58 protein-coding genes, 4 tRNA genes and 1 pseudogene (2 of these 63 only partly in view) are annotated in these 55894 nt (G+C 59.4%); 28 read left to right on the top strand and 35 right to left on the bottom strand.

All coding sequences use genetic code 11. From position 1 onward, the window contains the following. From folK to KGA83_RS03260, 10 genes are all read left to right on the top strand, one after another. Positions 1-441, top strand: partial view of a 2-amino-4-hydroxy-6-hydroxymethyldihydropteridine diphosphokinase gene (folK, locus tag KGA83_RS03305; RefSeq protein WP_108216466.1) — the 3' portion only. The gene continues 45 nt to the left of window position 1, outside the view; the window shows 441 of its 486 coding nt (coding positions 46-486); its start codon lies beyond the left edge, outside the window; the stop codon is at positions 439-441. A gap of 365 nt (positions 442-806) precedes the next feature. Beyond that, positions 807-1607 (top strand): 3-methyl-2-oxobutanoate hydroxymethyltransferase, encoded by an 801-nt coding sequence (panB, locus tag KGA83_RS03300; RefSeq protein WP_223528383.1) that lies wholly within the window; start codon positions 807-809, stop codon positions 1605-1607. After that, a complete protein-coding gene (gene panC, locus KGA83_RS03295; protein WP_108216464.1) occupies positions 1604-2464 on the top strand; it encodes a pantoate--beta-alanine ligase in 861 nt (286 codons plus the stop codon). The genes panB and panC overlap by 4 nt, the downstream gene beginning before the upstream one ends. 119 nt (positions 2465-2583) lie before the next feature. Then, positions 2584-2964: an aspartate 1-decarboxylase gene (panD, locus tag KGA83_RS03290; protein WP_108216463.1), complete on the top strand. Its 381-nt coding sequence runs from the start codon at positions 2584-2586 to the stop codon at positions 2962-2964. Between the two features lie 224 nt (positions 2965-3188). After that, entirely contained in the window at positions 3189-4853 is a 1665-nt protein-coding gene (pgi, locus tag KGA83_RS03285; RefSeq protein ID WP_108216462.1) for a glucose-6-phosphate isomerase, read from the top strand. A 303-nt stretch (positions 4854-5156) separates the two neighbouring features. Beyond that, positions 5157-7094 carry an acetate--CoA ligase gene (gene acs / locus KGA83_RS03280; protein ID WP_223528381.1) on the top strand — a complete coding sequence of 646 codons (1938 nt, stop codon included), beginning with the start codon at positions 5157-5159 and terminating at the stop codon, positions 7092-7094. A 130-nt stretch (positions 7095-7224) separates the two neighbouring features. After that, positions 7225-8097 carry an oxygenase MpaB family protein gene (locus KGA83_RS03275; protein WP_223528378.1) on the top strand — a complete coding sequence of 291 codons (873 nt, stop codon included), beginning with the start codon at positions 7225-7227 and terminating at the stop codon, positions 8095-8097. A gap of 209 nt (positions 8098-8306) precedes the next feature. Beyond that, the gene (locus KGA83_RS03270; RefSeq protein WP_223528364.1) at positions 8307-9323 is read left to right on the top strand and encodes a class I SAM-dependent rRNA methyltransferase; all 1017 of its coding nucleotides are present in this window, start codon (positions 8307-8309) and stop codon (positions 9321-9323) included. Positions 9324-9416: 93 nt separating this feature from the next. Next, the gene (locus tag KGA83_RS03265; RefSeq protein ID WP_223528361.1) at positions 9417-12374 is read left to right on the top strand and encodes a DUF748 domain-containing protein; all 2958 of its coding nucleotides are present in this window, start codon (positions 9417-9419) and stop codon (positions 12372-12374) included. Next, a complete protein-coding gene (locus tag KGA83_RS03260) occupies positions 12374-12670 on the top strand; it encodes a DUF2845 domain-containing protein (RefSeq protein ID WP_108216458.1) in 297 nt (98 codons plus the stop codon). Before KGA83_RS03265 ends, KGA83_RS03260 begins: the two co-directional genes overlap by 1 nt. Positions 12671-12851: 181 nt before the next feature. Here KGA83_RS03260 and KGA83_RS03255 read toward each other — a convergent pair whose 3' ends face one another. Further along, positions 12852-13208: a BON domain-containing protein gene (locus KGA83_RS03255; RefSeq protein WP_223528358.1), complete on the bottom strand. Its 357-nt coding sequence runs from the start codon at positions 13206-13208 to the stop codon at positions 12852-12854. A 300-nt stretch (positions 13209-13508) separates the two neighbouring features. Next, positions 13509-13931, bottom strand: coding sequence for a pilin (locus KGA83_RS03250; RefSeq protein WP_223528347.1), 423 nt, complete (start codon positions 13929-13931; stop codon positions 13509-13511). A 227-nt stretch (positions 13932-14158) separates the two neighbouring features. Between KGA83_RS03250 and KGA83_RS03245 the strand changes: the two genes are divergently transcribed. The 4 genes from KGA83_RS03245 to yacG are packed head-to-tail and all read left to right on the top strand — an operon-like array spanning position 14159 to position 17067. Next, positions 14159-15376, top strand: coding sequence for a type II secretion system F family protein (locus KGA83_RS03245; protein WP_108216455.1), 1218 nt, complete (start codon positions 14159-14161; stop codon positions 15374-15376). Position 15377: 1 nt separating this feature from the next. Further along, positions 15378-16250: a prepilin peptidase gene (locus KGA83_RS03240; protein WP_108216454.1), complete on the top strand. Its 873-nt coding sequence runs from the start codon at positions 15378-15380 to the stop codon at positions 16248-16250. Further along, positions 16247-16870, top strand: coding sequence for a dephospho-CoA kinase (gene coaE, locus KGA83_RS03235; protein WP_108216453.1), 624 nt, complete (start codon positions 16247-16249; stop codon positions 16868-16870). Before KGA83_RS03240 ends, coaE begins: the two co-directional genes overlap by 4 nt. Next, positions 16867-17067 carry a DNA gyrase inhibitor YacG gene (gene yacG / locus KGA83_RS03230; RefSeq protein ID WP_108216452.1) on the top strand — a complete coding sequence of 67 codons (201 nt, stop codon included), beginning with the start codon at positions 16867-16869 and terminating at the stop codon, positions 17065-17067. Before coaE ends, yacG begins: the two co-directional genes overlap by 4 nt. Before the next feature lie 34 nt (positions 17068-17101). Here the strand turns inward: yacG and KGA83_RS03225 are convergent, their stop codons facing one another. Both KGA83_RS03225 and KGA83_RS03220 read right to left on the bottom strand, forming a co-directional pair. Then, positions 17102-17791: an energy-coupling factor ABC transporter permease gene (locus KGA83_RS03225; protein WP_007990394.1), complete on the bottom strand. Its 690-nt coding sequence runs from the start codon at positions 17789-17791 to the stop codon at positions 17102-17104. A gap of 71 nt (positions 17792-17862) precedes the next feature. Further along, on the bottom strand, positions 17863-18795 hold the full coding sequence (locus KGA83_RS03220; RefSeq protein ID WP_108216451.1) for a LysR family transcriptional regulator: 933 nt from the start codon (positions 18793-18795) through the stop codon (positions 17863-17865). Positions 18796-18916: 121 nt separating this feature from the next. On the opposite strand from KGA83_RS03220, the gene KGA83_RS03215 reads away from it, so the two are divergent. Beyond that, on the top strand, positions 18917-19159 hold the full coding sequence (locus KGA83_RS03215; RefSeq protein WP_108216450.1) for a DUF2790 domain-containing protein: 243 nt from the start codon (positions 18917-18919) through the stop codon (positions 19157-19159). Between the two features lie 8 nt (positions 19160-19167). On the opposite strand, the gene KGA83_RS03210 is transcribed toward KGA83_RS03215, so the two are convergent. From KGA83_RS03210 to KGA83_RS03200, 3 genes are read right to left on the bottom strand one after another with little or no spacing between them, the layout of a single operon-like run. Continuing rightward, positions 19168-20436, bottom strand: coding sequence for an OprD family porin (locus KGA83_RS03210; RefSeq protein WP_223528345.1), 1269 nt, complete (start codon positions 20434-20436; stop codon positions 19168-19170). Positions 20437-20452: 16 nt separating this feature from the next. After that, on the bottom strand, positions 20453-21661 hold the full coding sequence (locus tag KGA83_RS03205) for a benzoate/H(+) symporter BenE family transporter (RefSeq protein WP_108216448.1): 1209 nt from the start codon (positions 21659-21661) through the stop codon (positions 20453-20455). A 3-nt stretch (positions 21662-21664) separates the two neighbouring features. Further along, a complete protein-coding gene (locus KGA83_RS03200; protein WP_223528342.1) occupies positions 21665-23008 on the bottom strand; it encodes an aromatic acid/H+ symport family MFS transporter in 1344 nt (447 codons plus the stop codon). A 220-nt stretch (positions 23009-23228) separates the two neighbouring features. On the opposite strand from KGA83_RS03200, the gene KGA83_RS03195 reads away from it, so the two are divergent. From KGA83_RS03195 to KGA83_RS03185, 3 genes are all read left to right on the top strand, one after another. Further along, on the top strand, positions 23229-23855 hold the full coding sequence (locus KGA83_RS03195) for a DUF1780 domain-containing protein (RefSeq protein WP_007970534.1): 627 nt from the start codon (positions 23229-23231) through the stop codon (positions 23853-23855). Between the two features lie 104 nt (positions 23856-23959). Beyond that, the gene (locus KGA83_RS03190; RefSeq protein ID WP_007970531.1) at positions 23960-24133 is read left to right on the top strand and encodes a DUF3094 domain-containing protein; all 174 of its coding nucleotides are present in this window, start codon (positions 23960-23962) and stop codon (positions 24131-24133) included. Positions 24134-24196: 63 nt separating this feature from the next. Then, positions 24197-25495: an NAD(P)/FAD-dependent oxidoreductase gene (locus KGA83_RS03185; protein ID WP_223528339.1), complete on the top strand. Its 1299-nt coding sequence runs from the start codon at positions 24197-24199 to the stop codon at positions 25493-25495. Between the two features lie 199 nt (positions 25496-25694). On the opposite strand, the gene KGA83_RS03180 is transcribed toward KGA83_RS03185, so the two are convergent. The 7 genes from KGA83_RS03180 to rluD form a co-directional block, all read right to left on the bottom strand. Continuing rightward, positions 25695-25771, bottom strand: a tRNA-Pro gene (locus tag KGA83_RS03180). A 94-nt stretch (positions 25772-25865) separates the two neighbouring features. Next, positions 25866-25941 (bottom strand) — tRNA-Lys (locus tag KGA83_RS03175). A 5-nt stretch (positions 25942-25946) separates the two neighbouring features. Beyond that, positions 25947-26023: transfer RNA gene (locus tag KGA83_RS03170), tRNA-Pro, on the bottom strand. Positions 26024-26032: 9 nt separating this feature from the next. Beyond that, positions 26033-26108, bottom strand: a tRNA-Asn gene (locus KGA83_RS03165). 392 nt (positions 26109-26500) lie between these two features. Further along, positions 26501-29065, bottom strand: a complete 2565-nt coding sequence (gene clpB / locus KGA83_RS03160; RefSeq protein ID WP_150754962.1) for an ATP-dependent chaperone ClpB — start codon at positions 29063-29065, stop codon at positions 26501-26503. Between the two features lie 130 nt (positions 29066-29195). Then, positions 29196-29921: a peptidoglycan editing factor PgeF gene (pgeF, locus tag KGA83_RS03155; protein WP_223528336.1), complete on the bottom strand. Its 726-nt coding sequence runs from the start codon at positions 29919-29921 to the stop codon at positions 29196-29198. After that, positions 29918-30880 (bottom strand): 23S rRNA pseudouridine(1911/1915/1917) synthase RluD, encoded by a 963-nt coding sequence (gene rluD, locus KGA83_RS03150; protein WP_108216443.1) that lies wholly within the window; start codon positions 30878-30880, stop codon positions 29918-29920. Before rluD ends, pgeF begins: the two co-directional genes overlap by 4 nt. Before the next feature lie 151 nt (positions 30881-31031). Between rluD and KGA83_RS03145 the strand changes: the two genes are divergently transcribed. From KGA83_RS03145 to KGA83_RS03130, 4 genes and pseudogenes are all read left to right on the top strand, one after another. Beyond that, positions 31032-32054, top strand: coding sequence for an outer membrane protein assembly factor BamD (locus KGA83_RS03145; RefSeq protein WP_108216442.1), 1023 nt, complete (start codon positions 31032-31034; stop codon positions 32052-32054). A gap of 200 nt (positions 32055-32254) precedes the next feature. Next, on the top strand, positions 32255-32488 hold the full coding sequence (locus tag KGA83_RS03140; RefSeq protein WP_223528332.1) for a PP0621 family protein: 234 nt from the start codon (positions 32255-32257) through the stop codon (positions 32486-32488). 70 nt (positions 32489-32558) lie between these two features. Next, a pseudogene (locus KGA83_RS03135) lies at positions 32559-32837 on the top strand (hypothetical protein); the annotation flags it as partial. Then, complete coding sequence (locus KGA83_RS03130) at positions 32834-34171, top strand: sigma-54-dependent transcriptional regulator (protein WP_223528329.1); 1338 nt, start codon at positions 32834-32836, stop codon at positions 34169-34171. The pseudogene KGA83_RS03135 and the gene KGA83_RS03130, both read left to right, overlap by 4 nt. A gap of 81 nt (positions 34172-34252) precedes the next feature. Here KGA83_RS03130 and thiO read toward each other — a convergent pair whose 3' ends face one another. From thiO to KGA83_RS03095, 7 genes are read right to left on the bottom strand one after another with little or no spacing between them, the layout of a single operon-like run. Further along, positions 34253-35353, bottom strand: a complete 1101-nt coding sequence (gene thiO / locus KGA83_RS03125) for a glycine oxidase ThiO (RefSeq protein WP_223528328.1) — start codon at positions 35351-35353, stop codon at positions 34253-34255. A gap of 54 nt (positions 35354-35407) precedes the next feature. Then, positions 35408-35809, bottom strand: a complete 402-nt coding sequence (locus KGA83_RS03120; RefSeq protein ID WP_108216437.1) for a type IV pilin protein — start codon at positions 35807-35809, stop codon at positions 35408-35410. A 14-nt stretch (positions 35810-35823) separates the two neighbouring features. Continuing rightward, a complete protein-coding gene (locus tag KGA83_RS03115; protein WP_108216436.1) occupies positions 35824-36222 on the bottom strand; it encodes a hypothetical protein in 399 nt (132 codons plus the stop codon). After that, positions 36209-36688, bottom strand: a complete 480-nt coding sequence (locus KGA83_RS03110; RefSeq protein ID WP_108216435.1) for a PilX N-terminal domain-containing pilus assembly protein — start codon at positions 36686-36688, stop codon at positions 36209-36211. Before KGA83_RS03110 ends, KGA83_RS03115 begins: the two co-directional genes overlap by 14 nt. Before the next feature lie 10 nt (positions 36689-36698). Further along, positions 36699-37406 (bottom strand): PilW family protein, encoded by a 708-nt coding sequence (locus KGA83_RS03105; protein ID WP_108216434.1) that lies wholly within the window; start codon positions 37404-37406, stop codon positions 36699-36701. Then, positions 37403-37852, bottom strand: coding sequence for a type IV pilus modification protein PilV (pilV, locus tag KGA83_RS03100; RefSeq protein WP_108216433.1), 450 nt, complete (start codon positions 37850-37852; stop codon positions 37403-37405). The genes KGA83_RS03105 and pilV overlap by 4 nt, the downstream gene beginning before the upstream one ends. Next, positions 37849-38322 (bottom strand): GspH/FimT family protein, encoded by a 474-nt coding sequence (locus tag KGA83_RS03095; RefSeq protein ID WP_108216432.1) that lies wholly within the window; start codon positions 38320-38322, stop codon positions 37849-37851. The genes pilV and KGA83_RS03095 overlap by 4 nt, the downstream gene beginning before the upstream one ends. A 130-nt stretch (positions 38323-38452) precedes the next feature. Here KGA83_RS03095 and KGA83_RS03090 point away from each other — a divergent pair, with 130 nt between their 5' ends. Next, positions 38453-38992, top strand: coding sequence for a GspH/FimT family pseudopilin (locus KGA83_RS03090; protein WP_223528324.1), 540 nt, complete (start codon positions 38453-38455; stop codon positions 38990-38992). On the opposite strand, the gene ispH is transcribed toward KGA83_RS03090, so the two are convergent. From ispH to murJ, 6 genes are all read right to left on the bottom strand, one after another. After that, a complete protein-coding gene (ispH, locus tag KGA83_RS03085; RefSeq protein WP_108216494.1) occupies positions 38961-39908 on the bottom strand; it encodes a 4-hydroxy-3-methylbut-2-enyl diphosphate reductase in 948 nt (315 codons plus the stop codon). The two genes, KGA83_RS03090 and ispH, sit on opposite strands and share 32 nt — an antisense overlap. A gap of 139 nt (positions 39909-40047) precedes the next feature. Further along, positions 40048-40485, bottom strand: coding sequence for an FKBP-type peptidyl-prolyl cis-trans isomerase (gene fkpB, locus KGA83_RS03080; RefSeq protein WP_177413227.1), 438 nt, complete (start codon positions 40483-40485; stop codon positions 40048-40050). Positions 40486-40492: 7 nt separating this feature from the next. Next, complete coding sequence (gene lspA, locus KGA83_RS03075) at positions 40493-41005, bottom strand: signal peptidase II (RefSeq protein ID WP_108216429.1); 513 nt, start codon at positions 41003-41005, stop codon at positions 40493-40495. Continuing rightward, positions 40998-43829 carry an isoleucine--tRNA ligase gene (gene ileS / locus KGA83_RS03070; protein ID WP_108216428.1) on the bottom strand — a complete coding sequence of 944 codons (2832 nt, stop codon included), beginning with the start codon at positions 43827-43829 and terminating at the stop codon, positions 40998-41000. Before ileS ends, lspA begins: the two co-directional genes overlap by 8 nt. Before the next feature lie 13 nt (positions 43830-43842). After that, positions 43843-44781, bottom strand: a complete 939-nt coding sequence (gene ribF / locus KGA83_RS03065) for a bifunctional riboflavin kinase/FAD synthetase (RefSeq protein WP_108216427.1) — start codon at positions 44779-44781, stop codon at positions 43843-43845. A gap of 130 nt (positions 44782-44911) precedes the next feature. After that, positions 44912-46450 (bottom strand): murein biosynthesis integral membrane protein MurJ, encoded by a 1539-nt coding sequence (gene murJ / locus KGA83_RS03060; protein ID WP_108216426.1) that lies wholly within the window; start codon positions 46448-46450, stop codon positions 44912-44914. 252 nt (positions 46451-46702) lie between these two features. On the opposite strand from murJ, the gene rpsT reads away from it, so the two are divergent. Beyond that, entirely contained in the window at positions 46703-46981 is a 279-nt protein-coding gene (rpsT, locus tag KGA83_RS03055; protein ID WP_007970922.1) for a 30S ribosomal protein S20, read from the top strand. Positions 46982-47167: 186 nt separating this feature from the next. On the opposite strand, the gene KGA83_RS03050 is transcribed toward rpsT, so the two are convergent. The 5 genes from KGA83_RS03050 to rplU form a co-directional block, all read right to left on the bottom strand. Then, positions 47168-47632, bottom strand: coding sequence for a CreA family protein (locus KGA83_RS03050; RefSeq protein WP_008022496.1), 465 nt, complete (start codon positions 47630-47632; stop codon positions 47168-47170). Positions 47633-47644: 12 nt separating this feature from the next. Then, on the bottom strand, positions 47645-48763 hold the full coding sequence (gene proB / locus KGA83_RS03045) for a glutamate 5-kinase (RefSeq protein ID WP_108216425.1): 1119 nt from the start codon (positions 48761-48763) through the stop codon (positions 47645-47647). Positions 48764-48900: 137 nt separating this feature from the next. Continuing rightward, positions 48901-50124, bottom strand: a complete 1224-nt coding sequence (cgtA, locus tag KGA83_RS03040) for an Obg family GTPase CgtA (protein WP_008052064.1) — start codon at positions 50122-50124, stop codon at positions 48901-48903. A 195-nt stretch (positions 50125-50319) separates the two neighbouring features. Next, entirely contained in the window at positions 50320-50577 is a 258-nt protein-coding gene (gene rpmA / locus KGA83_RS03035; RefSeq protein ID WP_003281574.1) for a 50S ribosomal protein L27, read from the bottom strand. A gap of 35 nt (positions 50578-50612) precedes the next feature. After that, positions 50613-50927: a 50S ribosomal protein L21 gene (rplU, locus tag KGA83_RS03030; protein WP_003176051.1), complete on the bottom strand. Its 315-nt coding sequence runs from the start codon at positions 50925-50927 to the stop codon at positions 50613-50615. Between the two features lie 239 nt (positions 50928-51166). Between rplU and KGA83_RS03025 the strand changes: the two genes are divergently transcribed. From KGA83_RS03025 to KGA83_RS03010, 3 genes are all read left to right on the top strand, one after another. Continuing rightward, positions 51167-52135 carry a polyprenyl synthetase family protein gene (locus KGA83_RS03025; protein ID WP_108216424.1) on the top strand — a complete coding sequence of 323 codons (969 nt, stop codon included), beginning with the start codon at positions 51167-51169 and terminating at the stop codon, positions 52133-52135. Between the two features lie 185 nt (positions 52136-52320). Next, positions 52321-52662 (top strand): zinc ribbon domain-containing protein YjdM, encoded by a 342-nt coding sequence (locus KGA83_RS03015; RefSeq protein ID WP_108216423.1) that lies wholly within the window; start codon positions 52321-52323, stop codon positions 52660-52662. Positions 52663-52869: 207 nt separating this feature from the next. Then, positions 52870-53127: a hypothetical protein gene (locus KGA83_RS03010; RefSeq protein WP_223528321.1), complete on the top strand. Its 258-nt coding sequence runs from the start codon at positions 52870-52872 to the stop codon at positions 53125-53127. 133 nt (positions 53128-53260) lie between these two features. Here the strand turns inward: KGA83_RS03010 and KGA83_RS03005 are convergent, their stop codons facing one another. The 3 genes from KGA83_RS03005 to KGA83_RS02995 all read right to left on the bottom strand — a co-directional run bounded on the left by KGA83_RS03005 (position 53261) and on the right by KGA83_RS02995 (position 54927). Then, positions 53261-53878: an FKBP-type peptidyl-prolyl cis-trans isomerase gene (locus KGA83_RS03005; RefSeq protein ID WP_108216420.1), complete on the bottom strand. Its 618-nt coding sequence runs from the start codon at positions 53876-53878 to the stop codon at positions 53261-53263. 121 nt (positions 53879-53999) lie between these two features. Continuing rightward, a complete protein-coding gene (locus tag KGA83_RS03000; RefSeq protein WP_108216419.1) occupies positions 54000-54290 on the bottom strand; it encodes a DUF6482 family protein in 291 nt (96 codons plus the stop codon). Between the two features lie 148 nt (positions 54291-54438). Continuing rightward, the gene (locus tag KGA83_RS02995; protein ID WP_108216418.1) at positions 54439-54927 is read right to left on the bottom strand and encodes a TIGR00645 family protein; all 489 of its coding nucleotides are present in this window, start codon (positions 54925-54927) and stop codon (positions 54439-54441) included. Positions 54928-55097: 170 nt separating this feature from the next. Here KGA83_RS02995 and KGA83_RS02990 point away from each other — a divergent pair, with 170 nt between their 5' ends. Next, positions 55098-55894 carry the 5' end (the start) of a hypothetical protein gene (locus KGA83_RS02990; RefSeq protein WP_223528318.1) on the top strand. The gene runs 1033 nt beyond the window's last position, so the window shows 797 of its 1830 coding nt (coding positions 1-797); its start codon is at positions 55098-55100; the stop codon falls past the right edge of the window.

Below are 55894 nucleotides of genomic sequence, written 5' to 3'. Positions count from 1 at the left end.
GCCGAACAATTGCGCAGCGCCATCGAGGCGCTGGCGCATTTGCCACAAACGGCGCTGGTCGGGGTTTCTGCGTTTTATCAAAGTGACTCTCTGCTACCCGGACAACCGCGCTACACCAATGCGGTGGCCGCTCTCGACAGCACGCTGGCGCCGCTGGACCTTCTGGATGCCTTGCAGGCCATCGAAAACGGCCAGGGTCGCGAGCGCCTTGAGCGCTGGGGGCCACGCACGCTGGACCTCGACATCTTGCTGTTCGGTAATCGCCTGATCGACGAACCGCGCCTCAAGGTTCCCCATTACCATATGCAGGAACGGGCCTTCGTGTTGTATCCGCTGGCGGAACTGGCCCCTGCGGATCTGCGCCTGGCCGATGGCCGGACCTTGGCCGAACTGCTCGAGGCATGCCCGTTCGTCGGCCTGGAACGCCTCCCCCGGAACTGACCCAAATCCCCTGTGGGAGCGAGCCTGCTCGCGAATGCAGTGTGTCATTTCGCATTGGTGTTGACTGGCACACCGCATTCGCGAGCAGGCTCGCTCCCACATTGGTTTTGCGTCGAGCGCGGCATCTGCTGCTGAATCGCATCAGTTACCCCGGTAACACCCCACCCGTAACAATGCGGTAACACACGCAATTGACTTCCCTCGTTCTCCTCACGACTATAGGCGTCCCGCTGCCGCTAACACGGCATTCAAGGGCGCAATCCAGGCCTTAAAAGCACGACTAAAGAACGTGCGCCTGTATTCAACGAAGAATCACGCGCGTTACTCGCAGTAGTTTCCACAGCGCCTGAATGAGGAAGTTTTTCATGCCAGCCATCACCCTGACCACTCTGCAAGGTCTGAAGCAAAAAGGTGAAAAGATCACCATGCTGACCTGCTACGACGCGACCTTCGCCCACGCCTGCAATCAGGCTGGCGTCGAAGTGCTGCTGGTGGGCGACTCCCTCGGCATGGTTTTGCAGGGCCATGACAGCACCTTGCCTGTCACCACCGCAGAAATGGCTTACCACGTGGCCGCCGTCAAACGCGGTAACAGCGACGCCTTGATCCTCGCCGACCTGCCTTTCATGGCCTACGCCACCACCGAGCAAGCCATGACCAACAGCGCCCTGTTGATGCAGGCCGGCGCGCATATGGTGAAGGTTGAAGGGGCGTTGTGGCTGGCCGATTCGATCCGCCTGCTGGCCGAACGCGGCATCCCTGTCTGCGCGCACATGGGCCTGACGCCGCAATCGGTGAACATCCTTGGCGGCTACAAGGTCCAGGGTCGCAATGAAAACCAGGCCAGGCAGATGCGTGCCGACGCGATTTCCCTGGAACAGGCCGGGGCGGCAATGTTGCTGCTCGAGTGCGTCCCGAGCGAACTGGCCGAAGAAATCACCCAGGCGGTGAAGATACCGGTGATTGGTATTGGCGCCGGCAATCGCACCGACGGCCAGGTGCTGGTTCTGCACGACATGCTGGGGCTGTCCATTACCGGCCGCTTGCCAAAATTCGTAAAAAACTTCATGACTGGCCAAACCAGCATTGAAGCAGCACTGAATGCCTACGTGACTGAAGTCAAAGCGGCGACCTTCCCTGGGATCGAACACGGATTCTCTGCATGAACACCGTAAAAACCGTACGCGAACTACGGGCCGCAGTGGCCCGTGCCCGTAGCGAAGGCAAGCGTATCGCCTTTGTGCCAACCATGGGCAACCTGCACAGCGGCCACGTGGCGCTGGTGACCAAAGCCTCCCAGCGGGCGGACTTCGTGGTTGCGAGCGTTTTCGTCAACCCGCTGCAATTCGGTGCTGGCGAAGACCTCGACAAGTACCCGCGCACCCTCGCCGCCGACCAGGAAAAACTGCTCCAGGCCGGTTGCCATTTGTTGTTTGCCCCCACTGTTGAAGAGATGTACCCCGACGGCATGACCGGCCAGACCCGCGTCAGCGTGCCGCAATTGTCCGAAGGCCTGTGCGGTGCCAGCCGGCCGGGGCATTTCGAAGGCGTGGCGACAGTGGTCTGCAAGCTGTTCAACATGGTCCAGCCGGACCTGGCGATTTTCGGCGAAAAAGATTTCCAGCAACTGGCGGTGATACGTGCGCTGGTACATGACCTGAACATGCCGATCCAGATCATCGGTGAGCCGACCGTACGGGCGGCCGATGGCCTGGCGCTGTCGTCGCGCAACGGCTTCCTCAACGAAGAGCAACGCGCTGTGGCACCGGTGGTCTACCGCACGCTGAAAGCGATCGGCGAGGCGATCAAGCAGGGCGAACGCGACTACCCGGCGCTGATCGACACCCAGATCAAACAGCTCGAAACGGCCGGCCTGCGTCCTGACTATCTGGAAGTCCGCCATGCCCTGACCTTGCGCCCAGCGACGGCGCAGGATCGTGACCTGGTGATTCTGGTGGCGGCGTTCCTCGGTACGACGCGGTTGATCGACAACCTGCACCTGAACCTCGACGCTGCGGTTTAAGCAGCAAGATCAAACAACAAAACCAAAAGCAACGGCGAGATCAAAAGATCGCAGCCTGCGGCAGCTCCTACGCGCCTGTGGGCGCTGCCCGCCGTTCGATTCCGACCTGGGAAATACTCATGCACGCCATCATGCTCAAAGCCAAGCTGCATCGCGCCGAAGTCACCCACGCTGTACTCGATTACGAAGGCTCCTGCGCCATCGACGGTGAATGGCTGGACCTGTCCGGCATCCACGAGTACGAACAAATCCAGATCTACAACGTCGACAACGGCGAGCGCTTCACCACCTACGCCATCCGTGGTGAAGAAGGTTCGCGCATGATCTCGGTCAATGGCGCCGCGGCGCACAAGGCCAAGGTCGGCGATCGCGTGATCATCTGCGCTTACGCCCATTACAGCGAAGCCGAACTGCTCAACTTCAAGCCGCGCATGCTCTACATGGCGCCGGGCAATGAACTGAGCCACACCAGCAACGCCATTCCGGTCCAGGTCGCCTGATCCGAGTCCTGTCTCTTCCGTTTGTCGGACCGTTCCTAACTTTGGTGTTAAAAAAGTACCGGAAACAGGTCAGACAAAGGCAAGACAGATCATTGCGCGGGGTTTACTGTATTCGCCCTGCGCCATGAAATCGTTTCGACGCAGTTGACCGGAACGCCCACCCACAGCGCTCCGGGATTTTTAGTGTTCAAAAGGCCGTTCAAGTAATAAGGAAACCCGCAGCGATGGCGTATTACCGCACTCCTCACGACGTTACCGCTTTGCCCGCCTGGCAAGCGTTGAATGACCACCGCCAAGCCATGCAGGATTTCAGCATGCGCGAAGCCTTCAATGCCGATCCGCAGCGTTTTACTCAATTCACCCTCAGCAGCTGCGGCCTGTTTCTCGACTATTCGAAAAACCTGATCAACGCCGAAACCCGCAATTTGCTGGTGGGTCTGGCCAACGAAGTCGACCTCAAGGGCGCAATCAAATCGCTGTTCGACGGCGAAATCGTCAACTCTTCCGAAGGCCGTCCGGCCCTGCACACCGCCCTGCGCCGCCCGGTTGGCGACAAGCTGTCGGTCAACGGCGTCAACGTGATGCCCGAAGTGCACAAAGTGCTGAACCAGATCACCGACCTCGTCGGCCGTATCCACGACGGTCTGTGGCGTGGTTACACCGAGAAGCCGATCACCGACGTGGTCAACATCGGCATCGGCGGCTCCTTCCTCGGCCCTGAGCTGGTGTCCGAAGCGCTGCTGTCTTACGCCCAGAAAGGCGTGCGTTGCCATTACCTGGCGAACATCGACGGCAGCGAGTTCCACGAACTGACCATGAAGCTGCGTGCCGAAACCACGCTGTTCATCGTCTCGTCGAAATCCTTCAACACCCTCGAAACCCTGAAGAACGCCCAGGCCGCCCGTGCCTGGTACCTGGCTCAGGGTGGTTCGGAAGCCGAGTTGTATCGTCACTTCATCGCGGTATCGAGCAACAACGCCGCCGCGGTAGCGTTCGGCATCCGCGAAGAGAACATCTTCCCGATGTGGGACTGGGTCGGCGGGCGCTACTCGCTGTGGTCGGCCATCGGCTTGCCGATTGCCCTGGCCATCGGCATGTCCAACTTCAAGGAATTGCTGTCCGGTGCCTACACCATGGACCAGCACTTCCAGAGCGCGCCGTTCGAACAGAACATGCCGGTGCTGCTGGCCTTGCTCGGCGTGTGGTACGGCAACTTCTGGGGCGCCCAAAGCCACGCGATCCTGCCGTACGACCATTACCTGCGTAACATCACCAAGCACCTGCAACAGCTGGACATGGAATCCAACGGCAAGAGCGTACGCCAGGACGGCAAGCCTGTGTCCACTGACACCGGGCCGGTGATCTGGGGCGGCGTAGGTTGCAACGGTCAGCATGCCTATCACCAGTTGCTGCACCAGGGCACCCAGTTGATCCCGGCTGACTTCATCGTGCCGATCGTAAGCTTCAACCCGGTGTCCGACCACCACCAGTGGCTGTACGCCAACTGCCTGTCGCAGAGCCAGGCGCTGATGCTCGGCAAGACCCTTGGCGAGGCCGAAACCGAACTGCGCGAGAAAGGCATGAGTGAGGCCGAGGTGCACAAACTCGCGCCGCACAAGGTGATCCCGGGCAACCGCCCGAGCAACACCCTGGTGGTCGAGCGCATCAGCCCGCGTCGCCTCGGCGCACTGGTGGCGATGTACGAGCACAAAGTCTTCGTGCAAAGCGTGATCTGGGGCATCAACGCCTTCGACCAGTGGGGAGTGGAGCTGGGCAAGGAGCTGGGCAAAGGCGTCTACAACCGCCTGGTCGGCAGCGAAGAAACCGCGGCCGAGGACGCCTCGACCCAAGGGCTGATCAACTACTTCCGTGGTCGTCACCGCGGGTGATTTGACAGCACAGCCCACAGGCTTTGTGTAGAGCACAGAGTCTGTGGACGAAAGAAATTCCCTGTGGGAGCGAGCTTGCTCCGGGCGGCGATCCGACGATAGCGGTCTGACAGTCGACAACTATATTGACTGTCACGCCCCCATCGCGAGCAATCGAGCGTCGACCGGCTGCTCCCACAGTGGTTTATGGTGTTCTCTCATTCTGCGGTGAGCCTGTCTCCATACCGATTGGCGACTGACTTGAACCCTTTGACTACTCGGCGCATCTTTATCTTTGTCGCAAAACAAGAATAAGGAACCGTCATGTTCGATATCAGCACGTTCCCCAAAGCCGATGCCGTCCGCCGGGCTGCACAATTGAGTCAAGACGACTATCAGCGCCTGTACCGCGAGTCCGTTGAACACCCCAGTACGTTCTGGGCTGAACAGGCCACCCGCTTCCTCGACTGGAGCGCACCGTGGCAGACCGTCCAGCGCTACGACCTGAAGACCGGTGAGGCCAGCTGGTTTGCCGGTGCAAAGCTGAACGTCAGCTACAACTGCATCGACCGGCACCTGGAAAAACGCGGCGATCAGGTCGCCATCATCTGGGAAGGCGACGACCCTGCCGACTCCACCTCCATTACCTACAAAAATTTGCATGAAAACGTCTGCCGCCTGGCTAACGTGCTGAAAAGCCGTGGCGTGAAAAAAGGCGACCGCGTGTGCATCTACCTGCCGATGATTCCCGAGGCGGCCTACGCCATGCTGGCCTGTACCCGCATTGGCGCGGTGCATTCGGTGGTGTTCGGCGGCTTCTCCCCGGACTCGTTGCGCGATCGTATTCTCGACGCCGACTGTCGTACCGTGATTACCGCGGACGAAGGCGTGCGCGGCGGCAAGGTCGTGCCCCTCAAGCATAACGTCGACAAGGCGCTGCAAAGCTGCCCGGACGTGAGCAGCGTGCTGGTGGTCGAGCGCACCAAGGGGCAGGTGAACTGGGTCGATGGACGGGACATCAAGTATCAGCAGGCCCTGCACGATGCCAGCGCCGATTGCCTGCCCGAGCCGATGGACGCCGAGGACCCGTTGTTCATCCTCTACACCTCCGGCAGTACCGGCAAACCCAAAGGCGTGCTGCACACCACCGGCGGCTACCTGTTGCAAGCCGCGATGACCTTCAAGTACGTGCTGGACTACCGCGATGGCGAAGTCTTCTGGTGCACCGCCGACATCGGCTGGGTCACAGGCCACAGCTACATTGTGTACGGCCCGCTGGCCAACGGCGCGACCACGCTGATCTTCGAAGGCGTACCGAGCTACCCGAGTACCTCGCGCTTCTGGCAGGTGATCGACAAGCACAAGGTGAACATTTTCTACACCGCCCCGACGGCGCTGCGTGCGCTGATGCGCGAAGGCCCCGAACCGTTGAAACAAACATCCCGCGCCAGCGTCAGGCTGCTCGGTACGGTCGGCGAGCCGATCAACCCGGAAGCGTGGCAGTGGTACTTCCATGAGGTCGGCGAAGAGCGCTGCCCGATCGTCGATACCTGGTGGCAGACCGAAACCGGCGCCATCATGCTCAGCCCGCTGGTCAGTGCACAGCGGATCAAGCCCGGTTGCGCGACACAACCGATGTTCGGCGTACAGCCGGTATTGCTCGACGAGCAGGGCAAGGAAATCAAAGGCGCCGGCAGCGGCGTACTCGCCTTGAAGTCCAGCTGGCCGGCACAGATCCGCAGCGTCTATCGCGACCCGCAACGCATGGTCGACACCTATTTCAAACCTTACCCCGGCTACTACTTCACCGGTGACGGCGCACGACGCGATGAAGATGGTGATTACTGGATCACCGGGCGCATCGACGATGTGATCAACGTGTCCGGCCACCGCATCGGCACCGCCGAAGTGGAAAGCGCCCTGGTGCTGCACGAGAGCATCGCCGAAGCAGCTGCAGTCGGTTATCCCCACGACATCAAAGGCCAGGGCATCTATGTCTTCGTCACGCCCATGAAAGGCGTCGAAACCAGCGATGAACTGAAGAAAGAATTGCTGGCCCTCGTCAGCCAGGAAATCGGCAGTTTCGCCAAACCGGATTTGATCCAGTGGGCGCCGGCCCTGCCGAAAACCCGTTCAGGCAAGATCATGCGGCGCATTCTACGCAAGATCGCCTGCAATGAACTCGACAGCCTGGGCGACACTTCGACCCTGGCTGACCCGAGCGTGGTGCAAGACTTGATCGATAAACGCCTGAATCAATGACGTACTGGCCTTTGTAGGAGCGAGCTTGCTCGCGATGAACTCAAGCGCGCCGCGTGTATTCAGGAGAAACGCGTTACCGTTAACGTCCATCGCGAGCGAGCTCGCTCCTACAGAAAACCATTGAGTGGCCATGGAATTCATCCGCACCCGCATCGAAACCCAGATCATGAGCCTGAGCGGTTTGTCCCTGGGCAAACTCGACCTGGAAAACCCCAAGGGCGACCCTGGGCTGTTCGGGCCAGACTCGGTGAGCTGGCAAGTCCATGGCGATTTCAGCAGCATGCTGATCGGCGGCATCAGTGCCCTGATGCTGCAAGCCCTGCACCCGCTGGCGTTGGCCGGGGTTTGGGACCATTCAAACTTTCGTGAAGACATGCTCGGCCGCTTGCGCCGTACTGGGCAGTTCATTTCCGGCACTACGTTCGGCTCACGACAGGACGCAGACTGGTTGATCGAGAAGGTCCGTACCATCCACTCGCAGATTACCGGCACCGCGCCGGATGGGCGCCCCTACGCTGCCAGCGATCCCGATTTACTGACATGGGTGCACGTGGCGGAAGTCAGTAATTTCCTCGCTGCACACTTGCGCTATCGCAATCCGCACCTGTCCCCAGCCGATCAGGATCGCTATTACGCTGAAATTGCCCTGATCGCCGAGCGACTCGGGGCCAGGGATGTACCCCGTTCGCGGCGGGAAATTGCCGACTACCTTGAGCGCATCCGTCCACAACTGCTGTGTGACGAGCGCAGTCGTGAAGTCCTGCACCTGTTGCTGAACGCCCCCTCCCCCAGTCGCCTGGCCAAGCCTTTCGGCGGTTTGATGATGCAGGCCGGGGTCGATCTGCTGCCGGACTGGGCCAGTGACATGCTCGGCGTCAGCCAGAACCCGCTGCAACGCAAGCTGATCCGCGCCAGTGTCAATCGCAGTGCGCCGATGCTGCGCTGGGCGGTGCGTAATGGATCGGTGCAGCGGGCCAAACGGCGGATGGGGTTGCTGACCTGAGTACAGGTCCTTGAATGTGATCACTCTGTGGCGAGGGAGCTTGCTCCCGCTCGAGTGCGCAGCACTCGCATATAAATCGAAACGTACCAGGATTTTGGGGCCGCTTCGCAGCCCAGCGGGAGCAAGCTCCCTCGCCACGGGCAAGCCCCTCATCTCTGTTCCACAGTGTTAAACTCCCGCGCCCAATTCCCTCCTGCAAGGCGCCCAGCATGTCTTCCTTGAATCAGGCGCTGCGCGCCGCCCTCGAACGTCGCCAGGATCTGCTGACGGAGCTGCACAGCCAGGGCACCGATTGCTATCGCCTGTTCCACGGCAGCCAGGAAGGTGCCGGTGGCCTGACCATCGACCGCTACGGTCCGCAACTGATGGTGCAGAGCTTCCACCAATCGCTGGAGCGCGAGGAACTGCTGCAACTGCACGAAACGATCAATCAGCACCTTGGTTTTGACACCCTGCTGGTCTACAACGACCGCTCCCGTGGCAACTCGCGCATCGATCGCGAAGACATCGTCTACCGCGCCGACGAAGCCGCTCTGCAAGACCTGGTTGGCCACGAATGGGGCCTGAACTATCGGGTGCGTGGTCGCCATTCCGGACAAGACCCGCTGCTGTTCCTCGACCTGCGCAACACCCGTGGCTGGGTCAAGGACCACAGCAAAAACAAAAGCGTGCTGAACCTGTTCGCCTACACCTGTGGTGTCGGCCTCTGTGCTGCCGCCGGTGGTGCGCGCGAGGTGTGCAACCTGGACTTCGCCGAAGGCAACCTGGCGGTCGGCCGAGAGAACGGTCAACTCAATCCGCAGTTGCCAACCATGGAATTTATCCAGTCCGACTACTTCCCGGCCATTCGCCAACTGGCCGGCCTGCCGATCAGCCAGCGCCGCGGGCAAAAACTGCCGAGCTATCAGCGCCTGGAACAGCGCCAGTACGATCTGGTGCTGCTCGACCCTCCGGCGTGGGCCAAGAGCGCATTCGGCACCGTCGACCTGCTGCGCGACTACCAGAGCCTGCTCAAACCGGCCCTGCTGACCACTGCCGACAACGGCGTGCTGATCTGCTGCAACAACCTGGCGAAAGTCAGCATGGACGACTGGCGCGAGCAGGTTTTGCGTTGCGCAGAGAAGGCCGGGCGGCCGGTGCGTGAGTGGAGCGTGATGAAGCCGGGCGCCGACTTCCCGTCGATGGATCAGCAACCACCGCTGAAAACCCTGATCTTGCAGCTCTGATTACTGTGGGAGAAATCTGAAACTTACTGAACAGGGCGATCACTTGGGAACCGGAAACGCGTGCCATACTCCAAGGCACTCCGATCCAGACAGATGAAGCCGCACATGTACAAAGGATTGATTCGCGCCGTCGGCGCCTTGTTGACTGCTCTGGCCCTCTACAGCTTGCTGGGTTTTCTGATTTTACCGGGTGTCGCGCTGCGCGTTGCCAACCAGCAACTGGCCAACTACGCCACTACACCCGCCACGATCCAGCGGATCGAATTCAATCCGTTCAGCCTTGAACTGACCCTGTGGGGCTTGAACATCGGCGAGCCCGGCAAGGAGCAGGTCGGTTTCGAACGCCTGTACGCCAATCTGCAACTCGACAGCCTGTGGACCAAGGCGGTGCACCTGTCCGATGTCGAACTGGACAAGCCCAAGACCGAAATCCTGTTCGGCAAGGACGGCAAACTCAATCTGCTGGGGCTGTTCAAACTGCCAGCGAGCGAACCTACACCCGCCGACCCGGATGCCAAGCCGTTTCCGCTGCGCATCGAGCGGATCAAACTGGCCGGCGGCGCCGTGCACTTTGAAGATGCCCGGCCCAGCGAGCCCATCGAGTTTCTCTACGACACACTCGATTTCGAGTTGAAGAACCTCAGCACCCTGCCCGATGACAGCGCCGACATGACCTTGGTGGCCGTCGGCCCCAATGGCGGACAGATCGACTGGACCGGCAACTTCAGCCTGGTCCCGATCGCCTCCGAAGGTAAGCTGAAAATCACCGATGGCAAGATGAAAGCCTTCTGGCCCTATGTGCGCGACGCCGTGCCACTGGACCTCGAAAACGGCGTCATGAGCATCAGTACCGACTACAAATTCAGCCTGGCCAAGGAAACCGAGCTGCTGTTGAGCAATGTAGCGGTCAACATTGCACCCTTCGCGATCAAGGCCCCGGATGGTCGGCCGCTGGTGAAGCTCGAACGCCTGGACGTCAGTGAAACCACTGTAGACCTGGCCAAGCAGCAAGTGGTGGTCGGCAAGATCCGCAGCCATAAACTGGAAACCTGGGCCGCCCTGGAGTCCGACGGCCAACTCGACTGGCAGAAACTGTTCGCCAGCCAACCGTCAAAACCCGCAGCCAAAGCCAAGGCGGATGCCGAACCGGCCAGCGCCCCGGCGGCAGCTGACTCACCGAAACCTGAACCAGCCGCGCCAGACAAACCTTGGCAAGTGCTGCTCAAGGACGTGCAGTTGCGCGACTACCAGGTGCATCTGGCTGACCGCAAGGCACAACCCGCCGTCGCCCTGGATCTGAGCCCGCTGAACCTCGACCTGCAAAACTTCGACAGCCTCAACGGCTCGCCCTTTACCCTCAAGCTCGATACCGGTGTGGGCAAGCAGGGCAGGATCATGGCCGAGGGCGAGGTCAACCTGGCCCCCGTCAGCGCCAGACTGAAGGTCCAGACCAGGGACATCGACCTGCGGGTCGCTCAGTCCTACATCACCCCGTTCATTCGCCTGGAACTGCGCAGCGGCATGCTCGGCAGCGATCTGGCGGTCGACCTGAAAAGCACCGAGCCCCTGGCCTTCAGCATCGCCGGCCGCGCCCAGGTCGATCAGTTGCATACCCTGGACACCCTGAAAACCCGCGACTTCCTCAAGTGGCAACAGGTCGTGGTCGAAGGCCTGAACTATCAGCATGGAGACAGCCTGTCGATCGACAAGATCAACCTGTTCCAGCCTTATGCGCGCTTCATGATCAACGATGATCGCACCACCAACATCGATGACCTGCTGATTCCGCAACCCGCGGACTCCGGGGCAAAACCGGCAGCGAGCAAGCCGGCCAGCAATGAAAAGCCGTTGGGCATCCACATCGGCGGCATTTTCATCAATGACGGTTCGGCCAACTTCGCCGACTTCAGCCTGACCCCGAACTTCGCCACCGCCATCCAGCAGCTCAACGGGCAGATCGGCACCATCGACAGCCGCCAGCCGAAACCGGCCGGTGTCGACGTCAAGGGCAAGGTCGATCGCTATGCGCCGGTGACCATCAAGGGCGCCGTCAATCCATTCGATCCGATGGCCAGCCTCGACATCGCCACCAGCTTCAAACGCGTGGAACTGACCACGCTGACGCCCTACTCCGGCAAGTTCGCCGGCTACCGTATCCGCAAGGGCCGGCTCAATCTCGATTTGCACTACCAGATCACCAAGGGCCAGCTCAAAGCTGATAACAAAGTGGTGGTCGAACAACTGCAACTGGGTGAAAAAGTCGACAGTCCGGACGCCGTGAGCCTGCCGCTGAAACTGGCGATTGCCTTGCTCAAGGACGTCGATGGCAAGATCTCCATCGAACTGCCGGTCAGCGGCGACCTGAACAACCCTCAGTTCAGCGTCATGCCGATTATCTGGCAGAGCCTGCGCAACCTGATCGTCAAAGCCGCGGCAGCACCGTTCAAACTCATTGGCGGGCTGGTCAACGGTGGTGGCTCGGAAGACCTGGGCAGCGTTTCATTCGCAGCCGGTTCCAGCGACTTGGGCAAGGACGCCGAAGGTGCCTTGGACAAACTGTCCAAAGCACTCAAGGAGCGCCCGGCCCTGCGCCTGGAAATCGAAGGCACCGCCGCCCAGAGCAGCGATGGCCCGCTGATCGCCGAACAACGCCTGGAGCGTGAATACCAGTACAACTACTACAAAATGCTCCAGCGCCGCGGCGACAAGGTCCCGGCCCAGGCTTCGTTGCTGGAAGTGCCGGACGACGAAAAAGGCCCGCTGCTTGAAGGTATCTACCGCATCCGCCTGAAAACCCAGCCCCCTGCCGAATGGAAGGACCTGGGCAAGGAAGAGCGCACCGCGAAAATGCGCGCCGAGGTGATCAAGTTCTGGAGCTCCAGTGACGTGCTGTTGCGTCAACTGGGCCAGGAACGCGCCAGCAGCATCAAGGATTACCTGGTCGACAAGGCGCAGCTGGAAGACGACCGGGTGTACTTCATCGACGCCAATCTGGGCGAGGCGCAAAGTGATGGTCGCGTGGTGACACCGATGCATCTGGATGCCGAGTGATGATTCGGTGGCTGCTGGCAGGCCTGGTTCTGGCGCTATCGATCAGTCAGGCCTGGGCGGCCGATACCCTGCGCTGTGGCAGCCAATTGATCAGCGTCGGTGATCGCTCGAGTGAGGTCTTGCACAAGTGCGGAGAACCGGTCAGTCGCGACCTGCTGGGTTACAAGCGCAGTGCCGATCGGCGCGAGGAGTTTCAGGTCGAGGAATGGACCTACGGACCGAATGGCGGGATGTATCAATACTTGCGGTTCGAAGGTAATCGGCTGAAGCAGATCACCAGCAAACGCGGCAACTAATTTGCCACTATCCAATGTGGCAGCAAGCCCGCTCCCACAATTGATTTGGCCCCGGCAAAAATGCGCGGGGCCCGTGACGGCCACATCCTTATGGCCCTTCGCATGAACACTGAGGTTGCAACAGACGTAAGACTCGGCCCGTCTGTCGCGCCTTCTCCCGGTCCAGGCGAGAAGCTTTGCCTTACTCGGCTTTCAGGCCGTCAGCGGAGACCGCCTTGACGCCTTTGATTTTCTTGGTGATGGACACTGCCATTTCTTTTTGCGAATCGGTCACGGCGGTGGTCGACGACAGCGATACCACGCCTTCGTTGGTTTCAACCTTGATATCGCTACCTGGAATACCTTTTTCGGTCATCAGGTCGGCTTTGACTTTAGTGGTGATCCAGGTATCGGAAGTAGCTTCTTTCGCTTTGGCCATTTCACCGGCAGCCAGCACCATTGGCGACTGAGTTGCCTGGGTGGTTTGAGCAAACGCGACGTTGGCCATGGTCAGGGTCAGCGCGGTCGCAGCAGCGGCAGTGATAGCGAACTTTTTCATACGAGTAACTCCTGTTTTTCGGAAAAGTCTGCCGGGTGCCATGTCGGCAGGGTTACCTGGGATATTGCGAACGCTATGCCAACTTTAAAGCAGAGAACAAAACCTGATAAATCAACAAATTATAAAATCAGCCAATTTTCGGAATCATGCAAAATGCACGAGACGCAGAAACGCAGCATGCAAGTTGCGGGTTTCTGGAAAGTTCCTAAGATCCTGAATTTCCGAGCTTTCTCTGTAGCTTTTGACGACGGTTCGATAAACAGGAAAAACCCCGCAATGGCGGGGATTTGATTCAGCTATTCATGTCGCGGAACCGGAACACCCTTTGGGCAAGTAATCCGGGGAAACGCTGCTCTTACATGACCAGCCTTTGGTTTCGTCCCGTGTCAGGATAACGGTTTTGCCCTGGACCACCCCCGGGGCATTGTGCAACGTACATACGATTGATCCCGCCCCCTCCGCAGTTGAAGCCGTCACAGACAGGGCGCAGTGGTTGGTCGATGTCGCGCCGGCGGGCGCCACGTTGGCAATTGTCGGGGTTTCCCCCTGGTTAATCACATCCTCGAACGGCACCTTCATTGCAGTCAGTTCGGCCAGCGCCGCCGTGACTTTGGCCCGAGCCTGGTATTTGGAATACATCGGCAGTCCCAGAGTTGCCAGGATCCCGATGATCGCCACCACGACGAGCAACTCGATCAGGGTAAAACCTTTTTGTTTGTTCATGTACAGGCTCCATGCATGAGTCGAAAGCTCATGACCTGCCCCATGGCAGCACAGCCTGTGCCAAGGCCAAAAGCCCCTGTTGACAGGGGGCATGGTGGCGGTAAAGCCCTTACCTATTACCAGGATCGGCACTATCTGACGTTTTTTGTCACCTTACCCTTGCGGGTTTGGCCCCGTCCCTTGACTAGGCTATAAGAGCAATTCAATTGGAATACCCAGGACTGAACATGGCGGTCAAGGCAGCGAAAGTCAGCGTGTATGCATGGGAAGGCATCGACCGCAAAGGCACAAAAGTGACCGGCGAACTCAGCGCTCAAAACCCGGCGCTGATCAAGGCGAAACTGCGCAAGCAAGGCATCAGTCCGGGCAAGGTTCGCAAAAAAAATCCGTCGATTTTCGACATGGGCAAGCGCATCAAGGCCCATGACATTGCCCTGTTCACCCGGCAAATGGCGACGATGATGAAAGCCGGCGTGCCGTTGCTGCAGTCCTTCGACATCATCGGCGAGGGCTTCGACAATCCAGCCATGCGCAAGCTGGTGGACGAACTGAAACAGGAAGTTTCAGCAGGCAGCAGCTTCGCCGCCGCCCTGCGCAAGAAGCCCCGGTATTTCGACGAGCTGTATTGCAACCTGGTGGATGCCGGCGAGCAGGCCGGTGCCCTCGACACCCTTTTGGAGCGGGTCGCGACCTACAAGGAAAAAAGCGAAAGCCTCAAGGCCAGGATCAGGAAAGCCATGACCTACCCGCTGGTAGTGGTGTTCGTCGCGGCGATTGTCAGCGGGATTCTGCTGGTCAATGTCGTGCCGCAGTTCGAATCCGTGTTCAAAGGCTTTGGCGCCGAACTGCCGGCCTTCACCGTGATGGTCATTGGCCTGTCGCAATTCATGCAGGCCTGGTGGTGGGTGGTCCTTGGCACGCTGATCACCATGGCCTTCGGCGTGCGCCACGCCCTCAGGACATCCAAGGCATTGCGTGACCGGATGGACACCTGGCTGCTGAAACTGCCGCTGGTGGGCCCCCTGATGCACAAGTCCGCCGTGGCCCGGTTCGCCCGTACACTGTCGACCACGTTCGCTGCCGGTGTACCGCTGGTGGAGGCCCTGGAATCAGTGGCCGGTGCGACCGGCAATATCGTGTTCAAGCGCGCGGTGCTGCGCATCCGGCAGGACATCTCGACCGGCATGCAATTGAATTTCGCCATGCGTACCTGCGGTGTCTTCCCGAACATGGCGATACAGATGACTGCCATCGGCGAAGAGTCAGGCACCCTGGACGCCATGCTCGACAAAGTCGCGGGGTTCTATGAAGACAACGTCGATAACATGGTCGATAACCTCACCAGCCTGATGGAGCCGTTCATCATGGTGGTGCTGGGTGTTATCGTCGGTGGACTGGTAGTTGCCATGTACCTGCCCATCTTCCAACTTGGCTCAGCGATCTGACATGCCCTTGAATGAAATTCTGATTCACTCTGCGCTGGCCTTTGTCCTTCTCGCAGGCATCACCGGCCTGCTGGTCGGCAGTTTCCTCAATGTCGTGATCTGGCGCCTGCCGAAAATGCTCGAACGCGACTGGCGTGAGCAGGCCCATGACATTCTCGGGCTGCCTGGCGAAACACCGCTGCCGACCTACAACCTGTTGCTGCCCCATTCCCAGTGCCCGCACTGCGGTCACCGAATCCGCGCCTGGGAAAACATCCCGCTGCTCAGTTATGTATTTTTGCGCGGGCGCTGTTCGGCCTGTGCGGCGGCAATCAGCCCGCGCTATCCGTTGACCGAACTGGCCTGCGGGCTGTTGTCGGCGTTTGTTGCCTGGCACTTCGGCTTCGGTTGGCCGGCCGGCCTGGTGCTGGTCCTGAGCTGGGGCTTGCTGGCGATGAGCCTGATCGACGCCGAACATCAGATATTGCCGGACGTACTGGTGCTGCCGTTGATGTGGCTGGGGTTGATCGTCAACAGTTTCGGCCTGTTCGTGTCGTTGCACGAGGCGCTTTGGGGCGCGATTGCCGGCTACGGCCTGCTGTGGTCGGTGTTCTGGCTGTTCAAACTGATCACGGGCAAGGACGGCATGGGCTACGGAGATTTCAAGCTGCTGGCGATGCTGGGCGCCTGGGGTGGCTGGCAGATTCTGCCGCTGACCATCCTGCTGTCCTCGCTGGTGGGTGCCATTATCGGGCTGATGATGCTGCGCTTGCGCAACGCAAAAACCTCGACGCCAATCCCTTTCGGCCCCTATCTGGCCATTGCCGGCTGGATTGCGTTGCTCTGGGGTGGTCAAATAACCGACCTCTATTGGCAGTTTGTCGGTTTGAAATGAATAGCCCTGTGGAAAAACCCTGGATTCTCGGCCTGACCGGCGGCATCGGCAGCGGCAAAAGTGCGGCCGCCCAACACTTCATCGATCTGGGCGTGCATGTGGTCGACGCCGATCATGCCGCTCGCTGGGTAGTTGAACCTGGCCGCCCGGCACTGGCACAAATCGCCGAACACTTCGGTCCCGGCGTGTTACAGGCCGACGGGCAACTGGACCGCGCCGCGCTACGCAAATTGATCTTCGAAGTGCCTGAAGAGCGCCGCTGGCTGGAAGCCCTCCTGCATCCGTTGATCGGCGAGGAGATCGCTCACCACTTGGCGCTGGCAAAATCGCCTTATGCGATTCTGGTTTCGCCGCTGCTGATCGAGTCCGGGCAATACGCCATGACTCAACGGGTGCTGGTGATCGATGCCCCCGAACAATTGCAGATCGAACGCACCCTGCAACGTGACCAGACCAGCGAGCAGCAAGTCCAGGCGATCCTCAAGGCCCAGTCCTGCCGCCAGGATCGCGTGAGCCATGCCGACGACGTCGTGGTCAATGACCGCGACCTCGCCTGGCTGTACAGCGAGGTCGAACGCCTGCATCACTTTTATCTTTCTTTGCGTGGAGGCCAGTCATGAGCCAACCAACAACCGTCGAATGCCCAACCTGCGGCGCCCCCGTGGAATGGACCGCCGAGAGCAAATACCGGCCATTTTGCTCCGACCGCTGCAAACTGATCGACCTGGGCGCCTGGGCGTCAGAAGAGCACAAGATTCCAGTGCCTCCCGATGCCGAGGACGAGATGTTCAGCGGCGACTTCGACCCGCGCCACTGATCCATCGAGACGGCGATTCCAGGCTTTGCGTGGATCAGGACTTGGGATCGTCGTCCTTCCAGGGAGCCGAGAGATAGCGTGTGCGGTTGAACGTCTCCAGCCACTCCGGACAAAACACCACCAGCGCACTGACGATCATGCCGTTGATAAACGCTTCGGGAAAAATGATCAGCCACAGATATCCGACAAAATCTTCCAGCCAGTACGGCATGGCAAAACGCTCGTCGAACCATAACAACCAAAGCGCCAGCAGCAGACACAGCAACGCCGACAGCGCCGCCGCAAAGAAGCCGGACACGAAGATATACACGAAGGGATTTCGTGGCTGCGCACGCTCCACCAGAATGGCGCAGCACTCAGTGACCAGCACCGGCAACGCGATCAGCAGCGCACCATTGACCCCAACCGCCGCCAGATCCTGTCGACCGAGCAACACCAGCCCCGTTTGCGCCACCAGGCCGCCAACCAGCGCCAGCGGCCAGTCCAGCAACAGGGTCACCGCCGTCATGCCGATAAAGTGATAAGACACGCCGGTATCGAAGTCCCGCCGCACCAGCCACAACAGAAACAGCGCAAACACCGTTCCAAACAGCAGATGCTGACGACGGCTGTCGGTGAATAGCTCAACCCACGGCGCGCGACAGATGGCCCAGATCAACACCGGCACATAGATCAGCCAGCCGACCGCAAGGGTTTGCGATGACAGCAACTCTGCACCGATCATGGCTACGCGCGTCTCCCAGGCGAAGAACAACAGACACTTAGTCTACACCGACGCTCGCCTGCCCTTCGACTTCAAGCCCAATGCCGCAGATCGCTCATCACCGCGTCATGTTCGGCGAACAGCTTCGGGAGCTCGGACTTGAGAAAGTCCACCCAGGTGCGCACCTTGGCATCGAGAAAGCGTCGCGAAGGATACAGCGCATACACATTGCGTTCGCGCAGGCGCCATGCCGGTAACACGCGCAGCAAAGTGCCGTCGCTCAAGGGCCGCGTCGCGGTGTAGAACGGCAGCAGGCTGATGCCCATGCCCGCCTCCGAAGCCTTGACCATCGACTCGGCAACATTGCACTGAAAGGTCTTGGCCGGGCTGACGGCGTGCTCGCCGTGCTCATCCTGGAAAACCCATTGATCGCTGTACAACGGGTCGAGCATGCGCAGGCACTGATGATCGCTCAGCGCCTGCGGCTGCTGCGGCACGCCCCGGCGTTGCAAGTAAGCCGGGGAGGCACAGGGCACGCTGTAGATCTGCCCGATGGCCTGCGCAACCATTTGCGAGTCGGCCAGTTCCGCAGCGATAGAAATCACCACATCGTGCCCTTCCTCCAGCGGATCGGGATTGCGCTGCGACAAGGTCAGCTCGAACACCACATCGGGATAAAGCTCGCTGTAGCGGGCGATCAACGGCGTGAGCAGCACACCCAGACCGTTCATGCTGTGCACCCGCAGGCGTCCGGCCGGATTGATATGAGCGCCACGAGCCTCGGCCGTCGCCTCATCCATGGCTTCGACGATTTGCCGGCTGCGCAGCAGGAAGCGCTCGCCGGCGTCGGTCAGGCTCAAGCGTCGCGTGGTGCGTTGCAGCAGACGCGCCTGTACATGCTCCTCCAGATCCGCCACCAATCGGGATACCTGCGCGGTCGACAGATCCAACGCATCGGCAGCCCCGGTGAAACTGGCGCAGTCCACCACCCGGATGAACACGCGCAAGTTGTTAAGCACATCCATAAGCCCCCCTCGGGCGATGACTGTTACGTTTTATGTAAGGCTGCATCCGGCGTTCGCCCCTTTATCTGTCGGTGGCAAAGACTAAAATTCAAACATCAAAACCGACACGGAGCACGCCAACATGAAAGCGTTGATCAGCCTGCTGCTGAGCGTCATCGCCACCTCGGCCATAGCCGCCGACAACGAGCCCCTCGCAGTCCTGTACAACCCGGCGCAGCCACTGGACATCGCCAAGGTGGTTTCCGTCTCGGACACCGCGACCGCGTGCGGGGTTGTCCCGGCGACCATGGTGTATGTCGATCATCAGGGCCAGACCCGACGCGTCACCTACGAAGTCATCGGTGATTGCACCAGCAACCTGTGATCAGGCGCTCATAGCAGGGTCCACGTGTAGCTAAGGATCAGGCGGTTTTCATCGATATCACTGCGGTAGTTGGAACGCGCCATTGCATTGCGCACGCGAATCCCCAGGCCTTTGAGACTGCCGCTTTGCAGCACATAGCCAATATCCAGATCGCGTTCGCGGTCCTTGCCTTCAAACCCCTTGCCGGTATCGACGTTATTGCCGGTGATGTAACGCACGGTGCTGGTCAGCCCCGGTACGCCGAGCGCCGCGAAGTCGTAGTCGTAGCGCGCCTGCCAGGAGCGCTCATCGGTGAAGGCGAACTCGTAGGTCGGCACTTCGTTGCCCAGTGGTGAGATGTTGGCAAACACCCGTGGGAACGCGCTGTCACCGAACATGCCTTGATAGCCGACGTAAAACGTATGGCCGCCACGCTTGGCCGACAGCAACGAGAAGAACGCCTGGTTGTCGATATTGCCCAACAGCTTTTTGCCATCCTCGCGGGAATCGAAGTAACCGAGATTGGCGCCGAGGATCCAGTCGCCCACCGGTTCGCTGTGCTTGAGGCCCAGGAAGCGCTGGTTATAGATGTCTTCCAGTTGCCCGTACCAGGCGCTGACCGAGCTGCGTTTGTCGTTGAATGCATAATCGGCGCCGGCAAAATTGAAACCGTCACTGCTGACCTGGCGCTGCGGCACATGGCCGAGCATGGCTTGCATCTTTTCGTCGCCGGCCTCGTTGCGCAGGCTGGTCGAACTCAAGTGACCGCCCTGCAGGGTCAGGCCATTGATCTCGTTGGAGGTGATGCTTGCGCCCTGATAACTCGGCGGCAGCAGACGAATATCGCTGAACACCAGCACCGGCAAATTGGGTTGCAACTCACCAACTTTCAGCTCGGTCTTTGAGTAACGCATCTTCAACGCGCCTTCCAGACGGCTGTAATCGTTCGCCGCGCGGCCATCGTCCTGCACCGGTAGCAAACCGGTATTGACCCGGTCCGGGGCGCTGTCGAGCTTGAGGCCGAGCAAGCCGATGATATCCACCCCAAAACCGACGGTGCCCTGGGTGTATCCGGACTTCACGTTGAGGATGAAACCCTGGGCCCACTCTTCAGCCTTCGATTGCTGGTTGGCGCCGACGATGTCGGAATAGTCGCGGCTGAAGTAGTAATTACGTGCTTGCAAGGTGGCGGTGGTGTCTTCAATAAATCCACTTTCGGCGGCCATCGCGCAGCTGGAAAAACTCGAGACGACAGCCATGGACAACACCGAACCGGTTGTTGGGAGATTCTGTTTCATCGTTTTTCTCTTATTGTTATTGATCGACAGGTTGAAGTGCTTCAGCAGTAACGGATTCGGGGCGACGGGCGCTCAACAGCACATGGGTGACCATGCCGAAAATCAGCCCCCAAAATGCGGCGGACAATCCAAACAGCGACATGCCCGAAGCCGTGACCAGAAAGGTCACCAGTGCGGCTTCACGATCGCTCGGCACAGCCATCGCGCCCGTTAACGCGCCGGCAATGGCGGCGAACAAGGCCAGCCCGGCCAGTGCTGCGATCAACTCTTTGGGGAACGCGGAAAACAGCGAGACCAGCGTGGCGCCGAAGATCCCCAGCAGCAGGTAACACAGGCCGCCGACGACCCCGGCCACGTAGCGCTTGCGAGGATCTTCGTGGGATTCGCGACCCGTGCAGATCGCCGCGGTGATCGCCGCCAGATTCAGTCCATGGCAACCAAACGGCGCCAGCAATGCCGCGCACAGCGCGCTACTGGCGATGATCGGGCTCGCCTGCGTCGGATAACCGCTGGCGCGCAGCACCGCCATGCCGGGCACGAACTGACCGGTCAGCGCCACCATCACCAGCGGCAAGGCGATGTTCAGGATCGCGCCCAGGCTGAACTCGGGCGAGATCCACACCGGCGTGGCCAGGCCGATCACCAGTGCTTCACGATGCAAATCACCGGTGAACGCGGCAATCGAACAGCCCACCAGCAGCACCATCATCACTGCATAACGCGGCATCACACGCTTGCAGATCAGGTAGCAGGCAAACATCGCCAGGACCAGCAACGGCTTGTGCTGCATCGACACGAACAATCCGGTGCCGAAACTGAACAGGATCCCCGCCAGCATCGCCGCCGCGATGGCCGCGGGCAGCTTGCTGATGATCCGGTCGAAAGCCCCCGAGATGCCAACCGCGAAAATGATCAGGCTGCTGACCAGATAAGCCCCCACCGCCTCTGCCATGGAGATGTCCGGCAACAGCGTCACCAGCAACGCCGAGCCCGGCGCCGACCAGGCGATGATCACCGGAACGCGGTAGCGCAGGCTCAAACCGATACCGAGCACGGCGCTGCCAATGGAGATCGCCCAGATCCAGGACGACAACACTTCCCGCGAAAGATGTGCCGCTTCTGCTGCCTGAAAGATGATCACCAACGGGCCGGCATAGGAAATCACCGTGGCAATGAATCCGGCCACGGCGGCTGACACCGAGAAGTCCTGGAAAAACGCTTTCATGATTCAGGCACCGGTCGCTGACAGGGCAGGGTTGACTGCAGAGACGCTACGCCGGCTGCTGATGGCGAACACAGTCATGGCAAAGGCCGCCACCGCACCGGGCAAGGCAAACGCCATGAAGTTCAGTTGCAGCGGCAGGCTGATCCCGAGCAAGGCGCCGCCCAACAGAGGACCGACGATGGCCCCGTTGCGCCCAATGCCCGACGCCCAGCCCAGACCGGTTGAGCGAATCGTCATGGAATAAAACTGCGCGGCGCAGGCGTACAAGAGAATCTGCGAGCCAATGGTGGTGGCACCCGCAATGGCGATCAGCAGGTACAACACCGGCGTTGGGCTGTTGAAGCCCAACAGGGTTATCGACACCGCCGCCATGGCGAAAAACACCGCCAGCACTTTCGGCAGATTGAGTTTGTCGCCCAGCACCCCGCCACCGACCGCGCCGAAGATCGCCCCGAAGTTCAACACCAGCAGGAACGACAGGCTCGAACCCAGGCTGTAACCGGCGTTGGCCATCAGTTTCGGTAGCCAGGAACTCAACGCGTACACCATCAACAGGCAGCAGAAAAACGCCAGCCACAGCATCAGCGTGCGCAGCGCTCGGCCTTCACGGAACAGCTGCAACACCGGGGTGCCCGTGCCTTTCACTTCGGCCATGTGCATTTGATCGGACGTTTGCGCGACGTAGGCCGGATCGACGCGCTCAAGAATATTGCGCGCCTCTTCATTGCGCCCCTGACGCAACATGAAGCCCACCGATTCGGGCAGGAAATACATGATCAGCGGCAACAACATCAACGGCAGGACCGCCACGTAAAACACCGACTGCCAGCCGAAACTCGGGATCAACACAATGCCCAGTCCGGCGGACAGCATGCCGCCCACCGAGTAACCGCTGAACATGATCGCAACCAGCGTGCTGCGGATTTTTTTCGGCGCGTACTCGTTCATCAGTGCCACGACGTTAGGCATCACGCCACCGATGCCGAGCCCGGCAATGAAGCGACAGAGGCCGAACTCGGTGGGGTTTCGGGCGAAACCATTGAGCACGGTGAAGCCACTGAAGAGCATCACGCAGATCGTGATGGCTTTTTTGCGGCCGATCCTGTCCGACAGCGGGCCGAAGAACAGCGCGCCGAACATCATGCCGAACAGCGCATAACTGCCCAGTGCACCGGCTTGCAGAGGACTGAGCCCCCACTCTTTCATCAGCATCGGCAAGACCACGCCGTAGATCACCAGATCGTAACCGTCGAAGATGATGATCAGGGCACACCAGAACAGCACCATCCAGTGAAAGTGGTTGAAACGAGCGTTGTCGATAACCTCATGTACGTCGATCTTGCGCATGGCATATATCTCTTGTTGTTGTTTTTTTAGAGCGTCGGTAACACGGCTTACGTCCGTACAGCCGAGGGTAGAGGCGCCCGATACGTGGCAATAGCCAGTGCGCGCAGATCACTATCCGTTTTGTGCAGGGCCCTGGAACGGGCATGGGAACGGAAGGCTATGAGCCTCTACGACAAAATTGTCTTCTTTGCGATCACGTTTGAACGCTAAGCTTGGGCCTATGGATGACTCAGACTATTTACGCCTGCTGACCATCGCGGCCGAGCAAGCCAACGCGTTCCTGTCCAATGCCCGCAAATGGGAGCGTGAGCGTTGGGTGTGCCAGCGCCTGCTGCAAGGCTTGAACATTCCCTATCGTGCCGATGAATTCGCCCCCGCCGGGGAGCCGCCGGATGTGTTGTTTCGCGATGCCAGTTTCGAGGTGTTCTTCGTGCTCGACGAGGGCCGGCGCCTCAACGATGAATGGCGCGACGAACTGCAACGCCGACGCAGCGCGTTTTCCCTGAGTCAACTGGTGCGCCGCGAGGCCAAGCCACGACGTATCCCCGCCAACGAGTTCTTGCTGCGATTGGCGCCGACTTTGCGCAAAAAAGCGCACAACTACAAAGAGCGCGGCATGGATCTGGGTGAGCTGGACATCATTGCCTTCGCCAGCCTCAAACGCGAAGTGCTGGACCTCAACAGCCATTTCCCGCCACCGACCGAATACCTGCGCCAGGGCTGGCGTTCGCTGTCGCTGGTCGGGCCGACCTTCGCCCGTGTGCTGTTCGCTCACCCGGATGCGCCGGATTTCCTGCGCAGCAACCTGGGGCGCAGCATTGTTTTTGATGTCGGGATCAGTCTGTGAGCCTCGAGCCTTTCCCCGGTCAGCAGCTAAGCTTCGTTCACAGCTGAATGATTTCCCTGTAGCTTCCACACATTCAGCAACGTCTACCCCTGACGAGGCCCGATATGACCAGCCGCCTGAACCCCGACGACCAAAAGCATGTCGAAGAGTACCTGCAGTTGTCCCAGCACCAAGTCGAGCGCCGGCCTTTCCGGCCCTGGATGCTCCTTGTGCTGGTATTGGCAGTGACCATTGGTCTGGGCCTGTTGAGCCGACTTATCAGTTACCTGACGCTATGAGCTGCCTTGCGCTCGCGTGGGTAACGACGACAAAGATTTCTTTTAGCCTTGCGAGTTATCCCCATGTCCCATCGTATTGTCATTGTCGGCGGCGGCGCCGGCGGTCTGGAGTTGGCTACCCGTCTGGGTAAGACTCTGGGCAAGCGCGGCACGGCCAGCGTGATGCTGGTCGACACGAACCTGACCCACATCTGGAAACCGTTGTTGCACGAAGTGGCGGCCGGCTCCCTGAACTCTTCCGAAGACGAACTCAACTATGTCGCCCAGGCCAAATGGAACCACTTCGAGTTCCAGCTGGGGCGCATGAGCGGGATCGATCGCGCGAAGAAGAAAATCCAGCTGGCCGCCACCTATGACGAAGCCGGCCTGGAACTGGTGCCGGCCCGCGAAGTGCCTTACGACTCGCTGGTGATCTCCGTCGGCAGTACCACCAACGATTTCGGCACCCAGGGCGCGGCGCAACACTGCCTGTTCCTCGACACTCGTAAACAGGCCGAGCGTTTCCACCAGCAACTGCTCAATCACTACCTGCGCGCCCATGCCGGGCAGACCGACAAAGTCGAGCAAATCAGCGTAGCCATCGTCGGCGCCGGTGCCACCGGGGTCGAGCTGGCCGCCGAACTGCACAACGCCGCCCATGAATTGGCGGCCTATGGCCTGGACCGGATCAAACCGGAAAACATGCACATCACCCTGATCGAAGCCGGACCACGAGTCCTGCCGGCGCTGCCAGAGCGGATTGGCGGACCTGTGCATAAAACCCTGGAGAAACTCGGGGTCAACGTCATGACCAATGCCGCTGTCAGCGAAGTGACGGCAGACGCCTTGATTACCGCCGACGGCAAAGTGATCAACGCTAGCCTGAAGGTCTGGGCTGCGGGGATTCGCGCACCGGGTTTCCTCAAGGACATCGATGGCCTGGAAACCAACCGCATCAATCAGCTGCAAGTGCTGCCGACCCTGCAAACCACTCGCGACGAGAACATCTTCGCCTTCGGTGACTGCGCCGCCTGCCCGCAACCGGGTAGCGACCGCAATGTGCCGCCACGTGCCCAGGCCGCTCACCAACAGGCTTCATTGCTGGCCAAATCGTTGAAACTGCGCATCGAAGGCAAGGCACTGCCGGAGTACAAGTACACCGACTACGGCTCGCTGATCTCGCTGTCGCGTTTTTCGGCTGTGGGTAACTTGATGGGCAACCTTACCGGCAGCGTGATGCTCGAAGGCTGGCTGGCGCGGATGTTCTACGTGTCGCTGTACCGCATGCACCAGATGGCGCTGTACGGGCCGTTCCGCACGGCGATGCTGATGCTGGGCAGCAAGATCGGTCGCGGGACTGAGCCGCGCCTTAAGTTGCACTAACACCTGTAGGAGCAGCCGGTCGACGCTCGATTGCTCGCGAAGAACCTGAGAGCGCCGCGTTAAACCAGAAACGCTGCGTTTTCGTTAACGATCTTCGCGAGCAATCGAGCGTCGACCGGCTGCTCCTACAATTGATCCGCGGCAAGCAATTAACAGACAAAAAAAATCCCCGTATCTTTCGATACGAGGATTTTTAATATGGTCGGGGTAAGGGGATTCGAACTCCTGACATCCTGCTCCCAAAGCAGGCGCGCTACCGGACTGCGCTATACCCCGGTAAAAAAAAGGCACCCTTGAAGGCGCCTTCTTCGATCAGCGCTTTTGGCCTCTGATCTTAAGATTCGATTCCAGCGTTAACTGGTTTCAAAAATGGTGGGTCGTGTGGGATTCGAACCTACGACCAATTGGTTAAAAGCCAACTGCTCTACCAACTGAGCTAACGACCCAAAAATGGTCGGGGTAAGGGGATTCGAACTCCTGACATCCTGCTCCCAAAGCAGGCGCGCTACCGGACTGCGCTATACCCCGGTTTGAAATTGGCTCCGTGACCAGGACTCGAACCTGGGACCCAATGATTAACAGTCATTTGCTCTACCGACTGAGCTATCACGGAACTACACATTTCAATTTACAACTTTGAAGCTTTACTGCGTTCTCTTCGACCCGTTCGCATCGCTGCGTTCGTGTGTCTGAGGCGCGCTATTCTACAATCTTCAGCACCTCTGTCAACCCCCTAAATTGCTTTCAAGTTAATGATTTGCAACTTATTTTGGATTCCTGCCTGGTGAGCGGAAACCCTGGCGGGTGACTGACTGCGGGGCGCACTTTACAAGCCTTTTCCTTTGAGTTCAACAGCCTAACGAAAAAAAGGCCTCACAATGCTAGGCCAGTTGTAGGAGCGAGCTTGCTCGCGAAGAATTCACGAGCGCCGCGTTGAGCCAGCCAACCCGCGTTATCGTTAACGACCTTCGCGAGCGAGCTCGCTCCTACAGGTGTGGTAGCGGGTCAGACGAAGACGATTTCGTCGTTTTCCACCACACCGTGAGCGGTATCGCCCGGCATGAATCGACCGGACAGGATCAGCTGCGCCAGCGGGTTCTCGATCCAGCGCTGGATAGCGCGCTTGAGCGGCCGTGCGCCATACACCGGGTCGTAACCGACCGCGATCAGCTTGTCCATGGCTTCAGGGCTGAGCTCAAGCTTCAGTTCCCGCTCGGTCAGGCGGCTGCGCAGACGACCCAACTGGATCTCGGTAATGCCAGCGATCTGATCTCGCGCCAACGGCTCGAAAATCACCACTTCGTCGACCCGGTTGATGAACTCCGGCCGGAAGTGGCTGGAAATCGCATCCATCACCGCTGCACGCTGCGCCTCACGATCACCGACCAGTTCCTGGATCTGCACCGACCCCAGGTTGGAGGTCATGACAATCACGGTGTTCTTGAAGTCCACCGTACGGCCATGGCTGTCGGTCAAACGACCATCCTCGAGCACTTGCAGCAAGATGTTGAACACATCCGGGTGCGCCTTCTCGACTTCGTCCATCAGGATCACCGAGTAAGGCTTGCGACGCACCGCCTCGGTCAGGTAACCGCCCTCTTCATAACCGACATATCCTGGTGGCGCACCGATCAAGCGAGCCACGGAATGTTTCTCCATGAACTCGGACATGTCGATCCGCACCATCGCCTCTTCAGTATCAAAGAGGAACTCGGCCAGCGCCTTGCACAGCTCGGTTTTACCGACACCGGTCGGGCCGAGGAACATGAACGAGCCGCTCGGGCGATTCGGGTCGGACAACCCGGCGCGGGAACGCCGCACCGCGTTGGAAACCGCCACAACCGCTTCGTCCTGGCCGATCACACGCTGGTGCAACAGGCTTTCCATCTTCATCAGCTTTTCACGCTCGCCTTCGAGCATTTTCGACACCGGAATACCGGTCCACTTCGAAACGACTTCGGCGATCTCTTCTTCAGTCACCTTGCTGCGCAGCAACTGGTTTTCGGCTTTGCCATGCTGGTCGACCATTTGCAGGCTGCGTTCCAGGTCCGGGATCACCCCGTACTGCAATTCCGCCATGCGGTTCAGGTCGCCTTTACGGCGAGCGGCTTCCAGTTCCTGACGGGACTGTTCGATCTTCTGCTGGATCTGCGCCGAACCCTGAACCTCGGCTTTTTCCGAGTTCCAGATTTCCTCGAGATCCGAGTACTCACGCTCATGACGAGCGATTTCTTCCTGCAATTTTTCCAGACGTTTCTTCGCCGCGTCGTCGCTTTCTTTCTTCAGCGCCTGGGATTCCACCTTCAGCTGAATCAGGCGGCGCTCCAGACGGTCCAGCACTTCCGGCTTGGAGTCGATTTCCATGCGGATGCGGCTGGCGGCCTCGTCGATCAGGTCGATGGCCTTGTCCGGCAACTGCCGGTCAGTGATGTAGCGATGGCTGAGCTTGGCTGCGGCAATGATCGCGCCGTCAGTGATCGCCACCTTGTGGTGAACCTCATACCGCTCCTTGAGGCCACGCAGGATGGCGATGGTGTCTTCTTCGCTCGGCTCGTCCACCAGCACTTTCTGGAAACGTCGCTCGAGGGCGGCGTCCTTCTCTATGTATTGGCGGTACTCGTTGAGCGTGGTGGCGCCTACGCAGTGCAGCTCACCACGGGCCAGGGCCGGCTTGAGCATGTTGCCCGCATCCATCGAGCCTTCGCCTTTACCAGCGCCGACCATGGTGTGCAGTTCGTCGATGAACAGGATGATCTGCCCTTCCTGCTTCGACAGTTCATTGAGCAGGGATTTCAGGCGCTCTTCGAACTCACCGCGATACTTGGCACCGGCAATCAGCGCCCCCATGTCCAGGGACAACAGGCGCTTGCCCTTGAGGCCATCCGGCACTTCGCCATTGATGATGCGCTGGGCCAGGCCTTCGGCGATGGCGGTTTTACCCACGCCAGGCTCACCGATCAGCACCGGGTTGTTCTTGGTCCGACGTTGCAGCACCTGGATTGTGCGGCGAATTTCATCGTCACGGCCGATCACCGGATCGAGCTTGCCGTCTTCGGCGCGCTTGGTCAGGTCGACGGTGTATTTGTCCAGCGCCTGGCGCGCCTCTTCGTGGTTCGGGTCGTTGACGGCCTCGCCACCGCGCAGGTTGTTGATCGCATTTTCCAGGGCTTTCTTGCTCACGCCCTGGCCGAGCAACAGTTTGCCGAGCTTGCTGTTCTCGTCCATGGCGGCGAGCAGCACCAGTTCGCTGGAGATGAACTGGTCGCCCTTTTGCTGGGCCAGACGGTCGGCCTGGTTGAGCAGGCGCGCCAGATCCTGCGACATGTTCACGTCACCGGTCGGGTTCTGGATTTTCGGTAGCTGGTCGAGCTCTTTGGTCAGCTCTTTACGCAGGCTATTGACGTCGAAGCCCACCTGCATCAACAGGGGCTTGATCGAGCCACCCTGCTGTTCGAGCAAGGCTTGCATCAAGTGCGCCGGCTCGATGGCCGGATGATCGTGACCGACAGCCAGGGATTGGGCATCGGACAACGCTAACTGCAATTTGCTGGTTAAACGGTCTATACGCATGGGTCACCTTCCTTTTGAGCAGGCCGGACCTATAAAACATCCTGAATGAAGAAACCTGCCAGATACCACAATAGATGTGGTCGATTCTGGGAGATTCAAGCGTCGGGACGTTGATGCAGGTCAGGGAAGCTTAGCGGGCGAGCCAGATCAGCGAGGCGAATCGACCGGTGCGGGACGCACGGCGATAAGAAAAGAAGCGAGGGTCGTTTACGGTGCAGAAACCACCACCATAGACAGCCGTTACACCACGAGCTGCCAGACGCAAGCGGGCCAGCATATAGATGTCGGCCATGAACTTGCCGGGGTTTTGGCTTGGCACGAAGGCTTCTGACGCTTGCGGCAACTGCTGCACGAAGGTTTCACGCACTTCCGGGCCGACTTCAAAGGCTTGCGGGCCGATCGCCGGGCCGAGCCAGACCAATACTTCGGCAGGCGGTACCGCCAGACTGTCGAGCGTGGCCTCCATTACACCAGCAGCCAGCCCGCGCCAACCGGCATGGGCCGCCGCGACACGAGTACCGGCACGGTCACAAAACAACGCTGGCAGGCAATCGGCCGTCATCGCCGCACAGGCGATACCGGGTGTCGACGTCCAACTGGCATCGGCGGTGACCACCCGGCCTGGATCGGCATGGGCCACGACAATGCCGTGGACCTGCTGCAGCCAGGCCGGTTGAATGGAGAAATGATCGGTAAGACGACGGCGATTCTCGGCAACAGCTTCAGGGCTGTCTCCGACGTGATCGCCGAGGTTGAGGCTGTCGAACGGCGCCACACTGACGCCGCCCGCACGAGTGGTCACACAGGCCTTGACCCCGGCCGGCGCGGGCCAGTCAGGAATCAGCCAGTCACTCATCCGACGAACGCCTCGCGGTCTTGCTTGAGCAGGGTCAGCAGCCAGACGAAATCTTCCGGCAACGGCGATTCCCAGCTCATGCGCTTACCAGTGGTCGGATGATCCAGTTCCAGGAAACGCGCATGCAGCGCCTGACGCGGGAAGTTTTTCAGGGATTCGACCATGGTTGGGTTGGCGGCCGGCGGAATACGGAAACGACCACCGTAGGCGGGATCTCCGACCAACGGGTAGTTGATGTGCGCCATGTGTACGCGAATCTGGTGCGTACGACCGGTTTCCAGCTTCACCCGCACGTGGGTGTGGGAGCGGAAACGCTCGAGCACGCGGTAATGGCTGACGGCCTGCTTGCCACCTTCCATCACGGCCATGCGCTGGCGCTGCTGGCCGTGACGACCGATCGGCGCATTGATCTTGCCTCCGGCTGTCACCACACCGATCACGATGCACTCGTAGATCCGGCTGACGCTGCGGCTCTGCAACTGTGTCACCAACTGCGTCTGCGCTTGAATGGTCTTGGCCACCACCATCAGACCGGTGGTGTCCTTGTCCAGGCGATGCACGATACCGGCGCGGGGCACATTGATGATGTCCGGCACGTGGTGCAGCAAGGCGTTGAGCAGGGTGCCATCGGCATGACCGGCAGCCGGGTGCACCACCAGGCCCGCAGGCTTGTTGATCACCAGGATGTCGTCGTCTTCGTAGACGATGTCCAGGGCAATGTCTTGAGCGACCCATTCGCCCTGAGCTTCCTGCTCGGCAGTCAACTCAAGGATGGCGCCGCCATGGACGATGTCTCGCGGGCGGATAACCGCCCCATCCACAGTCAGGCGGCCGTCTTTGATCCAGGCGGAAAGGCGCGAGCGCGAGTGCTCAGCGAATAATTGTGCGGCGACTTGATCGAGGCGTTGGCCGCCCAATTCGGACGGCACCTCTGCGCGAAGTTCAATTTTATCGGACATGCTCAGACTAGGCGTCGGCACAGCCTTTGGTTTCGGCTGCGCGCTTGTGGTTAAATACGGCGTCTTTTGCCCCGAGGCTATTCAACGGGGCGTTCATCATAACAGGACGGCCACGCCCAAGACAGCGGCCGTCATAGGGACGCAAGCCGCCATGCAAGTGAAACACCTGCTGCTGATCGCCATCCTCGCATTGACCGCTGCTTGCTCATCGAAGGAAGTCGTAGACGAAAACCTCAGTGAAGTCGAGCTGTACCAACAGGCTCAAAACGACCTGGACAACAGTAGCTACACCAGTGCCATCGCCAAGCTCAAGGCTCTGGAATCGCGTTATCCGTTCGGTCGCTATGCCGATCAGGCGCAACTCGAACTCATCTACGCCAACTACAAGAACACCGAGCCAGAAGCGGCCAAGTCCGCTGCGGAACGCTTCATTCGTCTGCACCCACAGCATCCCAACGTCGATTACGCCTACTACCTCAAGGGCCTGACTTCTTTCGACCAGGACGTCGGCCTGCTGGCGCGCTTCCTGCCGCTGGACATGACCAAGCGTGACCCGGGCGCCGCCCGCGACTCCTATAACGAATTCGCCCAGCTGACCAGCCGCTTCCCGAACAGCCGCTACGCACCAGACGCCAAGCAGCGCATGATTTATCTGCGCAACCTGCTGGCGGCCTACGAAATTCACGTGGCCGACTACTACCTGACCCGCCAGGCTTATGTCGCCGCCGCGAACCGCGGTCGTTACGTGGTGGAAAACTTCCAGGAAACCCCTTCGGTCGGCGACGGCCTGGCGGTGATGACCGAGGCCTACCAGCGCATGCACCTGGACGAACTGGCTGCCACCAGCCTGGAAGCCCTGAAGCTCAACTACCCGAACCACCCGACCCTGGTCGACGGTCAGTTCGTGCCGACCGTAGCCGAAGCCGACAACCGTTCGTGGCTGAGCAAGGCGACCCTGGGCCTGATCGAGTCGCGTCCGCCGCTGCCACCGGGTGAAACCCGCGCCAACCAGGACGTCCAGAGGCAATTCCAGGACGCCAAGGACGCAATCCCGGCCGAGCTCAAGCCTAAAGACGACAATGGCGAAGCGGTCGAAGAAGAAAATCACGAAGCGCAAGGCAACGACAGCGACCGTTCGTGGTTCAGCCACATGACCTTCGGCGTGTTCGACTGACACCTCGGGTTGTGCAAAAAGGGAGACTTGTAGGAGCGAGCTTGCTCGCGATGGACGTCAACGTTAACGCGCTTTGTCTGAATAAACGCGTCGTCCTTGAGACCATCGCGAGCAAGCTCGCTCCTACATAAGCTATTAGGCTGTGCGCTGGCCATGTCCTTGGCTAAACTAGCTAATCACTAGTCAAAAAGCAGCACACCATGCTTCGTTTATTGTTCTGGATTGCCCTGATTGCCGCTGGAGTATGGTTCTGGCGCAAGTTCAAGGGGCAGGCATCCACCCCCAGGCCCCCTGCCGAACGGGAAGCGGCGCCCATGGTCCGCTGTGCCCATTGCGGCGTTCACCTGCCCCGTGACCGCGCGCTGAGCCACGACCAACAATGGTATTGCAGCCAGGCTCATCTCGAGCAAGACAAGGGTTCCAGAGGCCGCTGATACGCCACCCGAAATGACGGCCGATTGAGGACTATCGCACGCACTCAAGGAACTGAAAGGCGTCGATTGACGTCTGACGCAGATTATTCAAGATCACTCTCTGCGAATGAACCGGGTAATCGAAAACGTCCTCCACTTGTTGTGCCGCGAGCAAATGTCGCCGCCATGGCTCGACCTGAAATCACTGGAAATACTCGATAATGAAGCCCCAGCCCCCTATATCAAGGGCCTGGGGCTTTATCTGTCCGGCCAGCCGGACGAAAGCATTCTGTCCCGCCTAGACTTCAAGGCACGCCAGGAAAGCGGCTGCTTTTGTATCACCTATGCTCACGGACGGAGCCCACGTTGAACACGAGACCACGACAAAAAGTCTTGATCGTCGATGACGAGCCGGACATTCGCGAACTCCTGGAAATCACCCTGGGAAGGATGAGACTGGAGACGTTCAACGCCCGCAACGTTGGCGAAGCGCAATCCCTGCTACAACGCGAAACCTTCGATCTATGCCTGACCGACATGCAGTTGCCGGATGGTACTGGCCTGGAGTTGGTGCAGCACATCCAGCAATGCCACCCTCAGGTCCAGGTGGCGATGATCACCGCCTATGCCAGCCTCGAAACCGCGATCAACGTGCTCAAGGCCGGGGCATTCGACTTCCTGACCAAACCGGTGGACCTTGCGCGCCTGCGTGAACTGGTCGCCAGCGCCCTGCTGGTTCCTGCCCGCGGGATCGGCATCGATCGTCGCTTGCTGGGCGACTCATTGCCCATGCGCAACCTGCGCAAACAGATCATCAAACTGGCCAGCAGCCATGCGACGGTATACATCAGCGGAGAATCCGGCAGCGGCAAGGAGTTGGTCGCGCGCCTGATCCATGATCAAAGCCCCCGCACCAATCAGCCGTTCATTGCGATCAACTGCGCGGCAATTCCTTCGGAACTGTTGGAGAGTGAGTTTTTCGGCCATCGCAAAGGCAGTTTCAGCGGCGCCATCGAAGACAAACCCGGTCTGTTCCAGACAGCTCACGGCGGCACCCTGCTCCTCGACGAAGTGGCTGACCTGCCGTTGGCCATGCAAGTCAAACTGCTGCGCGCGATTCAGGAGAAAGCCGTACGCAGTGTCGGCGGGCAGCAGGAAGTGGCGGTGGATGTGCGCATTCTCTGCGCCACACACAAGGACCTTGGCGCCGAAGTCGCCGCCGGACGCTTTCGCCATGATCTTTACTACCGCTTGAACGTGATCGAACTCCGGGTGCCACCCTTGCGCGAGCGTCGCGATGACATCGAAATACTGGCCAGCCACATACTCAAGCGCCTGGCCGCCGATACCGGCCAACCTGCAGCGAGACTCCACCCCCAGGCCCTCGATGCACTGAAAAGCTATCGCTTCCCGGGCAATGTGCGGGAACTGGAGAACATGCTCGAACGGGCACACACACTGCGTGAGAACAAACAGATCGAAGCCGGCGACCTGCGCCTGGCTGAAGGCAACTGTGGAGCTGAAGGCGGCGTGCCGGACCTGACCCGGATCGACAACCTGGAAACCTACCTGGAAAACGTCGAACGCCAACTGCTGCTCCAGGCCCTGGAGGAAACCCGCTGGAACCGCACGGCGGCGGCTCAGCGGTTGAACCTGTCATTCAGGTCGATGCGTTACCGGCTCAAGAAGTTTGGACTGGATTGATGCTTTAAAAAGATCGCAGCCTGCGGCAGCTCCTACCTGGGAGCGTACATTCTGTAGGAGCTGCCGCAGGCTGCGATCTTGTCAAAGTCTTCCGGCAGGCGCATATGGCGCCGGATCGATGATCGGCGCCCGGCCCAGCATCACATCGGCAAACAACTGGCATGACGCTGGCGCCAACACCAGCCCGTTACGGTAATGCCCGCAGTTGAGCCAGAGCCCGTCAAACCCCGGTACCGGGCCGATATAAGGAATGCCCTCGGGTGACCCCGGGCGCAATCCGGCCCAATGCCCCACTACTTCGGCCTCCGCCAGTGCCGGGATCAATTCCACCGCGGACGCCTTCAGGCTTTCCAGTGCCGACCCGGTCGGCGTCTTGTCAAAGCCTTCATGCTCCAGCGTACTGCCGATCAGTATGTGCCCGTCGCGCCGGGGAATCGCATAACGGCCCTTGGCCAGGACCATGCTCGGCAGGAAATCCGCCGCACACTTGTAGAGAATCATCTGCCCTTTCACCGGCTCGACCGGCAGCGTCAGATCAAGAAGCTTGAGCAAATCACCGCTCCAGGCCCCCGCCGTCAGGACGACTTGATCGCCCGCGACAGTACCTGTGGAAGTCTGCACGCCGACCACTTTATTACCGTCACGAACAAACCCGCTGACTTCGCACTGCTCATGAATCGTCACGTTCGGCAGCGCCAGCAACGCGGCCTTGAGTGACTTCACCAATCGCGGATTACGCACGTTGGCGACGTCGGCCATGTAGATCGCCCGGGAAAAACCGTTGCCCAGCACCGGCACGGCGTCGTGGGCTGCCGAAATATCCACCGCACTCAATGGACGATTTTCCCGGGCGGCCCATGCCAGCGCTTCAGCCTCGTCATCCAGATCCAGCCAGTACAGACCGGTGGTGTGCACTTCAGGATCAACGCCGGTGGCGGCAAACAAGCGCTCGCCCAGTTGTGGATAGAAGTCCTGGGACCAGTGAGCCAACGCGGTGACCGCCGGGCTGTAGCGCCACGGGTAAAGCGGCGAAACGATGCCACCACCCGCCCAGGACGATTCCTGGCCTACGTTCGAGCGATCCAGCAGCACAACGCTTTGCACTTCGGACGCGAGATTGTAGGCCGTCAGCAAACCAATCACTCCACCGCCGACAATCACCACTTGCTGTTGCCTGGTCATGTTCTGATCCAATCGTTAAATAGACAGAGAGTGCAAAAGGCACCCGAAAAAAACTCAGCGCCCCCAGCAGTCTTTGCTGGTCAGGCCGGTTTTTGCGTTGACCATGCCGAGGACTCCGGTATTGGTGATGGTCAGATCACCACACTTGTCAGTGGCCATGCTCGAGTCAGCCTTGCGCACTGCCGTCAGCAGAAAGGTCTGGTCGGCCAGGGTCGGAGTGATGCTGTAGTAATCATTGCCGACACTGAGGCCCGGCGCATCGGTGTAGGTGTTTTTCTGCGAGTAGAAGCGCTCCAGGAGCTGCGCCTGCTCCGAGAGCAGACCGGCCACTTCTGCGCGACGGCCTTTGTTCAGGTATTCGGTGAAACTCGGGGCGGCAATGGTCATGACAATCCCGATGATCGCAATCACGATCATGATTTCGATCAGGGTAAAACCGCGGTTGGAACTACGCATGCCTCAACTCTCACTTACTGTATTTGTCGCCACATGATGCGACGGCCGCCGCCGGATTTTTCCATCCCCGGTGTATCGTCGCCAGTGGAATCGTTCACGGCCCCGTCCTGGGTCGAATGCTCTCCAACAAAGATCACGCCATCGGATAGCGTGTCGATGTTGTCGACCACTCCATCGCCGTTGCTGTCGAGCATCTTAACGCCGATCGCCTCGGGCAGCTTCAGGCAGACGGCTTTCAACCCCTGATTGCTGTGGTAAAAACCGTACCAGTTGCCATTCGCCAGACAGGTTGGCCGGTTCAGCGCTGGCGAATCCGCTGACGTGGCAGCGTGAGCCGACATCGACAGGTCAAGCGCGACTACGACACCGATCAGTTGTGACCATAACCTGACAGGTCGCTCAGTACTTCGCATAGATGCTCTCCACCACACTGCGCGAATGCCCCGCGATGCCGACCGCCGTTACCCGATACAAGGTCGCCGGGGTATTGATGGGCACATTCACCGCATTTTTGCTGACACCGATATTTTGCACGCCATAAAAGCCCTTGCCCGATGCAACCCAGGTCACGCCTGAAGAGGCGTTGAAACCGGCAGCGGTAATAGCCGAAGACTCGGACGGTGGTGCGCATTGAACGATGCCGCTACAAACAGGTAACGCATAACTGTTTCGCCACACGGCACTCTCGCCCACCCGCAATGCGGCCTCGGCACTCTGGAACGATTGATTGCGCAAGACGACGCTACCGGCCATTTTTTCCTGCAGGGTGGCGCTCTGCATCGATGAAAGACCAATCAGCGTCAGCAAGAGCAGGAACACCAGACTGACCAACAGTGCCATCCCGCGTTGGGAGCGATAAGTCAGGGGAGAACGATTCATCGGCACTCCCTCATGGCAAGCGGTTGCGTAGAGCGGCAACCACGTTGAAGGTTTGATCGCTCACCCGGTTGTGCGGATCGAATAGGGTCAGGGTCAGGCGAACGCTACGAATCAGCGCGGGATCCGTGGGGTTGCTGCTGTAGCGCGAAGCAGCCAGATCAGTGGCCGTACTGGCCAGGCCGAAGCTCACGTCGAAAGCGCTGACGTTATCCACCAATACTTGATCTGCTGCAGCCCCGCCTTTCATCAACAGTTGGTTGTTGCTGAAGCTGTAAATCAGCCGCCGGATCGGAAATGCCAGCTGCCCTGCCACTGGCGTCCGACCTTCACTGTAGGCCGTCGAATTGTTTCGACAATCGGAAAGCACGGTCCAGTCCGGCTTGCCGCCATTGCCGCCGACATCCGCTGTAACCAGCGTCAACTTGCGGCCGCCGTTGTCCCAACGGATCGGTGCTAACTGACTGGCATGGAAATCCCTTTTCTCACTTGAATCGGTGATCGTTTCCAGGCAACCGAACATCCCGACCATGCGGACTTCCTGAATCATTTTGCTCAACACGAAACGTGCGTCCTCCTGCATGCTCGCGGCCGCATTCTGGCTGAGATAGGTGTTCTTGGCTGCGATAAAAACCTGTACCACGCCCAGCACCACAACCAGGCTCAAAGCCATGGCGATCAGCAGCTCGACCAGGCCAAACCCCTTGCTGCAGCGACTCACGGGGTCACCACCGGATCAATGGCCGTGCGACTGCTCAGGATGAAGCTGCGCCGCGAGTCGTCGGCCTTCGCAGCCCGTGAGTCGTCCCAGGTAATCGTGATGGTGTACACCTGCTGATTGACGGTGACGCTGCCCGTCGCGGTAGCACCGAGCGAACTGACAATATTGGCGTTGAAGTCAAACAGGTCCTGATCCCGGGTAACGTCCGGATTGCCCGAAGCCGGCGGCGCGATGGTGTAGTCCGCAGCAGCGTTGGCGCGAATGCGGTCCATCATGTCGTAGGCGATAAAACTGGCCTGACTGGTCATGCGCGCGCTGTCCGTGTACTTCAATGCATTGAGCTGAAACGCCGCTGCCCCCAGCAATCCCACTCCCAGAATGACTAACGCCACCAGGACTTCGATCAGCGTCATGCCCTCCTGCGTACGCTTGCTCCCTGCTTTCATCCGCAATTTCCACCCAATAGAATTCGTCCGTTCAAACACACCGTCAGCGTCCTGCTTTGTGCGCCCCGACCATAGCTGATCACCACCTCTGAGGACGGTGATGACAATCCGCCCATACTGTTGAAATCGATGGCAGTGACGCCAGAGGTTAGCGCCAGAGTTGCGCTGCTGCTCATCGCCGGAACAACCCGCAATACATTGGCCAAAGCGCCCGTACCGTCGTAAACCGCCAGTTCCCCACTCCAGACATCACCACCGGTCGTCGGGCGCACCCGTATGGTATTGCCGTGATCGATGGCTTCGAGCCGGGCAAAATTCAGGGCTCGTTGCAGGTCAGCGATTTCGGTATCGGCCCTGGTTGTTTGCGTCGAACGGGTAAACGCCGGAACAGCCAGAGTCAGCAGAATCAGAAGGATCGCGATCGCAACCAGCATCTCGATCAGCGTGAAACCTTTTGTAGGATGATCCATCGAGGCCTTCTGTTTCCTTCAGCTATACCTGCCCTTGCGCGGCACAACATTCGAGCGATGCGGTGCGTTTGCGTTGCCATTTCTCGCGCAGGGATTGCGCGAGCCACAGCACGCCACGGAGGGAATTGTCATGCGGCAACAAGGCTTCAGCCTGATCGAACTGCTCATGGGACTGGCAATTACAGGAATTGTTCTGCATTTGGTCAGTCCGACATACGGAGCACTCATCGAGTCGAACCAAAGAGAGCAAGCGGCACAGGCTCTTTTCAGCGGTATTCGCACCGCCCGGACTGAAGCCATCGTCCGCAACCAGGCCGTGGTGATTCACGGCATCAATGGCGACTGGAGCCAGGGCTGGCGGATCATTCTGGATATCAGCGGCAAGGGGGATATGGACAGTAACAACCCACTGCTGGCCGAACGCCGGAGCGGCGCACGCGTGTCGATCGTGGGGAACGGCCCGGTCGAAAGATCTATACGATTCAGGGGTCAGGGCGAACCACTGATTGGTGGAACGTTACACATTTGCGCAGTTCGCGAGCCGGTGAGCCAACATCAAGTGGTGTTGGCTCGGACCGGTCGCGTCAGCCTGCGCAGCGACAAGGCTGAGCAGCCGTCATGCCAAGAAAGGAAAAAACTCAGAGCAACGAGCGAACGCGCAGCTCTTTAGGCATCGAGAACGTGATGTTCTCCTCGCGACCGGCCAGTTCATCGGCACCGGTAGCCCCCCAGGCCTGCAACTGCTGGATCACGCCGCGCACCAGGACTTCCGGGGCAGATGCGCCAGCGGTGATGCCAATACGCTCGACGCCGTCGAACCAGCTTTTTTGCAGGTCTTCGGCACCGTCGATCAGATAGGCCGGAGTGGACATGCGTTCAGCCAATTCGCGCAAGCGATTGGAGTTGGAGCTGTTCGGGCTACCGACTACCAGCACCACATCGCACTCTTCGGCCAGTTGCTTGACCGCATCCTGACGGTTTTGCGTGGCGTAGCAAATGTCGTCCTTGCGCGGTCCACCGATGGCCGGGAAGCGCGAACGCAGCGCATCGATAACGCGGCTGGTGTCGTCCATCGACAAGGTGGTCTGAGTCACGAAGGCGAGCTTTTCAGGGTTGTTCACCTGCAACGCCGCAACGTCTTTCTCGTCTTCGACCAGATAGATCGCGCCACCACTGCCGGCATCGTACTGGCCCATGGTGCCTTCGACTTCCGGGTGACCGGCGTGGCCGATGAGAATGCATTCACGGCCGTCGCGGCTGTAACGCGCCACTTCGATGTGGACTTTGGTCACCAGCGGGCACGTGGCGTCGAACACTTTCAGCCCGCGGCCAGCCGCTTCGCTGCGCACGGCCTGGGAAACGCCGTGGGCACTGAAGATCACGATGACGTCGTCCGGCACCTGGTCCAGCTCTTCGACGAAGATCGCACCACGGGAGCGCAGGTCTTCGACGACAAACTTGTTGTGAACCACTTCGTGGCGCACATAGATCGGCGGCCCGAAGACTTCCAGGGCGCGGTTGACGATTTCGATCGCCCGGTCCACACCGGCGCAGAAGCCACGGGGGTTGGCGAGTTTGATTTGCATGCTGTGCCTCGTGTCTTGCCCTGTAGGAGCGAGCTTGCTCGCGAAGAAATCAAAGACACCGCGTTCATTCAGAATGATCGCGTAATCGTTGACGCCCATCGCGAGCAAGCTCGCTCCTACAAAAGGCCGAATTCGTCAGTTAGAGCGCTTTGACGGAAATGATTTCCACGTCAAAGGTCAACGTTTTGCCCGCCAGCGGGTGGTTGAAGTCGATGGTCACTTGCGTGTCATCGAACTCTTTCACCACGCCCGGCAATTCAGTATTGGCCGCATCGTTGAAGATCACCAGCAAGCCAGGCGACAGTTCCATGTCCTGGAACTGTGAGCGCGGGATGATCTGCACGTTTTGCGGGTTGGGCTGGCCGAAAGCGTTTTCCGGCTCAATGCTCAGCGTACGCTTGTCACCAGCCTTGAAACCGAACAGGGCCGCCTCGAAACCTGGCAACAGGTTGCCGTCACCAACCTTGAAGGTCGCCGGGGCTTTGTCGAACGTGCTGTCCACGGTGTCGCCGTTCTCCAGGCGCAATGCGAAATGCAAGGTGACTTCCGTGTTCTGGCCGATGCGTTGCTCAGCCAATACCTGTTCAGTCATGAACGGTTTCTCCGGTCTTTTTACTTTTGAACATGTCCAGTGCCAGCATGACAGCACCAACCGTGATTGCACTGTCGGCAAAGTTGAACGCCGGGAAATACCAGCGGTTCTGCCAATGCACCAGAATGAAATCGATCACATGGCCCAGGGCAATGCGGTCATATAGATTGCCCAGCGCGCCGCCAAGCACCAGTGCCAGCGCAATCGCCAGCCAGGTCTCGTTGCGCCCCAGACGCTTGAGCCACACCACCAGCACCGCACTGACCACCACAGCGATCAACGCGAACAGCCAGCGCTGCCAGCCGGAGCTGTCAGCCAGAAAGCTGAACGCCGCACCGGTGTTATAGGCCAGGGTCCAGCTGAAGTAATCGGGGATCACCACGATTTGCTGGTACATCGCAAGCTTGCCTTCGAAGTAGAACTTGCTGGTCTGGTCGATGACCAGAACCAGCAAACTCAACCAGAGCCAGCTCAGCCGTCCGAAACGGCCAACGGCATTAGGCATAGTGACGGACCTCGCCAGCACCGCTGATGTTATCCACGCAACGGCCGCAGATTTCCGGATGCTCCGGGTTCACACCGACGTCTTCACGGCAGTGCCAGCAACGGGCGCACTTGGCGTGGCTGGACTTGACGATCTTCAGCTTCAGGCCGCTGACTTCGGTGACCACAGCGTCGGCCGGTGCCTGCACCAATGGTGCAACACTGGCGGTCGACGTGATCAGTACGAAGCGCAGTTCGTTGCTCAGCCTGGCCAGGTCGGCGGTTAGCGCGTCTTCGGCGTACAGCGTCACTTCGGCCTGCAGGTTGCCACCGACAGCCTTGGCTGCACGCTGGATTTCCATTTCCTTGTTGACCGCGACCTTGACCGCCATGATCCGGTCCCAATACGCGCGGTCCAGCTCGATGCCTTCCGGCAGTTCGCTCAGGCCTTCGTACCAGGTGTTGAGCATGACGGACTCGTTGCGCTCGCCCGGCAGGTACTGCCACAGTTCGTCGGCGGTGAACGCCAGGATCGGCGCGATCCAGCGTACCAACGCTTCGGAGATATGGAACAGCGCAGTCTGGCACGAACGACGGGCCTTGCTGTCGGCGCCAGTGGTGTACTGACGGTCCTTGATGATGTCGAGGTAGAAGCCGCCCAGTTCCTGCACGCAGAAGTTGTGGATCTTCGAGTACACGTTCCAGAAGCGGTATTCGCCGTAGTGCTCTTGCAACTCGCGTTGCAGCAGCAGGGTACGGTCCACGGCCCAACGGTCCAGAGCCAGCATTTCTTCTGCAGGCAGGATGTCGGTGGCCGGGTTGAAGCCGGTCAGGTTCGAGAGCAGGAAACGCGCGGTGTTACGGATACGCCGGTAGGCATCCGCACTGCGTTGCAGGATCTGCTCGGAAACCGCCATTTCGCCCGAATAGTCGGTCGATGCAACCCACAGACGCATGATGTCGGCGCCCAGGGTGTCGTTGACTTTCTGTGGCGCGATCACGTTGCCCAGGGACTTGGACATTTTGCGGCCGGACTCGTCGACCGTGAAGCCGTGAGTCAGCAGTTCGCGATACGGTGCGTGGTTGTCGATGGCGCAACCGGTCAGCAGCGACGAGTGGAACCAGCCACGGTGCTGGTCCGAGCCTTCCAGGTACAGGTCTGCACGCGGGCCGGTTTCGTGACCCATCGGGTGCGAACCGCGCAGGACGTGCCAGTGCGTGGTGCCCGAGTCGAACCAGACGTCCAGGGTGTCGCTGATCTTGTCGTACTGCGGCGCTTCAGCGCCCAGCAGCTCGGCGGCGTCCAGTTTGAACCAGGCCTCGATGCCTTCGACTTCAACGCGTTTGGCGACCTCTTCCATCAACTCGACGGTACGCGGGTGCAGCTCGCCGCTTTCCTTGTTCAGGAAGAACGGGATCGGCACGCCCCAGTTGCGCTGGCGGGAAATGCACCAGTCCGGACGGTTGGCGATCATCGAGTGCAGGCGCGCCTGACCCCAGGCCGGAACGAACCGGGTCTCTTCAATGGCCTTGAGCGAGCGCTGGCGCAGGGTGTCGCCGGTGGTCGGCTGCTTGTCCATGCCGATGAACCACTGCGCGGTGGCGCGGTAGATCAGCGGGGTCTTGTGGCGCCAGCAGTGCATGTAGCTGTGTTCGATGATGGTGGTGTGCAGCAGCGCACCGACTTCAGTCAGCTTGTCGACGATGGCCGGGTTGGCCTTCCAGATGAACTGGCCGCCGAAGAATTCCAGCGAGGTCGCGTACACGCCGTTGCTTTGAACCGGATTGAGGATGTCATCGTTGACCATGCCGTACTTCTTGCAGGTCACGAAGTCGTCCACGCCGTAGGCCGGAGCGGAGTGCACCACACCGGTGCCGGCGCCCAGTTCAACGTAGTCGGCCAGGTAAACCGGCGACAGACGGTCGTAGAACGGGTGACGGAAGTTGATCAGCTCCAGCGCTTTACCGGTGGTGGTCGCAATGACCGATCCTTCCAGCGAGTAGCGCGCCAGGCACGACTCGACCAGCTCCTCGGCCAGTACCAGCAGCTTGTCGCCGACGTCGACCAGGGCGTAGTTGAATTCCGGGTGAACGTTCAGCGCCTGGTTGGCCGGGATGGTCCACGGGGTGGTGGTCCAGATCACGATCGAGGCAGGCTTGGCCAGGGTTGGCAGACCGAAGGCGGCAGCCAGTTGGGCTTCATCGGCAATCGGGAACGCCACGTCGATGGTCGAGGACTTCTTGTTCTCGTACTCGACTTCCGCTTCGGCCAGGGCTGAACCGCAGTCGAAGCACCAATTCACAGGCTTGAGGCCCTTGAACACGAAACCGCCCTTGACGATTTCCGCCAGGGCACGGATTTCGCCGGCCTCGTTCTTGAAGTCCATGGTCTTGTACGGGTTGGCGAAGTCGCCCAGCACACCGAGGCGAATGAACTCGGACTTCTGCCCCTCGATCTGCTCGGTGGCATAGGCCCGGCACAGTTCGCGGGTCTTGTCCGCGCCCAGGTTCTTGCCGTGGGTCACTTCGACCTTGTGCTCGATCGGCAGGCCGTGGCAGTCCCAGCCCGGGACATAAGGCGCGTCGAAGCCCGACAGGGTCTTCGAACGAATGATCATGTCCTTGAGAATCTTGTTCAGCGCATGACCGATGTGAATCGAGCCGTTGGCGTACGGAGGGCCGTCGTGCAATACGAACTTCGGACGATCCTTGCCAATCTCGCGCAACTTTCCGTACAGGCCAATGCTGTCCCAGCGCTGCAGAATCTGCGGTTCGCGCTGAGGCAGGCCGGCCTTCATTGGGAAGGCGGTGTCCGGAAGGTTTAGCGTGGCTTTATAGTCGGTCATTTAAGGCTCTTCATTAGCGATGGGCGCTAGGTGCGGCTAGTGCACGGGCGGCGGCGACATCCGCGTTGATCGCCGTTTTCAACGCCTCCAGAGAGGCGAAACGCTGCTCTTCACGCAGCTTGTGGTGGAAAACCACCGTTAAACGCCGGTCATACAGATCGCCGGCAAAATCTAAAAGATGTATTTCGAGGTGGGCCTTGCCATCACCTTGTACCGTTGGCCGCACGCCGATATTGGCGACGCCTGGCCAGGTCTTGCCGTCGATGTCGACGTTGACCAGATAAACCCCGGTAAGCGGAACGCGACGGCGCTTGAGTTGTATGTTGGCCGTGGGCGTACCCAACTGGCGCGCCAGCTTCTGGCCGTGCAGCACCCGCCCGGTAATCTGGAACGGCCGACCTAGCAGTCGCTCGGCCAAGGCAAAATCAGCTGCGGCCAGGGCGTTGCGGACCTGAGTGCTGCTGACGCGAATACCGTCCAGCTCAACGGTTTGCGCCGCCTCGACGGAAAAGCCCTGAACGATGCCGGCTTGTTGCAGGAAATCGAAATCCCCTACGCGGTCGCAGCCGAACCGGAAGTCGTCACCAACTTCAAGGTGCTGTACGCCAAGGCCGTCCACCAGGATGGTATCAACGAATTCGCTGGCGCTGAGCTTGCTCAGCCGCTGGTTGAAGGCCAGGCACAGGACGCGGTCGACACCTTCGTCGGCCAGCAGCTGCAGTTTGTCGCGCAGCCGGGCCAGACGGGCCGGGGCCGTGTCCGGGGCAAAAAATTCTCGCGGCTGCGGCTCGAAAATCACCACGCAGCTGGGCACGCCCAACTCGAGCGCACGTTCACGCAGCCGCGCCAGGATAGCCTGGTGACCACGGTGAACACCGTCAAAGTTGCCAATAGTGGCGACACAGCCCCGATGCTGGGGGCGCAGATTGTGGAGGCCTCGAACCAGCTGCATAACGCGCTTCTTGCTCATAAAGTGGTCGATTATAACCACACCCGGCGGCCGACGACAGGCAACACCGTAACCCAAAGTGATCGAGCCGACAAAACTGTCGGCCCGCCCGTGTTTATCGAAGCCAGAACCTCTATTCCAGCGTCTTGCGATTGAAGTCGCGCAAACGGAAACCCATCAACACTAACATGCCGAAATAAGCCACCACACCCGCCGCCACCAACACCCCCAGACGCAAGAAGCGCTCGAGCATATGCCCTTGATCCCAGGCTGGCATGAAGTGCATCACACTCAACAGTACCGCGGACATCACCGCCACCGCGACCAGCAGTTTGAACGCGAACTTCGCCCAGCCCGGCTGCGGTTGGTACATCTGCTGTTTGCGCAGTTGATAGAACAGCAAGCCGGCATTGAGGCAGGCGCCGGCACTGATCGCCAAGGCCAGGCCTGCGTGAGCCAGCGGCCCGATCAGCATCAAGTTGAACAACTGGGTGACCACCAGGGTAAAAATCGCAATTTTTACCGGTGTGCGGATGTTTTGTTGCGCATAAAAGCCGGGGGCCAGCACTTTGATCACGATAATCCCGAGCAAGCCGACCGAATAAGCGATCAGGGCACGCTGGGTCATCGATGCATCAAACGCATTGAACTGGCCGTACTGGAACAAGGAAACCGTCAACGGCTCCGCCAGAATCCCCAATGCCAGCGAGCAAGGCAGTACCAATACGAAGCACAGGCGCAGACCCCAGTCGAGGATGCGCGAATACTCGTGACGATCCTTGTTGGCGTAGGTCTTGGCCAGGGTCGGCAGCAGAATCGTTCCCAGCGCGACGCCCAACACGCCGGACGGCAGCTCCATCAAACGGTCGGCGTAATACATCCAGGACACTGAACCGGCGACCAGGAACGAGGCAAAAATAGTGTTGATGATCAGCGAAATCTGACTCACCGACACCCCGAGAATGGCCGGCAACATCTGCTTCATGACACGCCAGACGCCAGTGTCGCGCAGGTTCAGGCGGGGCAGCACCAGCATGCCGATCTTTTTCAGGTGCGGCAGCTGATAAAGCAACTGCGCCAGGCCGCCGACCAGTACCGCCCAGCCGAGCGCCATTACGGGCGGATCGAAGTACGGCGTCAAAAACACCGAAAAGATGATCATGCTGACGTTAAGCAGGGTCGGCACGAAGGCCGGCACCGAAAAGCGGTTCCAGGTATTGAGGATCGCGCCTGCTAACGACGACAGGGAAATCAGCAGGATGTAGGGAAAGGTCACCCGCAGCAGACTGGAGGTCAGTTCGAATTTTTCCGGCGTGCTGGTGAAGCCCGGCGCGGTCACCCAGATGACCCACGGCGCGGCAATCATGCCCAGCACGGTGACCAGCGCCAGCACCAGCGTCAACAGGCCCGAGACGTAGGCAATGAAGGTTCGGGTCGCTTCCTCGCCCTTCTGGCTTTTGTATTCGGCAAGAATCGGCACGAACGCCTGGGAAAACGCCCCTTCGGCAAAGATCCGCCGCAGCAGATTGGGCAGTTTGAAGGCGATAAAGAAGGCGTCGGTCGCCATTCCCGCGCCAAATGCGCGCGCTATGAGGGTGTCACGAACAAACCCCAGAACACGGGAAAGCATTGTGATAGAGCTGACGGCGGCCAACGATTTGAGCAGATTCATGGAAAGAGTTTGTGCCTGTCGATAAACAGCAGGCGAACTACGCGCCTACTTATGCGATACTCCGCGCCGCAACAGCACAGAGCCAAAGCTCGCGAGTTTACAGGTCGCACGCTGGAAAGAAATCTCCAAGCTTGCTTCACCTACCACTTAGCGGAACGTCTCAACCGCCCTTGACAAGAACTCAACTCATCGGCATGATTCGCGGCCTATTTTGTTTGCTATTTCCTAAAAAGTCTTTCGAGGAGCTCGACGGTGGCCAACTCACCTTCCGCCAAAAAACGTGCAAAACAGGCTGAGAAGCGTCGCAGCCACAACGCCAGCCTGCGTTCCATGGTTCGTACCTACATCAAGAATGTAGTTAAGGCCATCGACGCAAAAGACGCTGCCAAAGCTCAAGCCGCTTACGTTCTGGCTGTGCCAGTTATCGACCGTATGGCCGATAAAGGCATCATCCACAAGAACAAGGCCGCTCGTCATAAGAGCCGCCTGAATGGCCACGTCAAGGCCCTGAACGTTGCCGCTGCCGCCTAAGCGACTCGTTCATTAAAAAACCGACCTCAGGGTCGGTTTTTTATTGCCTGCGATTTGGCGAATCCAACGTAATAAAAATGTGGGAGCGAGCCCGCTCGCGAAGAGGCAATGCCAGTCAACATTGATGCTGAATGACACACCGCGTTCGCGAGCAGGCTCGCTCCCACATTGTTGAATTGCGTCAGATTATTGGGCGTGTGCCCACGGCAAAATCGGAATCGCCGTCACCGCATTCTGCGGACTGCCCTCGATCAAGCGATCGCTGTACACCAGATACACCAGCGTATTGCGCTTCTTGTCGAGGAAGCGCACCACCTGCATGGTCTTGAACACCAGGGACGTGCGCTCCTTGAACACCTCGTCACCATCCTTGAGCTCGCCCTTGAAGCTGATTGGCCCAACCTGCCGGCAAGCGATAGACGCTTCGGCACGATCCTCGGCCAACCCCAGACCACCCTTCACGCCGCCAGTCTTGGCCCGCGACAGGTAGCAGGTCACACCATCGACCTTGGGGTCATCAAAGGCCTCGACCACGATCCGGTCATTCGGCCCGACAAACTTGAACACCGTCGACACCTGACCGATCTCTTCGGCCGAAGCCAGCAGGGGCATGGCCAACAACAACCCCAACAATCCTTTTGCCACGCGCATTCAGGTATTCCTTCAGACCAGAATCAGGTTATCGCGGTGAACCAGTTCCGGCTCCGCCATGTAACCCAACAGACCGACAATCGCCTCAGACGACTGACCAATGATTTTTTGCGCTTCCAGCGCACTGTAGTTGGCCAGGCCACGGGCAATTTCACGACCGTCCGGCGCCACGCAGACGACCATCTCGCCGCGACGGAAGCTACCCTGCACCAATTTGACCCCGACCGGCAGCAAGCTCTTGTTGCCCTGGGACAACGCGATCACCGCACCCGCATCCAGCACCAGGGTGCCACGGGTTTGCAGATGACCGGCCAGCCACTGCTTGCGCGCAGCCAGCATGCCGCGCTCCGGCGACAGCAAGGTGCCGATGCGCTCGCCCGCCTTGAGGCGATCCAGCACACGCTCGATGCGCCCACCCACGATGATCGTATGCGCACCAGAACGCGCCGCGAGACGCGCAGCGCGCAGCTTGGTCTGCATGCCGCCACGCCCCAGCGCCCCGCCCGTACCGCCCGCCACCGCATCGAGCGCCGGATCATCGGCGCGCGCCTCGTAAATCAGCTGGGCATCCGGATTGTTGCGCGGATCAGCGTCGAACATACCGTCGCGATCCGTCAGGATTACCAGCAAATCCGCCTCGACCAGGTTCGCCACCAGCGCTGCCAGGGTGTCGTTGTCGCCAAAACGGATTTCATCGGTGACCACGGTGTCGTTCTCGTTGATCACCGGAATGACTTTCAGCTCGACCAGCGCACGCAAGGTACTCCGGGCATTCAGGTAACGCTTGCGATCGGACAGGTCGTCATGGGTCAGGAGAATCTGCGCGGTATGCCGGCCATGCTTGGCAAAGCTCGACTCCCAGGCCTGCACCAGCCCCATCTGACCGATTGCAGCAGCGGCCTGAAGCTCGTGCATCGCACTGGGTCGCGAGGTCCAGCCCAGACGGCTCATACCGGCCGCCACTGCCCCGGAGGACACCAGTACCAGCTCGACGCCCGCCTCATGCAAGGCCACCATCTGTTCAACCCAGACACCCATTGCCGCGCGATCCAGGCCTTTACCGTCCGCCGTCAGCAAAGCGCTGCCGATCTTCACGACCCAACGCTGCGCACCTGTCACCTTGCTCCGCATCATCTTCAACCTTAGCTTGAGGACAGCGCGACCTGGCACTGCCCGTGACGTTATTCGTGGTTATTCGTGACCAACAATCGATTTCCAGATACCAAAACGCCGCTCGATTGAGCGGCGCTTAAGTTTATCGCAACGAATCAGTCACGCACGTAAATGATTTCCGGACCGTCTTCATCATCCACATCTTCTTCGTCCCAATCATCGTCGCCGATGTCGTGGACCGACTTCACGCCACTGCGACGCAGGGCACGCTTGTCATCCAGCGCCTGCAGTTGCGCGCGAGCTTCGTCTTCGATGCGCTGATCGAGATCAGCCAGCTCTTCCTTGTAAGCCGGGTCATTGGCCAGGCGATCAGCACGATCTTCCATGTAACGCATGATGTCGTGGCACAGACGCTCGGTACCGAGCTTGGAGATGGCCGAGATCACGTAGACCGGCCCCGTCCACTCCAGGCGATCAACGATTTCCTTGACGCGAGCATCGTGCTCTTCATCAAGGATCTGGTCGCACTTGTTCAGGACCAGCCAGCGATCACGCTCCGCCAGGGACGGGCTGAACTTGATCAGCTCGTTGACGATCACTTCAGCGGCATCCGGCGCACTGGCGTCATCCAGCGGCGCCATGTCCACGAGGTGCAGCAGCAGACGCGTACGCGCCAAGTGCTTGAGGAAGCGAATGCCCAGACCAGCACCTTCGGAAGCGCCTTCGATCAAACCCGGAATATCGGCAATGACGAAGCTCTTCCAGCGATCGACGCTGACCACGCCCAGGTTCGGCACCAGCGTGGTGAACGGGTAGTCGGCAACTTTCGGCTTGGCGGCCGATACCGAACGGATAAAGGTACTTTTACCGGCATTCGGCAAACCCAGCAGACCGACGTCAGCCAGTACTTTCATTTCCAGCTTCAGGTCGCGCTGCTCACCCGGCTTGCCCGGAGTGGTCTGGCGCGGCGCACGGTTGGTACTGGATTTGAAACGGGTGTTGCCCAGACCGTGCCAGCCGCCCTGCACTACCATCAATTTCTGACCGGCCTTGGTCAGGTCGCCAATGACTTCCTGAGTCGCGGAGTCGATCACCGTGGTGCCGACCGGAACGCGCAGGATCAGGTCTTCACCCTTCTTGCCGGTGCAGTCGGTGCTGCCGCCATTGGAGCCGCGCTCGGCATCGAAGTGCCGGGTGTAACGGTAGTCCACCAGGGTATTGAGGTTTTCGTCGGCCATCATGTAGATGGAACCGCCGTCACCGCCATCACCGCCGTTCGGGCCACCGTTCTCGATAAATTTTTCCCGACGGAAACTCATGGCGCCATTGCCGCCGTCACCAGCCTTTACGCGAATCGATACTTCATCAACAAACTTCATAACAAACGCCTCTCGCCATACGGACGAGCCGAAAAACAATCAAGACATAAGACTCTTGCAAAAATGAGCGCAGCGACCCTAAACCACGACACCTACATCGTACGCCAACAGCCCATACAAACAGCTTTGCAAGAGACTCACCCCACAAACGAAAAAGCCCCGTCGCAAGACAGGGCTTTTCCAGCGATCGCGCAATTAAGCCGCGACTACGCTCACGTAACGACGACCGAAGGCGCCTTTTACTTCGAACTTGATCACGCCTTCGACTTTAGCGAAGAGGGTGTGATCTTTACCCATGCCAACGCCGTAGCCAGCGTGGAATTGGGTGCCGCGCTGACGCACGATGATGTTGCCTGCTTTGATAGCCTGGCCGCCATACATCTTCACGCCAAGGCGTTTGGCTTCTGAGTCGCGACCGTTACGGGTACTACCACCAGCTTTTTTGTGTGCCATGAGTTCAATTCTCCTAGTGAGGAATTAGGCTGAAATTAAGCCTGAATACCGGTGATTTTGATCTCGGTGTACCACTGGCGGTGGCCCATACGCTTCATGTGGTGCTTACGACGACGGAACTTGATGATGCGGACTTTATCGTGACGACCTTGGGAGATCACTTCAGCCACAACGGTAGCGCCAGCAACAACTGGAGCGCCGATATTCACGTCGTCACCATTGGCAACCAACAGAACGCGATCAAAGGTAACGGATTCGCCGGTAGCGATTTCCAGTTTTTCGATCTTCAGGTATTCACCTGGGGCGACTTTGTACTGCTTGCCGCCAGTAACGATTACTGCATAAGACATGGTATTTCTCCGATAATCCTGCTCACCCAGCTCTTTATAAGAAGAGGTATTGGCTGGCATGGCTGCATGGGGCTGGAGGCCCGCTTGCAATTGCGTAAGGCAGGTGCTGCCCAGGAAGTTCAGGGTGCGCGATTGTACGCAAGCCACGAGTCCCTTGCAAGGGGCCGTCCATCGCGCCTTGACAGGCCCGGACGTGGGTCCTAGCATGCCGCGCAACCCTTCTGGAGCGACTGTCGCTGATGCAACCCCAAGCTTTCTACCGCGCGGTGGCGGACGATTTTAGCGCCGTCGACGGCATCATCAAGAAGCAGCTGACTTCGCGCGTGCCGCTTGTATCGAAAATCGGCGATTACATCACCTCGGCTGGCGGCAAACGCCTGCGTCCTTTATTGGTGCTGCTGTGTGGCAAGGCCCTGGGTCGCGAAGGCGATGACCTGCGCCTGCTGGCCGCGACCATCGAGTTTCTGCACACCGCCACCCTGCTGCATGACGATGTTGTCGACATGTCCGGCATGCGCCGTGGCCGCTCGACCGCCAACGCCATGTGGGGCAACGCGCCAAGCGTGCTGGTCGGTGACTTCCTGTATTCGCGCTCGTTCGAAATGATGGTCGAGCTGGGCTCGATGCCGGTGATGAAGATCCTTTCGCAGGCCACGCGCATCATCGCTGAAGGCGAAGTGTTGCAGCTTTCGAAGGTTCGTGACGCCAGCACCACCGAAGAAACCTACATGGAAGTCATCCGCGGCAAGACCGCGATGCTCTTCGAAGCCTCGACCCACAGTGCTGCCGCCCTGTGCGAAGCCACGCCGGAACAGGCCGAAGCCCTGCGTACATTCGGGGATCACCTGGGGGTGGCCTTCCAGCTGGTCGACGACCTGCTGGACTACAAAGGCGACGCCGAAACCCTGGGCAAGAACGTCGGTGACGATCTGGCCGAAGGCAAGCCGACCCTGCCGCTGATCTACACCATGCGTGAAGGCACACCAGAGCAGGCCGCCCTGGTGCGCAAGGCGATCCAGAAAGGCGGAATCGAAGATCTGGAAAGCATCCGCGAAGCCGTGGAAGCCTCGGGCTCGCTGGAGTACACCGCGCAACTGGCCCGCGATTATGTGGCCCGCGCGATCAAGTGCCTCGAAACGCTGCCTGCCAGCGAGTACCGCGATGCACTGGTTGAACTGAGTGAGTTCGCGGTCGCCCGCACGCACTGAGGAACAACTGTAGGAGCGAGCTTGCTCGCGAAGAACTCAATGACCCCGTGTCCATTCAGGAAGCACGCGTTATCGTTGACGACCTTCGCGAGCAAGCTCACTCCTACAGGAGTTGCAGCACCCCCTCCCGCTTAAAACCCTATATAATGTGCGCTTTTTAGCGATCCTGAATCCAAGGAGCCTTAGTGAGCACGCTGCCACCCTGCCCAAAATGCAATTCCGAATACACCTATGAAGACGGCGCACAGCTGATCTGCCCCGAGTGCGCCCACGAATGGTCCGCCAGCGGTGAAACCGAAGCGGCGTCCGATGACGCCGTGAAAAAGGACTCGGTCGGCAATGTCCTGCAGGACGGTGACACCATCACCGTGATCAAGGACCTCAAGGTCAAGGGTACGTCTTTGGTGGTCAAGGTCGGCACCAAGGTCAAGAACATCCGCCTGTGCGACGGCGATCACGACATCGATTGCAAGATCGACGGCATCGGCCCGATGAAACTCAAGTCCGAGTTCGTCAGGAAAGTCTGAACCTGCTGTCTTCCATCCCGCGCCCGGCCGCGGGATGGCGCCTCACCCTCCCCCCGCTTCACCCAGTCAATCCTCGCAATAGCCAGACGCCAGTCGTTTTTGACCTGACGCAATCTTTACCTGGAAAAAAGCGCAAACCGCCAATAGGCTCTTGCTATTTGGTGAATAAGAATTATTCTCATAAAACCTTCAATGGAGATGAGAACCATGACTTATCTGATCGATGCCTGGCTGGACCGACCACACCCTTACCTCAGGATCCTGCATCGGGAAACCGGGGAAGTCTGTGCGGTGCTTGAAGAAGAAGCCTTGAACGAACTGCAAGACCAGGGTGATCTTGACCTCAATGGCCTGAGCTCCAGCGAGCCGGTGGTGCTCAAGGAACTGGTGCGTAACCTGTTTCTGTTCTGCTATGCCCGGGCGTTGCGCCCGACGACGGATCTCAATGGCAAGTTTCATCCATGAGAGACACTGCAAAACACTGTAGGAGCGAGCTTGCTCGCGAAGAACTGGAAGACACCGCGTTCATTCAGGATGGCAGCGTTATCGTTAACGCCCATCGCGAGCAGGCTCGCTCCTACAAGGTAATCAGCGGGTATTACAGAACGTCGAGCAGTTCGACGTCGAATACCAGTACGCTGTGCGGCGGGATGCTGCCAACGCCTTGAGCGCCGTATGCCAGTTCGCTCGGCACGTACAGGCGCCATTTGCTGCCAGCGTTCATCAGTTGCAGGGCTTCGGTCCAGCCGGCGATCACGCCGCCAACCGGGAATTCTGCAGGCTCTCCACGATCGTAGGAACTGTCGAACACGGTGCCGTTGATCAAAGTGCCGTGGTAGTGAGTACGCACGGTGTCTTCACGGGATGGCTTGGCGCCTTCACCGGCAGTCAACACTTCGAACTGCAAGCCGGAAGCCAGAGTGGTGATGCCTTCACGCTTGGCGTTTTCAGCCAGGAAGGCCAGGCCTTCGCCAGCAGCCGCTTCAGCCTTGGCAGCAGCTTCGGCCTGCATGATTTCGCGGATGACTTTGAAGCTGGCGGACATTTCTTCCTGACCCACACGGCTTGGCTTGCCGGCGAATGCGTCGGTCAGGCCAGCCAGGATCGCGTCCAGGCTGACGCCCGGTGGCGGGTTGTCGCGCAGTTGGTCGCCCAACTGACGGCCAATACCGTAGCTGACGCGGGTTTCGTCGGTGGACAGATTTACTTCGGACATGACACTGCTCCGCTGTGCGGACGGCTCGGGAACTTGCCATGCGTGCACAGCGCGTCCCGGAGCGCCCGGAACCAAAAGGGCCAGCAGACTAGCACAGATGTCATGCCATTGATGAGGGGCGTCAGGCGATCGGCACCTTCAGGTTTTCTTCCACGTCGGCAACCAGCCCGCACATTTCGTCATGCACGACCGTGTGCACAAGGTTGAAGTGCAACTTGGGAAAGGAGCGCAGCACATCACGGGCATGCTCCACCGAACGCAGGCTCATCATATGGCCGTGCGTATCGCTCAGGGGGTACGCCGCGCCATGCATCCGTGCTTCCAGCAGGTAAATGCCCCCCTCCATGGAGATCAGGTTCAGCTCATCGACCTTTCCGGCGATGGCATACGCATTCAACTCATTCAGGGTCATGAACGCACCTCACGCAGTGGCGAGCCAACATACTTACAGGGATAGGCCTCGGCGCATCAAAGCACAAGCCACTGGCCAGACCGTTTGTCTGTTATCGCAGGAAGTTGTGGCGAGCAAGCTCGCTCGCCACAAAGGGAGCCGGTGTGGATCAGTGCTTGGTGAGTTTATCCAGGTAACCCATGGCGAATGCCGAAACCACGAAGGTCATGTGGATGATCACGTACCATTGCAGATGTTCAGGATCGACGTTCTTGGCGTCCATGAAGATGCGCAGCAGGTGAATCGACGAAATGGCCACGATCGACGCCGCCACCTTCATTTTCAACGACGAAGAGTCCATGGTGCCCAGCCAGTTGAGCTTTTCCTTGGAGTCGTCGATGTCCAGCTGCGAGACGAAGTTCTCGTAGCCGGAAATCATCACCATCACCAGCAAACCGCCCACCAGCGCCATGTCAATCAGCGACAACAGCACCAGGATCAAGTCCGATTCGGCCATCGAAAACACGTTCGGGATGACGTGGGAGACTTCCTGGAAGAATTTCAGCGCCAGCGCCAGCAACCCGAGGGACAGGCCGAAATAGATCGGCGCCAGCAGCCAGCGCGAGGCGTACATTGTATTTTCGATAAAGCGTTCCATTAAATCTCACATGTGGGCTGAAAATGGCGGCGAGTATACCAGCCGCCCGTCTATACCCAGAAGTAGCCAGAAACCGTCGAAAAATCCGCCACCTGCGCCTGTGTATCAAAGTTTTTCTGCTAGTGTCCAAATCATTGACCGCTCAGCGATATCGGACAGGAAGACTGGAAATGGATGTGCGATTGCCTTTGACGAGTGCCGGATTTTGCATGGCGCTGCTTCTAAGCGGCTGCTCGCCCAGCGATGAAAAACGCCAGGTCAGCCTCGAAGAAAAAACCGCGCAATTCGAAAAGTCGCTGGACGCCATCCAGGATCCAAAGCTCAAGGATGCCGTGTCGGAGCTGGGCGGCTCACTGCTGCTGCTCGAGCGCGCGCAACTCAAGCTCGACAGTAAACCGGTGGAAACCGAATACGGCGAAGACGCCCTCGCCATGCTCAAGCACTACCCGACCCCTCAGGCCCTGGTCGACACCTACATCAACGGGTTGTTCGTGCTGCAAAAGGACTCCAGTTCCGACTACCTGACCGATCTGCAACCGGTGTTCCCCTTCACTTTCAGCGTTCCTGCCGCGTTTCTGTTTCCCCATGGCCTGGAATGGCAGTCGGTCACACTAAGTAATAAACGAGTGATCCCATTCCAGCCGGAATGGTCAGAAACCGACCCCGGCATTCAACTCAGCCCATCGAGTTCCAACCTGACCAACCCCGATGACCTGACTGTGGCCTACCCCTTCATCGAAGGCCTCGACGTCGACAGAAAGCAGCAACCGCAACCGGTGAGCCTGCTGGGCAAAGTAGAGGTCATCGCGCCACGCCGTCTCTACAGCTTCGACCTGACGAAAAAGGACGTAGGCCAGACCCGCACCAATGACAACCTGAGCGTCACCCTGCTCACATTGACGAACAATTACGCGGAAATCGAATACAACAACAGCGCGCCGCTAGCCCCCGAAGTCAGAGAAACACC

Source organism: Pseudomonas sp. GL-R-19, from assembly GCF_019956375.1.
Lineage (GTDB): Bacteria > Pseudomonadota > Gammaproteobacteria > Pseudomonadales > Pseudomonadaceae > Aquipseudomonas.
Note: the sequence above shows the minus strand (reverse complement) of the source record. Positions and strands in the feature narration are given on the sequence as shown.

Excerpts from the sequence above, each read along its gene's own strand:
- KGA83_RS03215 (WP_108216450.1), top strand. The coding sequence starts at position 18,917 with ATGAAAGCGTTGATCAGCCTGCTGCTGAGCGTCATCGCCACCTCGGCC.
- KGA83_RS03240 (WP_108216454.1), top strand. The coding sequence starts at position 15,378 with ATGCCCTTGAATGAAATTCTGATTCACTCTGCGCTGGCCTTTGTCCTT.
- rluD (WP_108216443.1), bottom strand. The coding sequence starts at position 30,880 with ATGTCCGATAAAATTGAACTTCGCGCAGAGGTGCCGTCCGAATTGGGC.
- KGA83_RS03185 (WP_223528339.1), top strand. The coding sequence starts at position 24,197 with ATGTCCCATCGTATTGTCATTGTCGGCGGCGGCGCCGGCGGTCTGGAG.
- KGA83_RS03005 (WP_108216420.1), bottom strand. The coding sequence starts at position 53,878 with ATGTCCGAAGTAAATCTGTCCACCGACGAAACCCGCGTCAGCTACGGT.
- ispH (WP_108216494.1), bottom strand. The coding sequence starts at position 39,908 with ATGCAAATCAAACTCGCCAACCCCCGTGGCTTCTGCGCCGGTGTGGAC.
- lspA (WP_108216429.1), bottom strand. The coding sequence starts at position 41,005 with ATGCCTAATGCCGTTGGCCGTTTCGGACGGCTGAGCTGGCTCTGGTTG.
- KGA83_RS03190 (WP_007970531.1), top strand. The coding sequence starts at position 23,960 with ATGACCAGCCGCCTGAACCCCGACGACCAAAAGCATGTCGAAGAGTAC.
- KGA83_RS03210 (WP_223528345.1), bottom strand. The coding sequence starts at position 20,436 with ATGAAACAGAATCTCCCAACAACCGGTTCGGTGTTGTCCATGGCTGTC.
- ileS (WP_108216428.1), bottom strand. The coding sequence starts at position 43,829 with ATGACCGACTATAAAGCCACGCTAAACCTTCCGGACACCGCCTTCCCA.
- KGA83_RS03145 (WP_108216442.1), top strand. The coding sequence starts at position 31,032 with ATGCAAGTGAAACACCTGCTGCTGATCGCCATCCTCGCATTGACCGCT.
- KGA83_RS03195 (WP_007970534.1), top strand. The coding sequence starts at position 23,229 with ATGGATGACTCAGACTATTTACGCCTGCTGACCATCGCGGCCGAGCAA.
- thiO (WP_223528328.1), bottom strand. The coding sequence starts at position 35,353 with ATGACCAGGCAACAGCAAGTGGTGATTGTCGGCGGTGGAGTGATTGGT.
- KGA83_RS03225 (WP_007990394.1), bottom strand. The coding sequence starts at position 17,791 with ATGATCGGTGCAGAGTTGCTGTCATCGCAAACCCTTGCGGTCGGCTGG.
- cgtA (WP_008052064.1), bottom strand. The coding sequence starts at position 50,124 with ATGAAGTTTGTTGATGAAGTATCGATTCGCGTAAAGGCTGGTGACGGC.
- KGA83_RS03110 (WP_108216435.1), bottom strand. The coding sequence starts at position 36,688 with ATGAATCGTTCTCCCCTGACTTATCGCTCCCAACGCGGGATGGCACTG.
- KGA83_RS03140 (WP_223528332.1), top strand. The coding sequence starts at position 32,255 with ATGCTTCGTTTATTGTTCTGGATTGCCCTGATTGCCGCTGGAGTATGG.
- rpmA (WP_003281574.1), bottom strand. The coding sequence starts at position 50,577 with ATGGCACACAAAAAAGCTGGTGGTAGTACCCGTAACGGTCGCGACTCA.
- KGA83_RS02995 (WP_108216418.1), bottom strand. The coding sequence starts at position 54,927 with ATGGAACGCTTTATCGAAAATACAATGTACGCCTCGCGCTGGCTGCTG.
- KGA83_RS03120 (WP_108216437.1), bottom strand. The coding sequence starts at position 35,809 with ATGCGTAGTTCCAACCGCGGTTTTACCCTGATCGAAATCATGATCGTG.
- KGA83_RS03245 (WP_108216455.1), top strand. The coding sequence starts at position 14,159 with ATGGCGGTCAAGGCAGCGAAAGTCAGCGTGTATGCATGGGAAGGCATC.
- KGA83_RS03115 (WP_108216436.1), bottom strand. The coding sequence starts at position 36,222 with ATGCGAAGTACTGAGCGACCTGTCAGGTTATGGTCACAACTGATCGGT.
- KGA83_RS03090 (WP_223528324.1), top strand. The coding sequence starts at position 38,453 with ATGCGGCAACAAGGCTTCAGCCTGATCGAACTGCTCATGGGACTGGCA.
- KGA83_RS03010 (WP_223528321.1), top strand. The coding sequence starts at position 52,870 with ATGACTTATCTGATCGATGCCTGGCTGGACCGACCACACCCTTACCTC.
- pgeF (WP_223528336.1), bottom strand. The coding sequence starts at position 29,921 with ATGAGTGACTGGCTGATTCCTGACTGGCCCGCGCCGGCCGGGGTCAAG.
- KGA83_RS03255 (WP_223528358.1), bottom strand. The coding sequence starts at position 13,208 with ATGAAAAAGTTCGCTATCACTGCCGCTGCTGCGACCGCGCTGACCCTG.
- KGA83_RS03095 (WP_108216432.1), bottom strand. The coding sequence starts at position 38,322 with ATGGATCATCCTACAAAAGGTTTCACGCTGATCGAGATGCTGGTTGCG.
- proB (WP_108216425.1), bottom strand. The coding sequence starts at position 48,763 with ATGCGGAGCAAGGTGACAGGTGCGCAGCGTTGGGTCGTGAAGATCGGC.
- KGA83_RS03050 (WP_008022496.1), bottom strand. The coding sequence starts at position 47,632 with ATGCGCGTGGCAAAAGGATTGTTGGGGTTGTTGTTGGCCATGCCCCTG.
- clpB (WP_150754962.1), bottom strand. The coding sequence starts at position 29,065 with ATGCGTATAGACCGTTTAACCAGCAAATTGCAGTTAGCGTTGTCCGAT.
- KGA83_RS03265 (WP_223528361.1), top strand. The coding sequence starts at position 9,417 with ATGAAGCCGCACATGTACAAAGGATTGATTCGCGCCGTCGGCGCCTTG.
- rplU (WP_003176051.1), bottom strand. The coding sequence starts at position 50,927 with ATGTCTTATGCAGTAATCGTTACTGGCGGCAAGCAGTACAAAGTCGCC.
- KGA83_RS03200 (WP_223528342.1), bottom strand. The coding sequence starts at position 23,008 with ATGCGCAAGATCGACGTACATGAGGTTATCGACAACGCTCGTTTCAAC.
- panD (WP_108216463.1), top strand. The coding sequence starts at position 2,584 with ATGCACGCCATCATGCTCAAAGCCAAGCTGCATCGCGCCGAAGTCACC.
- murJ (WP_108216426.1), bottom strand. The coding sequence starts at position 46,450 with ATGAATCTGCTCAAATCGTTGGCCGCCGTCAGCTCTATCACAATGCTT.
- acs (WP_223528381.1), top strand. The coding sequence starts at position 5,157 with ATGTTCGATATCAGCACGTTCCCCAAAGCCGATGCCGTCCGCCGGGCT.
- yacG (WP_108216452.1), top strand. The coding sequence starts at position 16,867 with ATGAGCCAACCAACAACCGTCGAATGCCCAACCTGCGGCGCCCCCGTG.
- panC (WP_108216464.1), top strand. The coding sequence starts at position 1,604 with ATGAACACCGTAAAAACCGTACGCGAACTACGGGCCGCAGTGGCCCGT.
- pilV (WP_108216433.1), bottom strand. The coding sequence starts at position 37,852 with ATGAAAGCAGGGAGCAAGCGTACGCAGGAGGGCATGACGCTGATCGAA.
- ribF (WP_108216427.1), bottom strand. The coding sequence starts at position 44,781 with ATGCAGCTGGTTCGAGGCCTCCACAATCTGCGCCCCCAGCATCGGGGC.
- KGA83_RS03000 (WP_108216419.1), bottom strand. The coding sequence starts at position 54,290 with ATGACCCTGAATGAGTTGAATGCGTATGCCATCGCCGGAAAGGTCGAT.
- coaE (WP_108216453.1), top strand. The coding sequence starts at position 16,247 with ATGAATAGCCCTGTGGAAAAACCCTGGATTCTCGGCCTGACCGGCGGC.
- KGA83_RS03260 (WP_108216458.1), top strand. The coding sequence starts at position 12,374 with ATGATTCGGTGGCTGCTGGCAGGCCTGGTTCTGGCGCTATCGATCAGT.
- KGA83_RS03275 (WP_223528378.1), top strand. The coding sequence starts at position 7,225 with ATGGAATTCATCCGCACCCGCATCGAAACCCAGATCATGAGCCTGAGC.
- KGA83_RS03250 (WP_223528347.1), bottom strand. The coding sequence starts at position 13,931 with ATGAACAAACAAAAAGGTTTTACCCTGATCGAGTTGCTCGTCGTGGTG.
- KGA83_RS03205 (WP_108216448.1), bottom strand. The coding sequence starts at position 21,661 with ATGAAAGCGTTTTTCCAGGACTTCTCGGTGTCAGCCGCCGTGGCCGGA.
- panB (WP_223528383.1), top strand. The coding sequence starts at position 807 with ATGCCAGCCATCACCCTGACCACTCTGCAAGGTCTGAAGCAAAAAGGT.
- KGA83_RS03220 (WP_108216451.1), bottom strand. The coding sequence starts at position 18,795 with ATGGATGTGCTTAACAACTTGCGCGTGTTCATCCGGGTGGTGGACTGC.
- KGA83_RS03025 (WP_108216424.1), top strand. The coding sequence starts at position 51,167 with ATGCAACCCCAAGCTTTCTACCGCGCGGTGGCGGACGATTTTAGCGCC.
- KGA83_RS03270 (WP_223528364.1), top strand. The coding sequence starts at position 8,307 with ATGTCTTCCTTGAATCAGGCGCTGCGCGCCGCCCTCGAACGTCGCCAG.
- pgi (WP_108216462.1), top strand. The coding sequence starts at position 3,189 with ATGGCGTATTACCGCACTCCTCACGACGTTACCGCTTTGCCCGCCTGG.